45 protein-coding genes (1 of these 45 running past the window's edge) are annotated in these 57,671 nt (G+C 43.8%); 27 read left to right on the top strand and 18 right to left on the bottom strand.

Features of this window, described 5'->3' with window-relative positions; translation table 11 throughout:
* From atpG to ACY3ZI_RS00140, 18 genes are all read left to right on the top strand, one after another.
* Nucleotides 1–621, top strand: partial view of a F0F1 ATP synthase subunit gamma gene (atpG, locus tag ACY3ZI_RS00225; protein ID WP_006660648.1) — the 3' portion only. The gene continues 243 nt to the left of window position 1, outside the view; the window shows 621 of its 864 coding nt (coding positions 244–864); its start codon lies beyond the left edge, outside the window; its stop codon occupies nucleotides 619–621.
* A gap of 34 nt (nucleotides 622–655) precedes the next feature.
* Entirely contained in the window at nucleotides 656–2,038 is a 1,383-nt protein-coding gene (gene atpD, locus ACY3ZI_RS00220) for a F0F1 ATP synthase subunit beta (RefSeq protein ID WP_006660647.1), read from the top strand.
* A gap of 21 nt (nucleotides 2,039–2,059) precedes the next feature.
* Complete coding sequence (locus ACY3ZI_RS00215; protein WP_006660646.1) at nucleotides 2,060–2,485, top strand: F0F1 ATP synthase subunit epsilon; 426 nt, start codon at nucleotides 2,060–2,062, stop codon at nucleotides 2,483–2,485.
* Nucleotides 2,486–2,608: 123 nt separating this feature from the next.
* Nucleotides 2,609–3,979: a bifunctional UDP-N-acetylglucosamine diphosphorylase/glucosamine-1-phosphate N-acetyltransferase GlmU gene (glmU, locus tag ACY3ZI_RS00210; protein WP_487375785.1), complete on the top strand. Its 1,371-nt coding sequence runs from the start codon at nucleotides 2,609–2,611 to the stop codon at nucleotides 3,977–3,979.
* 259 nt (nucleotides 3,980–4,238) lie between these two features.
* The gene (glmS, locus tag ACY3ZI_RS00205) at nucleotides 4,239–6,071 is read left to right on the top strand and encodes a glutamine--fructose-6-phosphate transaminase (isomerizing) (protein ID WP_154603234.1); all 1,833 of its coding nucleotides are present in this window, start codon (nucleotides 4,239–4,241) and stop codon (nucleotides 6,069–6,071) included.
* Between the two features lie 118 nt (nucleotides 6,072–6,189).
* A complete protein-coding gene (locus ACY3ZI_RS00200; protein WP_487375784.1) occupies nucleotides 6,190–6,432 on the top strand; it encodes a hypothetical protein in 243 nt (80 codons plus the stop codon).
* 7 nt (nucleotides 6,433–6,439) lie between these two features.
* Complete coding sequence (locus tag ACY3ZI_RS00195; RefSeq protein ID WP_487377589.1) at nucleotides 6,440–6,649, top strand: TnsA endonuclease N-terminal domain-containing protein; 210 nt, start codon at nucleotides 6,440–6,442, stop codon at nucleotides 6,647–6,649.
* A 37-nt stretch (nucleotides 6,650–6,686) separates the two neighbouring features.
* Nucleotides 6,687–7,019, top strand: a complete 333-nt coding sequence (locus ACY3ZI_RS00190) for a TnsA endonuclease C-terminal domain-containing protein (protein WP_487375783.1) — start codon at nucleotides 6,687–6,689, stop codon at nucleotides 7,017–7,019.
* A complete protein-coding gene (locus ACY3ZI_RS00185) occupies nucleotides 7,003–7,236 on the top strand; it encodes a hypothetical protein (protein ID WP_487375782.1) in 234 nt (77 codons plus the stop codon). The genes ACY3ZI_RS00190 and ACY3ZI_RS00185 overlap by 17 nt, the downstream gene beginning before the upstream one ends.
* Before the next feature lie 15 nt (nucleotides 7,237–7,251).
* Nucleotides 7,252–7,383, top strand: coding sequence for a hypothetical protein (locus ACY3ZI_RS00180; RefSeq protein WP_487375781.1), 132 nt, complete (start codon nucleotides 7,252–7,254; stop codon nucleotides 7,381–7,383).
* Between the two features lie 27 nt (nucleotides 7,384–7,410).
* Nucleotides 7,411–8,622, top strand: a complete 1,212-nt coding sequence (locus ACY3ZI_RS00175; RefSeq protein ID WP_487375780.1) for a Tn7-like element transposition protein TnsE — start codon at nucleotides 7,411–7,413, stop codon at nucleotides 8,620–8,622.
* A 294-nt stretch (nucleotides 8,623–8,916) separates the two neighbouring features.
* A complete protein-coding gene (locus ACY3ZI_RS00170) occupies nucleotides 8,917–9,129 on the top strand; it encodes a helix-turn-helix domain-containing protein (protein ID WP_487375779.1) in 213 nt (70 codons plus the stop codon).
* Between the two features lie 21 nt (nucleotides 9,130–9,150).
* On the top strand, nucleotides 9,151–12,276 hold the full coding sequence (locus ACY3ZI_RS00165; protein WP_487375778.1) for a type I restriction endonuclease subunit R: 3,126 nt from the start codon (nucleotides 9,151–9,153) through the stop codon (nucleotides 12,274–12,276).
* A 28-nt stretch (nucleotides 12,277–12,304) separates the two neighbouring features.
* Nucleotides 12,305–13,936 carry an HsdM family class I SAM-dependent methyltransferase gene (locus ACY3ZI_RS00160; RefSeq protein ID WP_487375777.1) on the top strand — a complete coding sequence of 544 codons (1,632 nt, stop codon included), beginning with the start codon at nucleotides 12,305–12,307 and terminating at the stop codon, nucleotides 13,934–13,936.
* The gene (locus ACY3ZI_RS00155) at nucleotides 13,929–15,293 is read left to right on the top strand and encodes a restriction endonuclease subunit S (RefSeq protein WP_487375776.1); all 1,365 of its coding nucleotides are present in this window, start codon (nucleotides 13,929–13,931) and stop codon (nucleotides 15,291–15,293) included. The genes ACY3ZI_RS00160 and ACY3ZI_RS00155 overlap by 8 nt, the downstream gene beginning before the upstream one ends.
* Complete coding sequence (locus tag ACY3ZI_RS00150; protein WP_487375775.1) at nucleotides 15,286–16,299, top strand: DNA-binding protein; 1,014 nt, start codon at nucleotides 15,286–15,288, stop codon at nucleotides 16,297–16,299. The genes ACY3ZI_RS00155 and ACY3ZI_RS00150 overlap by 8 nt, the downstream gene beginning before the upstream one ends.
* Before the next feature lies 1 nt (nucleotide 16,300).
* Complete coding sequence (locus ACY3ZI_RS00145; RefSeq protein ID WP_487375774.1) at nucleotides 16,301–16,771, top strand: type II toxin-antitoxin system death-on-curing family toxin; 471 nt, start codon at nucleotides 16,301–16,303, stop codon at nucleotides 16,769–16,771.
* A gap of 491 nt (nucleotides 16,772–17,262) precedes the next feature.
* On the top strand, nucleotides 17,263–18,558 hold the full coding sequence (locus ACY3ZI_RS00140) for an SLC13 family permease (protein ID WP_211887564.1): 1,296 nt from the start codon (nucleotides 17,263–17,265) through the stop codon (nucleotides 18,556–18,558).
* 105 nt (nucleotides 18,559–18,663) lie between these two features.
* On the opposite strand, the gene ulaG is transcribed toward ACY3ZI_RS00140, so the two are convergent.
* Nucleotides 18,664–19,731: an L-ascorbate 6-phosphate lactonase gene (gene ulaG, locus ACY3ZI_RS00135; RefSeq protein WP_211887566.1), complete on the bottom strand. Its 1,068-nt coding sequence runs from the start codon at nucleotides 19,729–19,731 to the stop codon at nucleotides 18,664–18,666.
* A gap of 115 nt (nucleotides 19,732–19,846) precedes the next feature.
* On the bottom strand, nucleotides 19,847–20,602 hold the full coding sequence (gene ulaR, locus ACY3ZI_RS00130; RefSeq protein WP_036950625.1) for an HTH-type transcriptional regulator UlaR: 756 nt from the start codon (nucleotides 20,600–20,602) through the stop codon (nucleotides 19,847–19,849).
* A gap of 427 nt (nucleotides 20,603–21,029) precedes the next feature.
* Between ulaR and ACY3ZI_RS00125 the strand changes: the two genes are divergently transcribed.
* The 3 genes from ACY3ZI_RS00125 (at nucleotide 21,030) to ACY3ZI_RS00115 (ending at nucleotide 24,031) form a co-directional block, all read left to right on the top strand.
* Entirely contained in the window at nucleotides 21,030–22,802 is a 1,773-nt protein-coding gene (locus tag ACY3ZI_RS00125; protein ID WP_036950627.1) for a PTS ascorbate-specific subunit IIBC, read from the top strand.
* A 66-nt stretch (nucleotides 22,803–22,868) separates the two neighbouring features.
* Entirely contained in the window at nucleotides 22,869–23,336 is a 468-nt protein-coding gene (locus ACY3ZI_RS00120; RefSeq protein WP_036950629.1) for a PTS sugar transporter subunit IIA, read from the top strand.
* A 50-nt stretch (nucleotides 23,337–23,386) separates the two neighbouring features.
* Nucleotides 23,387–24,031, top strand: coding sequence for a 3-keto-L-gulonate-6-phosphate decarboxylase UlaD (locus tag ACY3ZI_RS00115; protein WP_154599602.1), 645 nt, complete (start codon nucleotides 23,387–23,389; stop codon nucleotides 24,029–24,031).
* A 53-nt stretch (nucleotides 24,032–24,084) separates the two neighbouring features.
* Here ACY3ZI_RS00115 and ACY3ZI_RS00110 read toward each other — a convergent pair whose 3' ends face one another.
* Entirely contained in the window at nucleotides 24,085–25,377 is a 1,293-nt protein-coding gene (locus tag ACY3ZI_RS00110) for an MFS transporter (protein ID WP_211887569.1), read from the bottom strand.
* Nucleotides 25,378–25,934: 557 nt separating this feature from the next.
* Here ACY3ZI_RS00110 and ACY3ZI_RS00105 point away from each other — a divergent pair.
* On the top strand, nucleotides 25,935–27,011 hold the full coding sequence (locus ACY3ZI_RS00105) for a nitrilase-related carbon-nitrogen hydrolase (RefSeq protein WP_036950634.1): 1,077 nt from the start codon (nucleotides 25,935–25,937) through the stop codon (nucleotides 27,009–27,011).
* Between the two features lie 74 nt (nucleotides 27,012–27,085).
* On the opposite strand, the gene ACY3ZI_RS00100 is transcribed toward ACY3ZI_RS00105, so the two are convergent.
* Together ACY3ZI_RS00100 and ACY3ZI_RS00095 are read right to left on the bottom strand one after the other, a co-directional pair.
* Nucleotides 27,086–28,024: a hypothetical protein gene (locus tag ACY3ZI_RS00100; protein ID WP_487375773.1), complete on the bottom strand. Its 939-nt coding sequence runs from the start codon at nucleotides 28,022–28,024 to the stop codon at nucleotides 27,086–27,088.
* A gap of 69 nt (nucleotides 28,025–28,093) precedes the next feature.
* A complete protein-coding gene (locus ACY3ZI_RS00095; RefSeq protein ID WP_132496986.1) occupies nucleotides 28,094–28,633 on the bottom strand; it encodes a TetR/AcrR family transcriptional regulator in 540 nt (179 codons plus the stop codon).
* 93 nt (nucleotides 28,634–28,726) lie between these two features.
* Here ACY3ZI_RS00095 and ACY3ZI_RS00090 point away from each other — a divergent pair, with 93 nt between their 5' ends.
* The gene (locus ACY3ZI_RS00090) at nucleotides 28,727–30,217 is read left to right on the top strand and encodes an MFS transporter (RefSeq protein WP_487375772.1); all 1,491 of its coding nucleotides are present in this window, start codon (nucleotides 28,727–28,729) and stop codon (nucleotides 30,215–30,217) included.
* Nucleotides 30,218–30,483: 266 nt separating this feature from the next.
* Nucleotides 30,484–32,199, top strand: a complete 1,716-nt coding sequence (locus ACY3ZI_RS00085) for an IucA/IucC family protein (protein WP_249215496.1) — start codon at nucleotides 30,484–30,486, stop codon at nucleotides 32,197–32,199.
* A gap of 49 nt (nucleotides 32,200–32,248) precedes the next feature.
* On the opposite strand, the gene ACY3ZI_RS00080 is transcribed toward ACY3ZI_RS00085, so the two are convergent.
* Complete coding sequence (locus tag ACY3ZI_RS00080) at nucleotides 32,249–33,679, bottom strand: MFS transporter (protein ID WP_487375771.1); 1,431 nt, start codon at nucleotides 33,677–33,679, stop codon at nucleotides 32,249–32,251.
* A 74-nt stretch (nucleotides 33,680–33,753) separates the two neighbouring features.
* Between ACY3ZI_RS00080 and ACY3ZI_RS00075 the strand changes: the two genes are divergently transcribed.
* Entirely contained in the window at nucleotides 33,754–34,416 is a 663-nt protein-coding gene (locus tag ACY3ZI_RS00075) for a helix-turn-helix transcriptional regulator (protein WP_036950643.1), read from the top strand.
* On the opposite strand, the gene ACY3ZI_RS00070 is transcribed toward ACY3ZI_RS00075, so the two are convergent.
* The 5 genes from ACY3ZI_RS00070 to nagK form a co-directional block, all read right to left on the bottom strand.
* A complete protein-coding gene (locus tag ACY3ZI_RS00070; RefSeq protein WP_036950645.1) occupies nucleotides 34,400–34,978 on the bottom strand; it encodes a rhomboid family intramembrane serine protease in 579 nt (192 codons plus the stop codon). The two genes, ACY3ZI_RS00075 and ACY3ZI_RS00070, sit on opposite strands and share 17 nt — an antisense overlap.
* Nucleotides 34,978–39,915, bottom strand: a complete 4,938-nt coding sequence (locus ACY3ZI_RS00065; protein ID WP_487375770.1) for a DNA repair ATPase — start codon at nucleotides 39,913–39,915, stop codon at nucleotides 34,978–34,980. Before ACY3ZI_RS00065 ends, ACY3ZI_RS00070 begins: the two co-directional genes overlap by 1 nt.
* 120 nt (nucleotides 39,916–40,035) lie before the next feature.
* Nucleotides 40,036–42,237, bottom strand: coding sequence for a flotillin family protein (locus tag ACY3ZI_RS00060; RefSeq protein WP_487375769.1), 2,202 nt, complete (start codon nucleotides 42,235–42,237; stop codon nucleotides 40,036–40,038).
* A 74-nt stretch (nucleotides 42,238–42,311) separates the two neighbouring features.
* Entirely contained in the window at nucleotides 42,312–42,950 is a 639-nt protein-coding gene (locus tag ACY3ZI_RS00055) for an OB-fold-containig protein (RefSeq protein WP_211887582.1), read from the bottom strand.
* Nucleotides 42,951–43,363: 413 nt separating this feature from the next.
* A complete protein-coding gene (nagK, locus tag ACY3ZI_RS00050) occupies nucleotides 43,364–44,275 on the bottom strand; it encodes an N-acetylglucosamine kinase (protein WP_487375768.1) in 912 nt (303 codons plus the stop codon).
* A 211-nt stretch (nucleotides 44,276–44,486) separates the two neighbouring features.
* Between nagK and ykgO the strand changes: the two genes are divergently transcribed.
* The gene (ykgO, locus tag ACY3ZI_RS00045) at nucleotides 44,487–44,612 is read left to right on the top strand and encodes a type B 50S ribosomal protein L36 (RefSeq protein ID WP_006660624.1); all 126 of its coding nucleotides are present in this window, start codon (nucleotides 44,487–44,489) and stop codon (nucleotides 44,610–44,612) included.
* Between the two features lie 106 nt (nucleotides 44,613–44,718).
* Here ykgO and yidZ read toward each other — a convergent pair whose 3' ends face one another.
* Complete coding sequence (gene yidZ, locus ACY3ZI_RS00040) at nucleotides 44,719–45,684, bottom strand: HTH-type transcriptional regulator YidZ (RefSeq protein ID WP_487375767.1); 966 nt, start codon at nucleotides 45,682–45,684, stop codon at nucleotides 44,719–44,721.
* Complete coding sequence (locus tag ACY3ZI_RS00035; RefSeq protein ID WP_487375766.1) at nucleotides 45,677–46,861, bottom strand: MdtL family multidrug efflux MFS transporter; 1,185 nt, start codon at nucleotides 46,859–46,861, stop codon at nucleotides 45,677–45,679. Before ACY3ZI_RS00035 ends, yidZ begins: the two co-directional genes overlap by 8 nt.
* A gap of 325 nt (nucleotides 46,862–47,186) precedes the next feature.
* Here ACY3ZI_RS00035 and asd point away from each other — a divergent pair, with 325 nt between their 5' ends.
* On the top strand, nucleotides 47,187–48,293 hold the full coding sequence (gene asd / locus ACY3ZI_RS00030) for an aspartate-semialdehyde dehydrogenase (protein ID WP_036950661.1): 1,107 nt from the start codon (nucleotides 47,187–47,189) through the stop codon (nucleotides 48,291–48,293).
* A 97-nt stretch (nucleotides 48,294–48,390) separates the two neighbouring features.
* Here asd and ACY3ZI_RS00025 read toward each other — a convergent pair whose 3' ends face one another.
* The 5 genes from ACY3ZI_RS00025 to dnaA form a co-directional block, all read right to left on the bottom strand.
* Nucleotides 48,391–51,378, bottom strand: a complete 2,988-nt coding sequence (locus tag ACY3ZI_RS00025) for an autotransporter domain-containing protein (RefSeq protein WP_487375765.1) — start codon at nucleotides 51,376–51,378, stop codon at nucleotides 48,391–48,393.
* A gap of 258 nt (nucleotides 51,379–51,636) precedes the next feature.
* The gene (gene gyrB, locus ACY3ZI_RS00020) at nucleotides 51,637–54,051 is read right to left on the bottom strand and encodes a DNA topoisomerase (ATP-hydrolyzing) subunit B (RefSeq protein WP_036950665.1); all 2,415 of its coding nucleotides are present in this window, start codon (nucleotides 54,049–54,051) and stop codon (nucleotides 51,637–51,639) included.
* Nucleotides 54,052–54,069: 18 nt separating this feature from the next.
* Complete coding sequence (gene recF / locus ACY3ZI_RS00015) at nucleotides 54,070–55,164, bottom strand: DNA replication/repair protein RecF (RefSeq protein WP_036950667.1); 1,095 nt, start codon at nucleotides 55,162–55,164, stop codon at nucleotides 54,070–54,072.
* A gap of 9 nt (nucleotides 55,165–55,173) precedes the next feature.
* Entirely contained in the window at nucleotides 55,174–56,274 is a 1,101-nt protein-coding gene (gene dnaN, locus ACY3ZI_RS00010; RefSeq protein ID WP_211887586.1) for a DNA polymerase III subunit beta, read from the bottom strand.
* A gap of 5 nt (nucleotides 56,275–56,279) precedes the next feature.
* Nucleotides 56,280–57,671 (bottom strand): chromosomal replication initiator protein DnaA, encoded by a 1,392-nt coding sequence (gene dnaA / locus ACY3ZI_RS00005; RefSeq protein ID WP_036950671.1) that lies wholly within the window; start codon nucleotides 57,669–57,671, stop codon nucleotides 56,280–56,282.

Here is a 57,671-nt window from a genome sequence, read left to right as displayed (position 1 = left end):
TCAACAGACCGTGGTCTGTGTGGTGGTTTGAACGTTAACCTGTTCAAAAAACTGCTAGCAGACATGAAAACGTGGTCTGAGAAAAACGTTCAGGTTGATTTGGCTTTAATCGGTTCTAAAGCGGTAGCATTCTTCGGTTCTGTAGGCGGCAATGTCGTTTCACAAGTAACCGGAATGGGGGATAACCCGACCCTTTCTGACCTGATTGGCCCAGTTAACTCTATGCTACAAGCCTATGATGAAGGGCGTTTAGATAAACTGTATGTGGTGAACAACAAGTTCGTCAATACAATGTCTCAAGAGCCAACGATTCTTCAGTTACTGCCATTGCCTGCAAGCGATGACGAAACACTGAAGAAGAAATCTTGGGATTATTTATATGAACCCGATCCTAAGGCGTTGCTGGATACCCTGCTGCGTCGTTATATCGAGTCGCAGGTTTATCAGGGCGTCGTTGAAAACCTAGCTAGTGAGCAGGCCGCTCGAATGGTAGCGATGAAAGCCGCTACAGATAACGGTGGAAACCTGATCAAAGAGTTGCAGTTGGTTTACAACAAAGCTCGTCAGGCCAGCATTACTCAGGAACTGACCGAGATCGTTTCTGGTGCTGCCGCGGTTTAACAGCTAGGTTTACGAATTACGTAGAGGATTCAAGATGGCTACTGGAAAGATTATCCAGGTAATCGGCGCCGTTGTGGACGTCGAGTTCCCTCAAGATAACGTACCAAAAGTGTACGATGCTCTTGAGGTTATTAACGGTAAAGAAAAACTGGTGTTGGAAGTTCAACAACAGTTAGGTGGTGGTGTTGTCCGTTGTATCGCAATGGGTACATCAGACGGTCTGAGCCGTGGTTTAGAAGTTGTAAACCTAGAGCACCCAATCGAAGTACCAGTCGGTAAAGCAACTCTGGGACGTATCATGAACGTTCTGGGTGAACCAATCGACATGAAAGGTGATATCGGCGAAGAAGAGCGCTGGTCTATTCACCGTGCTGCACCAAGCTACGAAGAGTTAGCTAACTCAACTGAACTGCTGGAAACCGGTATCAAAGTAATGGACTTAATCTGTCCATTCGCGAAAGGTGGTAAAGTAGGTCTGTTCGGTGGTGCGGGTGTTGGTAAAACAGTAAACATGATGGAACTGATCCGTAACATCGCGATCGAGCACTCAGGTTACTCAGTGTTCGCCGGTGTTGGTGAGCGTACCCGTGAAGGTAACGACTTCTATCATGAAATGACCGACTCAAACGTTCTGGATAAAGTATCACTGGTTTATGGCCAGATGAACGAGCCACCAGGAAACCGTCTGCGTGTTGCGCTGACTGGTCTGACTATGGCTGAAAAATTCCGTGACGAAGGTCGTGACGTATTGCTGTTCGTTGACAACATTTATCGTTATACACTGGCAGGTACTGAAGTATCAGCACTGTTAGGTCGTATGCCATCAGCGGTAGGTTACCAACCAACGCTGGCGGAAGAGATGGGTGTTCTGCAAGAACGTATTACCTCAACTCAAACTGGTTCTATCACTTCCGTTCAAGCGGTATACGTACCAGCGGATGACTTGACTGACCCATCACCAGCAACTACCTTTGCTCACTTAGACGCAACCGTAGTTCTGAGCCGTCAAATCGCATCTCTGGGTATCTACCCTGCGGTTGACCCTCTGGATTCTACCAGCCGTCAATTAGACCCACTGGTAGTTGGTCAAGAGCACTATGATGTTGCTCGTGGCGTTCAGTCTATTCTGCAACGTTACCAAGAACTGAAAGATATCATTGCAATCCTGGGTATGGATGAACTGTCTGAAGAAGACAAACTGGTTGTTGCTCGTGCTCGTAAGATCCAGCGCTTCCTGTCTCAACCATTCTTCGTTGCAGAAGTCTTTACCGGTTCACCAGGTAAGTTCGTTTCTCTGAAAGACACTATCCGTGGCTTCAGCGGCATCCTGAACGGTGATTACGACCACCTGCCAGAACAAGCGTTCTACATGGTTGGTACCATTGAAGAAGCTGTGGAAAAAGCGAAAAAGCTTTAATCCATCTGACGAGAGGTTGATATGGTAGCTGCAATGACATACTACCTGAAAGTAGTAAGCGCGGAAAAACAGATGTTTGAAGGCTTAGTACAAAAAATTCAGGTGACAGGTAGTGAAGGTGAGTTGGGGATTTATCCGCAGCATACCCCGCTGCTGACTGCCATAAAACCGGGCATGGTACGCATTACGAAGCAGTTTGGTGAAGAAGAGCTAATTTACCTCTCCGGCGGTATTTTAGAAGTTCAACCAACAGGTGTTATCGTACTCGCTGATACAGCGATCCGTGGTAAAGATTTAGACGAAGCTCGTGCAGTGGAAGCTAAACGCAAAGCGGAAGAACATGTCCGCAAAGCACACGGCGATGTTGATTATGCTCAGGCATCAGCAGAACTTGCAAAAGCAATAGCGAAACTTCGAGTTATCGAGTTAACTAAAAAGCTTATGTAATGATAGCAATATAGAAAAAGCCAGTTAGTTTGACTAACTGGCTTTTTTATTTGTGCGAAATATGTAGTAATTTATACAGGAAATAGGTTTACTTTCACCCCAAAGTTGGAGTTTCAGGAAAATATGACTGTGCAAAGAAAAAGTGTCGTGATTTTAGCTGCCGGTAAAGGCACACGGATGTATTCAGACTTACCTAAAGTTCTGCATTTACTCGCAGGTAAACCAATGGTTCAGCATGTGATTGATACAGCGAAATCAATCGGTGCGTCGGATATTCATCTGGTATACGGACATGGCGGTGATTTACTGAAAGAAAAACTGGGTGAACAAAACCTCAATTGGGTTCTGCAAGCGGAGCAACTGGGTACCGGCCACGCAATGCAGCAAGCCGCTCCCCACTTCCAAGATGACGAAGACATTGTCATGCTTTATGGCGATGTACCTTTAATTGCTAAAGACACATTGCAACGACTGGTAGATGCTAAGCCGGAAGGCGGTATTGGCTTATTGACCGTTATCTTAGATAACCCAGCCGGTTATGGTCGTATTATCCGCGAAAACGGCGAAGTTGTTGGTATCATCGAACAGAAAGATGCCAGTGAAGAACAGCGTAAAATCCAAGAAATCAACACCGGTATTATGGTCGCAAGCGGCAAAGACTTTAACCGCTGGCTGAGCCAACTGAACAATAACAATGCCCAAGGTGAATACTACATTACCGATATCATTGCTCTTGCTCATAAAGAAGGTAACAAAATTGCGACCGTTCACCCAAGCCATCTCAGTGAAATGGAAGGGGTTAATAACCGTCTGCAATTAGCAGCGTTAGAGCGCATCTACCAAAAAGAACAAGCTGAAAAATTACTGTTAGCGGGTGTGATGTTGATTGATCCTGCGCGTTTTGATATTCGCGGAACCTTAACTCACGGTCGTGATGTCGTCATCGACACTAACGTGATCATCGAAGGTAACGTGACACTGGGTAATAACGTTCAGATCCAAACTGGCTGCGTACTGAAAAACTGTGTAATTGGCGATAACTCAGTTATCAGCCCATACTCAGTGATTGAAAATTCTGAATTATCCACGGAATGTACTGTTGGACCTTTCGCACGTTTACGCCCTGGTGCTAAATTAGCAGCGAAATCTCATGTGGGTAACTTCGTTGAAATGAAAAATGCCACGCTGGGCTTAGGCTCTAAAGCGGGTCACTTAAGCTATCTGGGTGACGCTCAGATTGGTGATAACGTGAACATCGGTGCAGGTACCATTACGTGCAACTATGATGGCGCGAATAAATTTAAAACGGTTATTGGTGATGATGTGTTTGTGGGTTCAGACACACAATTAGTCGCACCAGTCACTGTAGCCAATGGCGCAACCATTGGTGCTGGTACCACAGTTACCCGTGATGTTAATGAAGGTGAACTGGTGGTTAGCCGCGTGAAACAGACTCATATTAAAAACTGGCAGCGCCCAGTAAAGAAAAAATAAGTAAATAAAACATAAGTAAATATAGAGGAGAGATATTCAAGTCTCTCCTATGATTAGCTATGAATGAATCAGCTATCTAAGAATTAGCAGTCTAAGCAATGTCGGTCAGTTTTTTTAATATAAAAATCGCTACAAAGTAGCAAATAGATAAAACAATAAATTCCCCGTTTCTACAAGGCTGGGGAACAGCGAAAGCTGAACAATAATCAGGTTGCGACAATAAGAGGGGAAGACCCCCTTTATTTAGGAATAACTTAATATGTGTGGAATTGTTGGTGCTGTCGCACAACGTGATATCGCGGAAATTCTGTTAGAAGGTCTTCGCCGTTTAGAATACCGTGGTTATGACTCTGCGGGTATGGCGGTGGTTGATCATGAAGGCCATCTGCAACGCTTACGTGAAGTCGGTAAAGTGCAAATGCTGGCGGAAGAAGCAGAAAAGAACCCGGTTTCTGGTGGAACTGGTATCGCGCATACCCGCTGGGCGACTCATGGTATTCCAAGCGAGCGTAACGCTCACCCTCATACCTCGGGTTACATTGCCGTTGTTCATAACGGAATTATCGAGAACTATTTAGAACTGAAAGAAGAGCTGAAAAAACTTGGCTATATCTTTAGTTCAGACACTGACACTGAAGTGATTGCGCACCTTGTTCATCATGAACAGCAGCAAGGCGGCACATTATTGGAAGTGGTTCAGCGCGTGATCCCGCAATTACGTGGCGCTTATGGCACCGTGATTATGGATAGCCGCAACCCAGAATTATTAGTCGCAGCACGCTCTGGTAGCCCGTTGGTTATCGGTCTGGGTGTTGGCGAAAACTTCTTAGCTTCTGACCAACTGGCATTATTGCCTGTGACTCGCCGTTTTATCTACTTAGAAGAAGGGGATATTGCGGAAGTCACTCGTCGCACTGTGCGTATTTTTGATAAGCAAGGCGCGCCAGTTGAACGTGAGCAAATCGAATCGAATGTTCAATACGATGCAGGTGATAAAGGCGCATACCGCCATTACATGCAAAAAGAGATCTATGAACAGCCGATGGCGATTAAAAACACCCTCGAAGGGCGTTTTAACCAAGATAACGGTATCGACCTTAGCGAGTTAGGTCCAAAAGCTAGCGAAATCCTGTCCAAAGTTGACCATATCCAAATCGTTGCTTGTGGGACTTCCTACAACGCTGGAATGGTTGCGCGTTACTGGTTTGAATCACTGGCGGGTATCCCTTGCGACGTGGAAATTGCGTCAGAATACCGTTACCGCAAACCGGCACACCGTAAAGGTAGCTTGATGATCACCATTTCCCAATCAGGGGAAACGGCGGACACACTAGCCGCTCTGCGCTTGTCTAAAGAGCTGGGTTACTTAACGTCTCTGGCAATTTGTAACGTTGGCGCATCTTCATTAGTCCGTGAATCTGAATTTTCGCTGATGACCAAAGCGGGCGCGGAAATTGGCGTCGCTTCAACCAAAGCATTTACAACCCAGTTAACGGTATTGTTGATGCTGGTGGCGTATATGGGACGCCTGAAAGGGGCAAACCCTGAACTGGAAGAGCGTATTGCTCATGCGCTTCACGCACTGCCTGCACGTATTGAAAGCATGCTGTCTCAAGACAAAGTGATTGAAGCGTTAGCTGAAGATTTCTCAGACAAAAACCACGCGTTGTTCTTAGGTCGTGGCGATCAGTTCCCTATCGCCGTTGAAGGCGCACTGAAACTGAAAGAGATTTCGTATATCCATGCTGAAGCGTACGCAGCTGGCGAATTAAAACATGGTCCATTAGCGTTAATTGATGCAGATATGCCCGTTATCATCGTTGCTCCGAACAACGAACTGTTAGAAAAACTGAAATCTAACATTGAAGAAGTTCGCGCACGTGGTGGCTTGCTGTATGTGTTCGCTGACCAAGATGCTGGTTTTGTAGCAAGCGAAAACATGAAAATTGTTTCCCTGCCACATGTGGAAGAGTTAATCGCACCAATTTTCTACACCGTTCCTCTGCAACTGCTTTCTTACCATGTTGCGTTAATCAAAGGAACTGACGTAGACCAGCCGCGTAACTTGGCAAAATCAGTGACTGTTGAGTAATCTCACTCTGATTTAAAAATCCAGCCGTGGTCTGACAAAATAGATCTAAATTACTCAAAAAAAGTTATAAAATAGAAAAACCCAGTTACACTGGATAAAAAGTATACTGGGTTTTCTTATGGCAAAATCTCAACAGTCCCTATCAGAACACCAGATTGTCCGCAGGATAAAGGACGGACGTGGTCAAGGTTTTGGTAAGAAATACCAACCTTGGTTGTATGTGCAAGATGTGCTGTCTGAAGGCCGATCCCATCGGATTTATTATCATAAAACTTGTCGTGTTCACCATTTATTATCAGACCTTGAGCTTGCAGCCTTTCTGGTCTTTGAGTGGTCTCCTGATATTTTCAGATATTCGTGAATAATTTCTGCTTCGACGCGAGGATACGCAAGCTATCGCTGCTGAACATGGATTAAGACATCCAGCTGTCCGTGGTGTTGATCAAGTCATGTCTTCTGATTTTTTGGTTGATACAGACAATGCTATGCATCGCCAGTTTGCTGTTCAGGTAAAACCTATGGAAGCATTATCTGATGTGAAAATCATTGAAAAACTGGAGTTAGAGCGGCGTTATTGACAGTCAAAACAAATCCCCTGGTTCTTAATTACCGAACATGAAATTGATCCCATCATTAGACAGAATATTGAGTGGTTGTATCCAACCAAAACGGGAGGGGGGAGTTGATTCAGGGCTACTGTCACAACTTCCGTTGCTATATGGGGCTTTCAGTAAAGCGCCAGAGAAAAAGGTGATTGATATTTGTAAACAAATAGATACTGTTTCCAGCTTGGAATTAGGACATACCCTTCGTGATGTGCGAACGCTCATAGCAAATGGATTCCTGAAATTTAATATTCACAAAGTCTTTAGGACTATCTCAGCAGCTGAACTGGTTTTTTGCCAATTCAATGATATGGAGGCCCTGCTTCATGTGGCAAATCAATGAAGTGCTTCAATTTGATGGGAAGCTTTATCGCATTTTGGCCGTTAATTCCGGAGCGATTATGTGGATTTGTTTGGATTTGGACACGGCTCGGCCAGAGCGTAGAACAGAGTTGGAACTCATTTCTTATTTTGACGAAGGGCGTCTGTTCCAACACGTTGATCCTTTTGCTTCAATCAATCTTGAAGAGCCGCTGGTTGGCTCAGTTGCTTTTAATTAGCGTGAACAGGGGCCTTTGATTATTCAGCCCATTATTGTTTATGAGCTATGTTTTGAGCCAAAAATTCGAGCCCAGCGTGTGGAACAAGTCAGAAAGTCAGGTATGGCCTCAATAGCTACTATCTACAAGTTATTGCGACGTTACTAGCAACGAGGGCAAAAACCAAATTCACTATTGCCGGATTATAAAAATAGTGGTGCCCCAGGGAAAACGCGTGCAGTAAGTGGCCAGGTAAAGATTGGGCGATCCAGAAAGTTTAGTGATGATGAAGGGATTAAAGTCACGCCAGATATTGAACGCCTATTCCGGCTCACTATTGAGAAGTATATTCTCAGCGCTGATGGTTTAAAAACAACGGTTGCCTATCGGTGTTTTTCCGATCTATTCGAACAGTATTATCCACAATTTAAAGGGAAGCTAGAAAGTTGGCGGTTTAGCTTTGATCCCCCTGACATGAATAATTGGCAATTTCACGTTAAAGGTCGTTATAGCGGCGATAAATCAATGTACTTGATTGAGGAAATCATTGGTGTTGTGTTTGATGTTGATATTCCAAGCAGTATTGCATTTATCAATCCGGACTTTTTCAAGCGAGATACCAAAGATCAATCAACCAGAGCGGGTTCTGAAGGTGTTAACTGGCTGAATAATGAAGACAAGTTTGAAATAGATGACGATCAGACCGGTTCGGATCAGAACGAGACCTTGGCTTTGGAAGGTGATTTATCCTGGATTCGTTTTACTAAGCCATTTGATGTCTATAAACAAGAACAGGTGAAAGACAGCAGTAAGCTGGTCATGAATGAACTTGACGAAAAGGAAGCGGGTCGAGAAGTCAGCACCGATGAGCCGCATCAGGGTGGCACTTTACCTGCCGCAGATGTCGGCGGCAAACAGGATATTACCGATAGAGAGCGACAGTTTGCCAGCCGTTTTAAAAGCTTTGATCACATGTTGCAAGTGTTAGTCAGCAAGCATAAATGCTCGATTCTTCAGCAAGAAACATTGCCATTACCAAAAGTAGGTAGGAGTAAACAGCATCAACTGGAAAATGGCTCACCTCGTGCCATCAGAGCCGTACGCGTTCGATACCAATCGAATGAAGCTGTTTTACTTGAAGTTGATACTTCGGATGGGATCAAGATGTTGTCGACCAAAATGATTTTCAGCTCAGATGCACGGGACTGGATTGAGCATTTTACTCAGATCCGAAGAGGTATTGTTTCAAAGTCGATTTCTTGGCCAAACGACTTGCTGGACACTCTCTTTGGCGAGCAAAATCATATCGGTATTCATCACCCCAAGCACCAAGGGGCAGTGGTGGGTAATATACCAGTGGAGTCGATTGAAGGTTGGGCGTTCAGGTGCTTGCAGTATTTCACTTAATCAAAACGAGTAAAGCCCGACTTCTACTCTCATAATGTGACTTCAGCTTGCAAAATGCCATGTAAATCTAATAAATGTGGTGTTCTTTCGGGTATCTATCGGAATAGATGGCCAAATAACCCATGCCATTACAAGATCATCACTTTCACAAGTGAAAGTGTGTTTTCAGCAATCACGCTTTTATCTCCTCTCGAATAATTTCATTTCAACTCTAATTTTTATCCACTGACTGGCATTCATGTTATAGTTGCCCTTACGTTCAGAATGCCTACATGGATAGGAACATAGGAACACATGATCAAATGCCACCTCGCCCGCTTGATGGGAGAGCGCAAATTAAGAATAGCGGATGTCATTCGTGAAACAGGCTTAAGCCGCAACACAGTGACACTTCTGTACAAAGAAAAAGCACAAAAAGTGGACTTAGAAGCCATCTACAAGTTGTGCGTGCTATTTAATTGTCCAGTTGGTGAGCTCCTAGAACAGTCACCAGAGAATAATCAATAAAAACAATAATGAAGGTCTGATATGAGCTTCACAGAAGATTCAAGAGTAAAAATACCAACGATCTTACACCTCATGCGGTTGGGTTATGAGTACCTCTCCCTGAAAGGAACACTCTGGGACAAGGATACAAATATCTTCCCGGAATTATTTTCCTCAGCGGTCAGTCGTATAAATCCTGACACGACACCTGATGACGTTGCCCGTTTGCTTGAAGAAGTGAAACTCTCTCTGGATAACGAAGACTTAGGCAGAGCTTTTTTCAATCAGTTGAAGGCTCGATCTGGCTCTAGGTTGATCGATTTCGAGAACTTTTCAAACAACAGTTTCCATGTCGTTACTGAGTTAACCTACAAGAACGGAGACGATGAATTTCGTCCCGACATTATCTTGTTAATTAATGGTATGCCGCTGGTTTTTATTGAGGTGAAAAAGCCTAACAACCGAGATGGTATCATCGCGGAAAGAGAGCGCATTAATAAACGTTTTCAAAACCCGAAATTCAAGCGCTTTGCTAACATCACTCAGTTCATGATTTTTTCCAACAACATGGACTACGTCGATGGTGATCCAGAGCCAGTACAAGGTGCGTTTTACGCGAGCAGTTCATATGACAAGCCAGTGTTTAACTATTTTCGTGAAGAAGAGGTGTTAGATCTTACTGCACTTTTAAAACCACTGACTGATGATCAAGAACTGGCAGTCCTCAAAGACAACAACTTAGAAGTGATCCGCAGCAACCCTGAGTTTTTGAGCAACAAAGAACCCAGCCGTCCAACCAACCGAATCTGTACCTCTTTACTCAGCAAAGAGCGTTTATGCTTTGTTCTACGCTATGCATTGGTCTACGTATCAGAGAGTGATGGCCTGCAAAAACACATCATGCGCTACCCACAGATGTTTGGGACCAAAGCTATTGAGAGAAAGCTAAACGAAGGGGTTCGTAAAGGGATTATTTGGCATACCCAAGGAAGCGGTAAAACCGCATTAACCTATTACAACGTTGGGTTCTTAACGGATTATTTCCAAAAACGAGAAATCATTCCAAAGTTCTATTTCATCGTCGATAGACTAGACTTGCTGCAACAAGCACAGCGAGAGTTCACTGCACGCGGTTTGATTGTTCACACCATAAACTCCCGCGAAGCGTTCACGTGTGACATCAAAGCCACACAAGTGATTCACAACCACTCAGGCAAAGCCGAAATAACCGTCGTCAACATTCAGAAGTTTAAAGACGACCCCGACGTTATTTCAACGCAAGACTATAACGTCACCATCCAACGCATTTACTTCCTGGATGAGGTTCATCGTAGTTACAACCCGAAAGGTAGCTTTCTGGCCAACCTGACTCAGTCTGATACCAACGCTATCAAGATAGGCTTAACGGGTACACCCTTATTGGGTGAAGACTACAACTCACGAGTTCTTTTTGGCGATTACATTCACAAGTATTACTACAATGCTTCCATTGCCGACGGCTATACACTGCGCTTAATTCGTGAAGAGATCGCGACCAATTACAAAATGACGCTTCAACAAGCGCTGGAAGAAGCTGAAGTAAAAATGGGCGATGTAGACCGCAAAGAAATATACGCCCATCAAAGTTTTGTTGAGCCAATGCTGGACTATATCATCAGCGACTTCGAAAAGAGTCGCGGCACGCTAAATGACGCAACCATAGGCGGTATGATCATTTGCGATAGCTCAGACCAAGCAAAGAAAATGTTTGAGCTGTTTAATGTTGTGTACGCCTCAAAGTCCCTATTCAGCAGTGACAGCGCGGAACCTCAGCGAGCAACATCGGTAGCAGAACCGATCCCGACTTACGTTCAAACGGCAAGCATGGAGCCAGCCAAGCAAGCCCACAAAGTGAGCAATGCTGCGCTTATTTTGCATGATGTCGGCACAAAACAAGAACGCAAAGATTGGGTTGAAGATTTCAAAGCAGGAAAAATCGACTTACTGTTTGTTTACAACATGCTACTAACAGGCTTCGATGCTAAACGCTTGAAGAAACTCTACCTTGGCCGCGTGATCCGCAAGCATAACTTGCTACAAGCACTCACCCGCGTCAACCGCACATATAATGACTTCCGTTATGGTTATGTGGTTGATTTCGCAGACATCCGAAAAGAATTTGACGCGACTAACAAAGCTTACTTTGACGAATTACAGTCAGAGCTGGGCGATGAAATCGAAAGCTACTCCAAACTATTCAAATCACAGGAAGAGATCAAACAAGAGATAGAACATATTAAAGATGTGTTGTTCCGCTTTGATATCGACAACATGGAGACCTTCTGTGATCAAATCAGCCAGATACAAGACAGAGAAACTGTCTTAGCACTTAAAAATGCCCTAGCTGATGCTCGAAGCCTGTATAACCTTATTCGCCTGCAAGGTGAGTACGACTTCCTTGATGAACTGGATTTTGCCAAGCTAAACGTGCTTTACCGCGAAACCAGCAATCATTTGGACTTGCTCAACCTCAAGCAAGATCTTGAACAAGGCACAGATACCACACACCTGCTTCACCGAGCCTTAGAAGATGTCATCTTCAAGTTCGTTAAAATCGGTGAAGAAGAACTGGTTTTGGCTGACCAGTTGAAAAACACTCTTCGCCAAACACGCGAAGCACTGGCAAATAACTTTGACCAACAAGACCCGAAATTCATCAACCTGAAAGATGAACTAGAGCGATTGTTTAAGAAAAAGAATCTCAGTGAAGTGACGCAAGACGAAATGGTCGCCAACATCGATGCACTCAACAAAATTCACCAACGAGTGAAAGAGTTGAACCGACAGAATAACCAATTGCGTCAGAAGTACCTAGGTGACACCAAGTATGCGCGTTTACACAAGCGTTTATACGAACGCCAACAAGAGCGACGCGATATTACAGACTCTGAAAGAAAGATTTTTGAGGCACTACTCGGAGTCAAAGAAGACGCCGATAGTCAGGTGCTCGACAACACGTCCGTTCTCGATAACGAAAGCTATTTTGAGCGGCATCTGCTACCAAAGGTTCATAACCGCTTTATCAAACAACAGAGCATTCCCTTGAATACGGAAGCAGTTCGTTATGTAAACCACCTTGTCGTAGCAGAATATTTAAAAGAATTTAATACAGGTAGCCAATCCTGGTAAGAACACCAACTAAGGCAGTACACAAACCATGGTCGAACTCGAATTTAGAGAAAAAACAACAGCCCTTATCGATAGCCTGAAAAGCATATGTGCAACCAATGGCTTAGGCAACAGTACCGCGGAATTTGAAATCATCACTCAGGTCTTTTTGTATAAATTCCTGAACGATAAGTTCGCCTATGAAGCAAAGAAAATAGACGAAAAAATCGCCAGCGCGGCAAAATGGGAAGAAGCGCTGATTCAAATGAGTGAAGAGGATCTAGAGATGCTCCAGATCCAGATGGGCGGTGATACTGCTCGTCTCAAACCACATCATTTCATCAGTCACTTGTTCAACCAGCAGGATAAGCCTGGGTTTGCTCAGCTGTTTGATGATACTTTGATGGACATTGCCATCAGCAATAACGAAGTGTTTGCGGTAATGACGGACACAGGCGAAAAAGTACAACTTTTTACCCGCATCAGTGAGAACGTGACCGTTTCCAAGCGTGATGCCTTTTGTAAAGCGATCATCAACAAGCTGATTGAGTTCAGCTTTGAGCGTATCTTTAACCAGAAATTTGATTTCTACGCCACCATCTTTGAATACCTGATCAAAGACTACAACAGTAACTCTGGTGGTAAATACGCTGAGTACTACACCCCTCATGCGGTAGCACGCATTATGGCCGCCATTTTGGTGCCTGAAGACCAGCAAGGCACCGTACGCAATGTGAGCTGTTATGACCCATCAGCGGGCTCTGGCACCCTTCTTATGAATGTCGCCCATGCCATCGGTGAAACGCGTTGTAGCATCTACACACAGGATATTTCGAAGAAGTCATCAAATCTACTGCGTTTGAACCTGATTTTGAACAACTTAGTGCATTCAATCCCTAACGTGATTGAAGGTAACACCTTGCTGCATCCACACCACAAGGAAAATGGTGAGCTACGCAAATTTGATTACATTGTCTCTAACCCACCATTTAAACTGGATTTCAGTGATTTTCGTGATGAGCTGGATAGCAAAGAAAACAAAGACCGCTTTTTTGCTGGTATTCCTACTATTCCTAAAAAGAAAGTGGAATCAATGGCTATTTATCAATTGTTCCTTCAGCACATTATTTTCTCATTAAAACTAGGTGGTAAAGCAGCGGTGGTACTGCCAACAGGGTTTATTACCGCTCAATCAGGTATCGATAAAAAGATCCGTCAATACTTGGTTGATAACAAGATGCTGGCGGGCGTGGTATCTATGCCATCGAATATCTTCGCTACAACAGGTACCAACGTCTCTATTCTGTTTATTGATGACAGCAACAAAGACAAAGTGGTGCTGGTTGATGCATCCAACCTGGGTCAAAAGGTCAAAGAAGGAAAGAATCAGAAGACGGTTCTGACACCAGAAGAAGAACAGCAGATTATTGATGTGTTTAACAACAAATGGACAGAAAAGGACTTCTCTATTGCTGTCTGCTATGACGACATCACTGCAAAAAATTATAGCTTCAGCGCTGGTCAGTATTTTGAAGTCAAAATTGAGTACACAGATATAACCCCTGACCAATTTACTAGAAAGATGGATAATTTTGCTAGCAATCTCGAAGAGCTATTTAGTCGATCTCATGCCTTAGAGTTAGAGGTAAAAAAACAGCTAGCGGGGCTAAACTATGATTAATCAGTATGAAAATTTATCTTATTTGTCCCCTTTTAGCGGAAAAACTATTCCACTGAAAGAGCTATGCTTATCTATTACTGATTGCCCTCATTCAACGCCAAAATGGTCTGAAGAAGGTATGATTGTGATCAGAAATTTTAACATTAAGAATGGTGAGTTAGATTTATCATCTCCTTCATATACTGATCATGGATCTTACCTAGAGAGAAATAAAAGAGCCACACCAGAACCTGGCGATATAATCATCACTAGAGAAGCGCCAATGGGCGAAGTATGTATGATTCCCGATGGAGTTGAGTGTTGCTTAGGCCAGAGAATGGTATTACTAAAAGTTGATGAACAAAAAGTATCTAATCAGTACTTGTTATTCGCTCTTCAGTCTGAGTTCGTGCAAAAGCAAATTAGTAAAAGCGACCGTACTGGTTCAACGGTTAGTAACTTGTGTATTCCTGATCTCAAAGAAATTGAAGTTCCTATATTCGAAAACTCTAAAGCTATTGCCGATGTTCTAAAAACAATAACCTCTAAGATAAGAGTTAATAATCTAATCAATTCTGAACTAGAAGCGATGGCGAAAACGCTTTATGATTACTGGTTTGTGCAGTTTGATTTCCCAGATGCGAATGGGAAACCCTATAAAGCTTCTGGCGGTAAGATGCTTTATGACTTTGTTTTGAAGCAGGAAATTCCAGCTGGCTGGCATGTTAATAAAATATCTGATTGGATTCATTCAGATAAAACTGGTGATTGGGGAAAAGAAACCAAGCAAGGTAACTACACACTTCAGGTTGATTGCGTAAGAGGTGCAGATATTAACGGCATAAATGGTCAAGGAAATGTCGATGCGCCTAACCGATTCATTCTTAGAAATAATGATCACAAACTTCTTGCTCCATTTGACTTTGTTATCGAAATATCAGGTGGTAGCCCCACTCAATCTACTGGTCGAATGGCTTTTATTACAGAGCATGTTTTAGAAAGATTTAATTATCCTCTGATATGTTCCAACTTCTGCAAAGCAATAGACCTTATAGATAAGCGCTATTTCTATAACTTCGCATACCAGTGGCAAAGCCTCTACGAAAATGGTGTTTTTTTTGGTTGGGAAGGCAAAACTAGTGGTATCAAGAATCTTTTATTCGACTCATTCGTCAGTAATTACAACGTAGTGATGCCTCCTAAAGATTTAGCTGAGAAGTTTTTCCAGTTTGTTTCTCCTTTACAAGAACAAAAACAGAAAAAACTTAAAGAGAATGCAGAGTTAGAAGGCCTGAGAGATTGGCTTCTACCAATGCTAATGAACGGTCAAGTAACAGTAAAACCAAGCACTGAATCCAAGGAGACTCAGCATGGCTAAAGATCTCACAGAGTCTTTGCATGACCGACAAAATATTCTGAATAACCGTTACGCCCTGCAAAAAGCAGAGCAACACCTGGCATTAGGCGGTGTGCAGTTTGACGGTGAAACAGTATTTACCAAACAACAGGTGATAGAACTGTTTGATATCAGCGATGCCACCGTAGAACGTTACTTGTCTGCGCACGGAGATGAGTTAAAAGCAAATGGTTACACCCTGCTAAGAAGCGCTAAGCTAAAGCAGTTCAAAGAGATAGCTGTTGGTACCCTCATCAGTGAGGGTACCAAAACTACGGTGTTAGGGATTTTCACTTTTCGCGCCATTTTGAATCTGGGCATGCTGCTCACTGACAGTGAGCGCGCCAAAGAATTACGCTCTCGTGTACTCGATATTGTGATTGATGTACTCGCCGAACGCGCAGGGGGTCATACCAAGTTTATCAACCAGCGCGATCAAGATTACTTGATGGCGGCGTTCCAGGAGGAAAATTACCGCAAACAGTTTACCGACGCCTTGGACAAGTACGTAGACGGCAATAAGTGGAAGTATGGCCGCTTTACTAACCTGATCTACCAAAGCATTTTCCATGAGAATGCAGCGGAGTATAAGAAAATACTCAAGCTGGCCGAAAAGGATAAGATCCGTGAAACCATGTACTCTGAAGTACTCACGCTTATCGCCAGCTTTGAATCAGGCATCGCTCATGAGCTAGAGCGCCAGAGCATCAGTCTAGGCCGCCCATTGACGCAAAAAGAAGCAGAGCTGCTGTTTACCAGCTTTGAGCAACATCCACTCTTTAGGCCATTGATAACCGATGCCAGGACTAAAATGGCCAGCCGAGATCTGTGCTTTAGAGATGCTTTGCATGAAAAACTGGAGGCCTACATTAAATCTGTACCAGAAGCAGACTTTGAACGTTTCCTTGGTGAGAAAAGCAAGTCTCTTGAAGACCAGCTCAGCGATCCTGAAACGCTTGAAGTGTTTAAACGTTTGAAGGACCGCTAATATGACTGGTGAATCTCACCCTAGGTTTTTCTACTTCGATGTGACGTATGCTGTTAAAACTCATGGCTGGATCATTGATAACTCTGGTGGTTTAACTGGCACAAAAGATATTGGTCAACTTGAAAGCCCATTAGAGCATATGCAAAACGACTGGTATTACCCAGAAATCGAAGACAAGTTGACGCACTTAGTGTTTTCCATCAATAAAAACCACGCCTTCAACGATGGTAATAAGCGCTCATCACTAGCACTCGGTGCCTACTTTTTAGAGCTCAACGGATTTGACTTTATCGTGCAGAATTTCGTTCGTGAAATGGAGAACATCGCCGTTTGGGTTGCTGATAATGTTATTGATAAAGAGCTACTGCATAAAATCATTAGCTCAATTTTGTATGATGATGAGTATTCTATAGCGTTGAAACTGGAAATTTATGAGGCCGTGCAACGAGCCGAGGAAAACAGACAGCTGTAAGACATGCTCGGGCTGCTACAAAGCCATGCAGATGAAATTTGAGTTGTTCGGTTATTCTGAACAGCCGTCTGACCTCTAAGGAGGCCATGACTATTTCAAGCAATTTGACAGTTACTAATTCACCATTGGTTAATTTAGAATTATTTTGTCACTTTTTATATGCAGCTACTTTAGCTATAACAAAATTTTTTAGATCTTTTTTGTCATTTCTCTACAAACGTAACTCCAAGAATACGGCTTACAAGCTGATTTACTTTATAACTATTTTGTCATCCCACATCCAGCCGGTGTCTTGTCAAAGTACACCGGCTTTTTATTGCCCTTCTATTATTATTCGCCATTAAAATTTCCCTACTGAACTATAATAATCCGATGCTAATTAGTTGATTGGGTATGCATCTATTCGCTATCAATTTCACGTATACTTAATTTTCTTGATGCAGTATTGAGCAATAATAAACAACAATAAAAATCAGCAGAAGGTTACGTGGATGGCAGAGATTGAATGGTTGAGTGCGGTTGTCATCGCAATCACGATAGGGTTTTGGGCGACAGGAAAACTACCAGAATATTTAGTAGCATTACTGTTTTTAGCTGCAGCGGCATGTTTACATCTAGCGCCAACCAATGTGATTTTCTCGGGGTTCACCTCAGAAGCATTTTGGCTCGTTTTAAGCGGCTTTATTCTTGGGTTTGCCATCAATAAAGTGGGGCTGGCGGAACGGATCGCGCAGCATATCTCGGGTCGTTTCACCAAATCCTGGCTCTCATTGATCATTGGTGTGGTGATCCTCGCGTATGGATTGGCATTTATTATGCCGTCGAATATGGGACGAATTGCGTTATTGATGCCGATTGTGATGGCAATAGCAGATAAAGTCGGGCTAGAAAGTGGCAGTCGAGGGCGCATCGGATTAGCGCTGGCGGTGGGTTTTGGTACCTTCCAACTTTCTGCAACTGTACTGCCAGCGAACGTTCCCAACCTCGTCATGGCGGGGGCGATAGAAACCACCTACCACCTTAAACTTTCCTATTTGAATTATCTGTTCCTGCACATGCCAATCTTAGGGCTGATTAAAGGTGCAATGGTGGTGCTGTGTATCTATTTTCTATTTCCTGCCAAATTGCAGCAGGTGGCTGAACAAAAAACCTTACCGCCAATGAGCCGCGATGAGAAAAAGCTCGGTGTTGTGCTGGCGGTCACGTTGCTTTTCTGGATCACGGATACCACACATGGTATTTCACCAGCATGGGTGGGATTAGTCGCGGCATGTTTCTGCTTGCTGCCTAAAGTCGGTTTTGTCACCAATGATGAGTTTGTTAAAGCGGTGAATATCCGCACTTGTATTTATGTCGCAGGGATTTTGAGCCTAGCAACATTGGTGAGTTATTCCAACGTTGGAATGGTGGTTGGTACTTACTTACAAAAGATGCTGCCACTGGATCCAAATAGCCCGTTTATGGATTTTGGTAGCTTAGTAGGACTGACCAGTGGATTAAACTTTGTGGTGACAGCAAACGGTGTTCCTGCACTGTATACCCCGTTAGCGGAGTCTCTCTCTAATGCCACGGGCTTACCGTTGATTGCTGTGCTGATGGTGCAGGTGATTGGTTATTCGACACCTTTATTGCCTTATCAAGCATCTCCGATTGTTGTCGCGATGGGAATGGGCAAAGTGCCGTTAATGGATGGGGTAAGGTTGTGTCTTATCTTGTTTATTTTGACCTTTTTCCTTTTGGTGCCGCTGGATTATTTCTGGTTTAAATTGCTGGGCGTGATCCCTTAATCACGATTTTGGTGATTAACATAAAGTTAGCAGTTTTATAAAGATAATAAAAATCCGGTAGAGGGTATGCCTTACCGGATTTTGTTTTTTTAATCGATAACCATCTTATAAGAAGGCTTTATACGGCAATTCAGGTTCATTTTTAAAGATGTCTTGGAAGCCTCTGAAATGCTGATAATGCATGCGTCCTTTATCGGTTGGGTAGGTATATTTCCCGCCAACTTGCCAGAAGAATGGGGAAAATTTATATTGCAGACGCTCTTTTTTCATATTCCACAACACTTCAATTTCCCGAGGGTCATTTTGGAAGTTAGCCCAAATGTCGTGGTGGAATGGGATAACCGTCGTGCAATCTAATGATTCGGCGGCACGCAGAATATCGGAAGAGGTCATTTTGTCAGTCACGCCGCGCGGGTTTTCGCCGTAAGAAAGCAGGGCAACATCAATATTGTAGCGGTTGCCGTGCGCCGCATAGTAGTTGGAATAGTGAGAATCCCCAGAGTGATACAAAGAGCCGCCTGTGGTTTCAATCAAGTAGTTCACCGCACGTTCATCCATACCGTCCAAAATCGCTTTGTCATAGGAAGAAACGCCTTTTGGTAAGGTCACTAGCGCGGTACGGTCGAAGGAATCTAACACGCGAATTTTCATATCGCCAACTTCAATCACATCCCCCACTTTGGCCACAATGCAGCGATCTTCCGGTACGCCCCAGCCAGTCCATAGGTTTACACAGGCTTGTGGACCAATAAATTTAACGTGGTCTCCGCAGTTTTGTAGCACGGCTGCCGCAACGTTGACGTCAATATGATCCGCGTGGTCATGAGACGCTAAAATGGCATCGACATCTTTAATCGCAAAGGGGTCGAGAGGAAAAATCGCGGTGCGCAAGTTAGGCTGCAGGGCTTCAACACCGCCCATGCGCATCATTTGATGCTGCTGATTCATCAGTGGGTTTTTCTGGGTCTTTTTACCAGTGCCACACCAAAAATCGATGGAAATGTTGGTGTTACCTTCGCTTTTCAACCAAATACCTGTACAGCCCAGCCACCACATAGAAAATGTGTTGGGTTCTACGACGGTTTTTTCGATCTCTTCATTGAGCCAGGTTCCCCATTCAGGGAATGTGCTTAAAATCCAAGATTCACGGGTAATTTCATTTACTTTACTCATAGCAACACCTTTCCTATCCAGAATTTCAAATGTAAGGGATTAGCGCCTTATTAATGAAAATAAGGCGAAATACAGAATAAATTTGTTAATTCGTTGAATTAGATAGTTAATCTAATTATACAAGGATGACTTGCGTGCCTTGGGCTTCGATGGCTTTGATAATTTTCGGGTCGGCGTTCTTACCAGTGATGAGATAGTCAATTTTTTCGGCAGGACAAAATAGCATGCCCGTTCGACTTCCCACTTTTGAGCTATCCACAACGACAACCAGTTTATCAATACGATCGAGCATCTGTTGCTCCGCGACCGCAGTCAGCATATCTGTTTTGTACAACCCTGTTTCGGTTAAACCTTTCCCTGAAGTGAACATCCAGTTGCCGGCATATCCCATCAATGTGCTTAATGCAGGATTGAGGAAAATACCTTGTGTTCGGTTATATTGCCCGCCAATGAGAACCACATCTTCATGTTCTTCTTCAATCAAATAACTGGCGAGAGGGAAATAGTTCGTTACTATCTGAACCCCTTTTCCACACAGTTGCTGTCCTAGCAAAAATGCGGTGGATCCACAGTTGATAACAGCGCTATCTCCCGGTTGGCAAAGTTCTGCCGCTTTCATAGCGATTTGTGATTTTTCCTCATAATGATCGGTGCTGTTGATATTCAGCGGTGACCATCTGAGTCTTTTTTCTTCAATGCGCTCTGCACCATTACGTATTTTTTTGAGTTTGCCTTGCTCATCCAGCTTGGCGATATCTCGGCGAGCAGTTGCAGGCGAGATATCAAAATGTTTTGTGATAAAAGATACGTTAATGATTTGATTTTCTTTCAATAAAGACAATATTTCATGATGTCTTTGTGTCTCATTCATGTGTAGCGCCTTATTTCTGTATAATCATTTTTCGTCTTTAGTGATGATTATTATAATCACGATTCCATGATAACTTTTGACTCAAAATGATTAGATTTGATTCTATATGATTATAATGAAAATTGTCAACTCACTAAATTCAAAAATTACCCATGCCAATTTAATTCTTTAACTATATGTAAATATTGATTTTTACTATATTTGTTGTGATCAGCTCAACAAATGTAGGGTTTTTTACTGGTCAAAAAGTGTCACTTTAAATAATCATAAATGAGCAAACGGTGATTACTTATGATTACAAAATGTGTTTGAGTGATTGAATTGATGAACTGTTTGATTATAGCGTGAGAATGCTTGTCTGTGATCAGGGTAATGTAATTTTAAATAAGATAATAATTCACACTAAATTTGATTTAGGGGTAAAAATATGGATTTTCTGTATGACTCATTCTATATTTTTTACAGCCAAGTGATGACCAAAGCCCCGTTATTACTGGGATTAGTGACATTGATTGGCTACTGGCTTCTAAAGAGAGATGGCACAACCATCCTGAAGGGAACCATAAAAACGATTGTCGGCTTTATGTTAGTGCAAGTGGGAGCCGATACATTAGTCTCCAGCTTCAAACCTGTCATTGCAAAAATGTCAGAATATCATCATCTTACCGGTTCAGTTATCGACCCTTATACCTCAATGATGGCCACCATGGAAACCATGGGGGATAACTATTCATGGGTTGGGTATACGGTGTTGATTGCATTGGCGATTAATATTCTTTTGGTACTTTTCCGCCGTATTACGGGGATCCGAACCATTATGCTGACGGGGCATATCATGTTTCAGCAAGCGGGATTGATCGCGGTATTCTATTTTGTGCTGGGCACCAGTATGTGGGAAACCATTATTTACTCAGCCGTTCTCATGGCGCTGTATTGGGGAATTTCATCCAATATTATGTTCAAGCCAACGGAATCAGTCACGGGTGGGGCAGGGTTTTCAATTGGTCACCAGCAGCAAGTCGCATCATGGGTTGCCACTAAAATTGCCCATAAACTCGGTGATAAAAACGATAGCGTTGATAATCTTAAACTACCGAAATGGTTGCATATTTTCCATGATAGCATCGCGGCCACCGCGATTGTGATGACCGTTTTCTTCGGCATCATTCTTCTTTCCTTTGGGTTAACTAACTTGCAAGAAATGGCAGGGAAAACCCATTGGACCATCTATATTCTCGAAACTGGTTTGAAATTCGCGGTTGCCATCCAGATTATTGTTACCGGCGTGCGGATGTTTGTTGCCGAGCTTTCTGAAGCGTTTAAAGGGATTTCCGAGCGCGTTATTCCTAACGCGGTACTCGCCATTGACTGTGCGGCAATTTACGCCTTCTCTCCTAATGCCATGGTATTCGGCTTTATGTGGGGAGCGTTGGGGCAGTTTACTGCGGTGTTGATTATGTTGGGATTAAGTTCCCCGATCATGATTATTCCTGGATTTATCCCGATGTTCTTCTCCAACGCGACAATTGGGGTATTTGCCAACCATTTCGGTGGCTGGAAAGCAGTCATGAAAATCTGTTTCGTGATGGGGATCATTGAGGTGTTTGGGTCTGCATGGGCGATTTCATTGTTTAGCCAGCAAGGAACGGATTTTAGCGGTTGGATGGGCATGGCTGACTGGGCGTTAGTTTTCCCACCAGTGATGCAGGGGCTTTCCTTCTCCAAATATTTCTTCTTTGTCTTGATTGGACTGTCGTTTGTTTACATGTACTTTGCGTCGAAAAGATTGCGTGCGGAAGAAGATGCGCAAGCCGCTACGGCAGCGGAGCCACAAGCAGAGCTGAGTGTTGAAAATGCGCTGAGTGAACCAACAGAACTAACTATTTCAACAGGCGCTAGACCCGTCAGTATTCTTGCGGTGTGTGGTAATGGGCAAGGTTCATCAATGATGATGAAAATGAAAATTGCCAAGTACCTTGAAGGCAAAGGCATCCCTCATGTGATGGATTCCTGCGCGGTTTCTGATTACAAATCCAAACTGGCGAATACAGATATCATCGTCTCTTCCAAGCATCTCTCTTCTGAAATGGATGCGGGGGAAGGTAAATTTGTACTGGGTGTGCAGAATATGTTGAATCCGAACTCATTCGGCGATGAATTACTGGCGATTATTCATAATAACTTTAGTGAGTCGAAATAAATCCAATAACTAAATTTGTCATGGGGATTCAGTGATGTATGCCCATGACGATAGGAGAGCAATGTCATGGGTTTCAAACAATCTCTAATGGATAACAACTCCATTAAATTACATGCCTCAGCGGATAATTGGCAGGACGCGATTAAGATTGGCACCGATATGCTCATCGCATCTGGGGCGATTTTGCCGGATTACCATGACGCCATTATTAGCAGCGTCAAAGAGTTAGGCCCTTATATCTGTATTGCACCTCATTTAGCCTTACCTCATGCGCGCCCAGAAAATGGCGTTTTAAAAACCGCATTTGCCTTGGTGACATTAAAAGAACCGATTGTATTTGATGGGGAAAGTGAGCCTGTGGATGTCCTTATTACCCTCGCGGGAAGTTCTTCTGATGAACATATGGAAGGATTAATGGAAGTGACTCAAGTACTGGATGATGAAGAGAGCGAAACGGGGATTGATCTCGATAAAATTCGCCGCTGCACCAGCGCAGACGAGGTCTATCAGGTGATTGATGCCGCATTGGCTTAAGCTGTTATTCACCAGATACCCGATTTAATCTAAAACACTAGGATAATCAAATGACTAAACCTTTAATTCAAATTGCATTAGACCAAACAAATCTGAAAGATGCGCTGGCGGTTGCTGATAATGTGGAGTCTTTTGTTGATGTGATTGAAATTGGTACTATTTTGGCTTTTGCGGAAGGTATGAATGCGGTTTCAACATTACGTAAAAATCATCCATCACACATTATTGTTTGTGATATGAAGACCACGGATGGTGGTGCGATTTTATCGAAAATGGCGTTCGAAGCCGGCGCGGATTGGATCACGGTTTCGGCAGCGGCGCATATTGCCACTATCACGGCATGTAAAAAAGTGGCGGATGAATTTGGGCGTGAAATCCAAATTGAACTGTATGGTAACTGGACATTAGACGATGCTCAGCGCTGGGTAGATTTAGGGATCAAACAAGCGATTTACCACCGTTCTCGTGATGCTGAGCTCGCTGGCGTGGGCTGGGGACCTGAAGATCTCACCAAAATGCGCCAACTTTCTGATTTAGGCCTCGAATTGTCGATAACTGGGGGGATTGTGCCGGAAGATATTCATCTTTTTGAAGGTATCAAAGCCAAAGCCTTTATTGCTGGGCGCGCATTGGTCGGTGAAAAAGGAAAAGCCACCGCAGAAGCTCTGCGTGAACAAATTGCTCGTTTCTGGTAATTGGTATTGATAAAAATCCCCTCGAAATTACCGAGGGGATTTTGTTTTTGGGTTTATAAGCGTTTACTTGGCAGTAGCATTACGGCAATACCGCCTATTACCGTCACCGCAGAGAACGCGGCAAAGTTCCAACTGCTGGCGACCCCAAGGCTGGCAATATAAGCGCCAAACATGGGACCAGACATGGCACCTACACGGGAAATACTCATTGTCCAACCTGTTGCAGAAGCTCGCACACTGGATGGATAGAAATGGGCGACATAGCCCGTCAAAATTAATGGCGCAGAAATACAACCAATCCCCGCGAGGCCCACAAGTAAATAATTCATATAGATATTTTGCTTGAAGACCATCAATCCAATACCCATTGCACCTAGCATAAAGAAGAATGCAACTGTACCGCGAGCGCCACATTTATCGGCGACTTTCCCGAGGAATAACCCGCCTAGAGCAGAAGATAAACTGAACACCACTAAGAAAGTTAAGCTGGAGCCGAGATCATAACCTTCTTTACGCATAATGGATGGCAGCCACGTATTTAAGCCGTAAACGATGAAGCCACCACAGAACAGAGCGACCCAAAAACAGCAGGTTGCTCGCAGGTAATCTTTGGAAAAGATAATCGCGACAACTTCTTTTAAGCTACGGGAAGCCTGCTTTTCTTGCTTCACGGGTTCGTGATAGGTAACTTCAAGTTTCTCCGCCAGTTTTCTCGCTTTTTCGTGTTGCCCTCGGTTATTCAGGTATTCAATAGACTCCGGTAACAAGCGGGACATTGGCCAAATTAATAATAAGGGCAACGATCCAACCATCATCACACCACGCCAACCAAATTGGCTAAGAATCGCAATCGCCACTAACGCAGCACATAAGATACCCAGAGAGTAGCCTGAGTACATAATGGCATAGTTAAACGACCGTTTTTCAGTTGGTGAATATTCAATAGTGAGAGCCGCGGCTACGGGGATCACGCCCCCAAGTCCAATTCCGCCGATAAAACGCATTAATCCAAAAAACCAAGGTGTTGGCGCTAAAGCGGTGGCTAACATGGTGGACGAAAATAGCGTAACGCAGATTAGTAGCATGCGTCGTCGACCATATAACTCGCTTAACGTTCCGATAATAAAAGCACCGAAGAACATTCCCACGAGGGTATAACTGCTCAAGGCGCCTAATTCAATAGGGGTTAAATTCCACTCTTTATATTCAGAGAGTGTGGGTAAAACTGCACCCATCACCCCCACGTCATAACCTTCAAATAAAATGCTTAGCCAGCAAACCAGCATGACTTTAAAGGTCGTGCGTTTTGAGGAGACAGATGTAATTTCAGATGTTTGTATTGTCATAAATCACTCTCTAATCGTTATTCGACCGATATTTTTTAATGGCAAGTACGTATATTTTTAAATCTGAAAAGCCGACATTACACTTTACTTTTTTAAGTTAAATTACAATAGAAATGTTAATTAAATGTACAATAAATGCAGGAATAGGATATTTATTGCAGTTTTTGTTTTTGGATTAAATATTAATAAAACTTAAGTTTACTCACGATTATTGTTTTTATTTTTAAGAATGAAAATGTTTTCCTATATTAATTTTATGGAGAAATTAAAAATAGCAAAATTCTTTTATCTAATTGATATTTATTACTTTAAAAATAAAGTAACGCAAGGTTATATTTATAAAAAATAAGATATTCGCTAGATTGTTAATATGTTTATAGCCTGATTTTTTATTTTAAATATTAGTGTTAAATATTGAACAGATTAAGTGTGAATATCCAAAAAGTGTAATTTAATATTTATTTGACATAAAATTAACATATGAATAATATTCGATGAGTTTGATTTTTGAACAATGCCAATTGCAGGTAAATCGAAAATAGAATCGGAGAATTATTATGATAAAGCCATATGGTGTAGTGGGTTTAGTGCCAACAACGTGGGGAATAAAAACGCGTAGCGATATTATGAAAAATATCGACCATCTTGAGGAGCTATCTCACGGTGCGCTGTGGCTATCTTCATTGGATCTCCCTGTTCGTTTACTTGTACTTCCGGAAGGTGCTTTACAAGGTTTCAACGATGAAGCACTGGATTTACCGATTGCTGAATTTCTAAAAGATGGCGCTATTGATATTCCAGGCCCTGAGACTGACCGACTGGGTGAATTAGCGAAATCTCAAAATGTGTACATCATGGCGCAGGCAAAAACCCGCGATCCAGATTGGCCGGGTATTATGTTTAACGTTGGGTTTGTTATTGATCCCAAAGGGAACATTATCCTGAAACACCATAAAATGTCTTCTTTGTTGCCGTGTGAACGTTCGGCATCGCCTCATGATCTGTACGATGAGTGGATAAAAAAATATGGGCGTTCATTACAATCTTTCTGGCCAGTCGTTGATACTGAAATTGGCCGATTAGGGGTAATGATGGCCATGGAAGGAAACTTCCCTGAAAACGGTCGTGGTCTGGCATTAAATGGGGCAGAAGTGGTGTACCGCGCTTCATTACCAACGCCATTTACTGAAAATGACCTGTTTGAAATTTCTAACCGAGCCCGTGCGTTGGAAAATAATTTCTATGTTGTGGCGCCGAATATTGGCTCAATGTATATGTTCCCAACCACACAAGCGCCAATTGACTGTGGTGGCGGTCGTTCACTGATTGTGGATTACAAGGGTAAAATTGTGGGTAAACAAGAAGATACTAACGGTTCAACCTATGTTTATGGGGTGATTGATATTGAAGCGATGCGCCATCACCGAGCCAATGCTTCGGTCAGTAATTGGCTGAAAGATATTCGGACTGAATGTGCTCAACTCATTTATGAAACGCCAATTTACCCGAAAAATACCTACTTACATGAGCCTCAAGGCAATCATAAACACTACCGAGAAACCATTTTAAATAAGCAAATCGAGAAAATGATCGAACGAAATGTATTTGTACCGAGTGTGTATGATAAGCAATAACGACCGCGATTAATCAAAAACCAACAGCGTGTATTACGTTGTTGGTTTTTTTAATTCTAAGCTAACGGGTATCGCTATTTTCTATAACGTTTATAGATTTCAGTGGTACCGACAGACAGGGTGCGATTTAGCTGTTTAGGCTGCGCAGCAAAATCAGCATCAATTAAAAACAGATTTTTTTGCCTATCTTTTCTTACGTTGCCTTCGGAGCCATGATCAAAAAGAGTGCGTCCCCGGGATTCAACAAAACCAGAAGCCTCCTTGCCTGTTATCGATCTCCCATCAATAAACTTAGTGACTAAAATGGCATTGCCATTTGCGAGCGTAGTAGATCGTGCAAAGTTAATATCTTGATTTACCTCATTTAATACTCTGGCGCAGCGATCGTATTTCGCATATTTATTGTATTTAAAGTTTAAATCGCGATGAGGAATTTTAATCGCAAAGTTACCCACGCGATAGGCGGTTCCATATTCCCCTTTACCAAGATAATGACGCATGTTGAGGGTGAGCGTGCCATACTCCTCCTCACCAAGTTCATTGTGTTTGCTGATAGAGCGAGCGCGACATGTCGAGTGATTTTTGACTAAAAAGATAGGTCGATGATCAGCGCCGAACGCATCATTTTTAAAGATGATATTGAGATGATGCAACTTTTCTGTGAACTGGTCTATTTCGCTTGGTACTGTTTTTGCGATTGTAGGCTCAATATGTACGATCGGTTCAATGTGTACTTTGTTTGGCGCTAAATTCGTATTTTTTTCTATTTTTTGCGGAGAAGGATTCTCTGGTATTGTCAGCTTTACGAAACTTTGATGGGAAGGGATGATTTCTGTATTTTTTGCTTTCTTGGGACGTTTTAATAATGTATTAAACAAGTTGGTATTAAATAACCTGTTTACTCTCTCTATAAACCCGTTTTTTTTATTTTTAGGTTTCGCCAAAGCGGATTGGTTTTGTTCAATATGTGGTTGCAGTATTTTACCTGTATACTCATGACTTATTTGCTTCATTGAATACTCTCCTTTTTAGATAAAAATATAAAAAAGAGAGTGTTAGATATATCAAAAATGGATTTTCACCTAAACTTTAAACGTATTTTCGATATCGCTGAATATTGATTGCCATTCTGCATCATCAATATCCATCAAACCAAAATGGCGCAAAATAAAAGTGCCTTCAGTGGCTAAAAATAACAATCTAGCGCGTTTGCCACTTTCGGTTGATAAATCTAAATTAGCAATGCGTTCTCGATACCATTTACGGGTGCTTTCTAAATACTCAGGTGTTTGAAGCAGAGAAGCCATTAATGCGGCACCTTTGGCGATACTGGTTTTATCGTGGTCCGCTGTGGCTTTTATGTGGGCAATCACTCGACCTTCAGGACTGTTATCTTGGGCTATTGCTTTACTGAAAATTTCATCGTAAGAGTGGCTCCAGCGTTCAAACATGGCATCAATTAAGGCTTCTTTGTTACCAAAGCAGTATTGGACTCCCCCTTTAGAAATCCCCATTGATTTGGCGACTGCATCAATCGTCAGTGCGGTAGCACCTTGATTAATGACAATCTCTTCTGCGGCTTCTAGCACTTTTTCGCGATCAATTGTTCGTTGACGTCCCATTTAAAAAAACCTCTTTTCAATACGTACGTATGGAATTATATTATAGCACGATCATCCATCAAGGTGATCAATTAAACAAGTTGAGAAGATTTTATGATAGCAGATTATAAACGTTGGATTATTCTACTCTTAGTATCGAGTGTTTTATTTCTCATCGTCATTGATGTTACCGTGCTATATACCGCACTGCCTAAGCTCACCCATGATCTAGGTGCAACAGCATCTGAAAAATTATGGATTATGAATGCTTACCCGCTAGTGGTCGCGGGGCTATTGCCTGCTGCGGGAATGTTAAGTGATAAAGTGGGTCATAAGCGGATGTTTATACTAGGGTTGCCCTTATTCGCATTGGCCTCTCTGTGCGCGGCATTTTCACCGAGCGCATTAAGCTTAATTTTGTCTCGTGGATTTTTAGCGGTGGGTGCCGCGATCAGTATGCCAGCGACATTAGCCATTGTTCGCCAAGTCTTTTTAGACCCGAAAGAGCGGGCGCTGGCGATTGGTATTTGGTCTGCGGTAGCATCGGGTGGGGCTGCAATTGGGCCATTAGTCGGCGGTGTGTTACTCAATCATTTCTGGTGGGGCTCCGTCTTTTTAATCAACGTACCGGTGGTGCTGTTGGTGATCCCATTTGCGCTTTCTTTAATACCAAAAAGTACGAGAAATTCGCAGCAACCGATTGATTATTTAAGTTCTTTGTTTGTATTGGTGGGGCTGATTGGTTCAATCTATGCCTTGAAAGAGCTTGGAAAAGCCAATATTGATTGGTTCACGTTACTCATTGCTGGGGCGATCGGCATTGCCTTTCTGGTTATTTTTAGCCGTCGACAATTAGCGTCAGAATCGCCCATGATTGATTTTAAATTACTCAGCGACCCTCGATTTTTTGCGGGCATTCTGATGGCGATTTTATCCATCGTGATCATCGTTGGTGTCGAGCTACTATTAAGTCAGCGCTTGCAGTTGGTATTAGGTTATACCCCATTCGAGGCGGCGTTATACATTATTCCGATCCCGATTGCGTCTGTGTTAGCGGCTCCGTTAGCGGGTATGTATTTGCATAAAGTCGGCGCTAACCTAATGATGATTTTAGGATTTATTTGCACATTAGTGGGCGTCATTGGGGTTGCGTGGGTATTCAAAACCTCAACCGGCTTGGTATTACTGTCATTCTTATTCTGTGTTGGGTTCGGATTAGGTGCCATTTTTACCACAGCATCAACGACCATCATGTTAAATGCGCCAGATGAAAAAGCAGGAATGGCAGCATCCATTGAAGAAGTGGCTTACGAGCTAGGTAGCGTGCTCGGGGTAACATTTATGGGTGGCTTGATGAGTGCGGTTTATACCGCCAAGCTGGTATTACCGGCAGGTTTTACGGTAGCAGACAAAGTCTATGATAGCCTTGATGAAGCGTTAATTGTGGCTGAAGGGTTACCGCAAGATAGTGCAAGTCTCTTAGTGAATCAGGCGAGTATGGCATTTGATAACGCATTTATGTCTGTCATGATTGCCACGATAATTGTGCTGGTGGTGAGTATTGTTGTGTTGCCGTTTTTCTTCCGCCAAAAGCGTACCGTCTAACAATATTGTTCAAATAACCTTGTCTAAAAATTAAGAAAAAAGTGCGTCGAATAAAGGCGCACTTTTCATTAATTATAAAATCATCTAATAAGTATATCTATCTAACACCCTTTAAAATGGTCTCTCTGCCACGTTTTACTTACTCTGAATTTTCAATCTGGTGAGAATGAAAACAGAGGGGATTTATGCAACTAAACCACAGTGATAGCTTAATTTTCCGTGATAATTACTTGAATAAAGACAGTTGGATCGCGGCGAATAAAGTCATGACAAAGAAGATTTTGACGGAACTTACTCATGAGGGGATTATTACACCCGAGCATATTAGCCACGGCGACTATGTACTGAATATCGAAAGCCAAGGCGTTTGTTATCACTTTAAAGCAAAAAAATATTTACTAGCACATTTAGATATCAGTCTTGCATCCATAAAAAAATATAAAGATGGGCTGGAAATTCCCGTAGATGCTTTAGATCTTTTTATTGAATTACTCGAATTTATTCATATTGATAAAGCGATATTACCAACCTATGTTGATGGATTATTATCGACGTTAAACGGTTGGGTATATAAGCGAAATGGGAAGCGTCTTAGCGCTGACAAACTGATATTCGCAGATTATCAATCAATAGAATCTACTATGGATGAAGGACACCCCGCGATTATTGCTAATAGAGGGTGTTACGGATTTGATTTCATTGACTCGTTGGTATATTCGCCAGAATATATGGCTAAGCAAAAAGTGGTTTGGATTGCGGTTCATAAAGACAAAGCCACATTTAGTGCAATATCCTCATTAAGCTATCAGGATATTATTCAATCAGAACTCTCCACAGAAGAAATCAGTTATTTTAATGACATAGTCCATCAACAGGCCGTATTGAGTGACGATTACTATTGGATGCCGGTGCACGAATGGCAATGGCGCGAGAAAATTTTAATTCGATTCTCTGCTGATATTGCGAAGAAAAATATCATTTTCTTGGGAATGAGTGTGGATGAGTATTTTGCTCAACAATCAATTCGAACGCTCTTTAATGTCAGCGATCCCAGTAAACGTTATATCAAGCTAGCCGTCTCAATTTTTAATACCGGATTTATGCGCGGGCTTTCCCCCTATGCAATGAAAGTGACCCCAGGAATTAATGAATGGCTAGATAACTTATGCTCTCAAGATAACTATTTGGTTGAAAAAAACTTCAAGTTACTCAAAGAAGTTGCGGCAATAGGATTCAGGGATACGCTATTTGAAAAGGTTATCACGGAAAGCTCGCCACAAAAGCATATGTTATCTGTATTATGGCGAGAATCTGCGTACGATAAAATTGAAAAAAATCAGCGTATAATGACTATGGCGGCATTATTGCATGTAGATAAAAGAGAAACGTCTTTTATTGTGGAATTAATTAAACTCTCTGGCCTTTCTGGGCATGAATGGATAAAAGCGTATCTTGATTGTTATTTATTACCTCAATTACACCTATTTTATGCCCATGATATTGCTTTGATGCCCCATGGCCAGAATGTGATTTTGATTATTGAAGAGAACAAACCGATCGGTATCTTGATGAAAGATATTGCGGAAGAAGTGATTTTCTTTAATCCAGAAGGTTCATTGCCTGAGGCTGTGTCACAGTGCACCCATATTGTAAAAGATAACCTTAAAATTGAGCATTTTTGGACCGAAATATTTGATTATTTCTTCCGTTATTTGGCTGTAATTTTAGATAAACATGATTGCTTGGCGGAAAATGATTTTTGGCAGCTAACGGCGGATGCCATTTTTGAATATCAGGCATTGTACCCTGAATATAAAGAAAAATATGAAAAGTTAGATTTATTTAAACCCACATTTAAGCAATATGCGATTAATAGACAAAAAATGATTCACGGGCCTGAGTGTCTATCTCTACGGGAATTTAAAACCAATAAGGAATTTTCGAGAGAACTTCCTAACCCATTATTTTTATTTAAAAAATAATCAACAAAATAGAAAGATGCTCGTGATTGAGCATCCTTCAGTGGTCTGACTATTTAACTTTGCGAATTAAAACTGCAGCCAAGAATGGGCTAATAGCAAACAGGGCAAATAACCAGACAGAGGCTTGTTGAGCACCAACTAACCCACCAGGATTAATCAATCCGCTATTATTGACCACCACGCCCACTAATGCCGCAGATAAGGCAGTTGCATACAATTGTATCGTAATCACTGAAGAGGATGCTAAGTTTTCTTCCCCTTTAGGTGCCGCATTAAATACTCGCAGAACTAAATGAGGCCAGCAGATGCCAATTCCTAATCCAACTCCCATCATGGCGAGTAGGTAAAGAATAAATAATGGAATGGTGTTAACTAAATCCAGATTAGGGGTTAGAACCGCTAGAATTATCAGCGATACCAAGATGATAACGGGACCCGCTTTAAGGATGCGTAAAACGATCGCGCCCGTTTTATTGGCGCTGAGTAAGGCACCTACTGTCCATCCCGCCGCCATCACGGCAGTTAAATAACCCGCCATCAACGGTGAAAACTGGTGAATAGTTTGCAGGAAGTAAGGCACATAAATTTCGGTGGTCATTCCCCCCACCAGTAAACCCATCGTCAGGAAAATAACCCCAAGCTGAGTTTTTAGGGAGTAAGCCCCTGTGGGGAGTAAATGCTTTCCACTTTTACCATCAATAAGCGCAATGGTGACGAGCAAGGCAATGCCAATGAGTAACCCGATAAGATTGCTGAGCAAGCTTTCCGATAAACTGCCAATTGAGATAGCCAGCACGGAAATAACTAACAGTGAAATCGCAAGAATGGGAATTTTTGTTGTTTGCGCTTGCTGAGATTTTTTCCCTGGTAATTGGTTGATAACTATCATTGCCAGCACAACCGACACGGGCAATAAAGCCCAAAAAGCCCAGCGCCAATGACCCCCTTGAGCAAAAATACCGCCAATGGCAGGACCACACAACGTAGCTATCCCCCACATACCGGATATCACCCCCATGGCGCGAGACCACAAGTTTGGCGTGAAGACAATACGGATCAGCGCGTAGCTAAGCGCGAATAACATCCCGCCGCCAAGCCCTTGTAAGGCGCGCCCGCCTAATAAGGTGAGCATGGACGGTGAGGATGCACACCAAATGGCGCCCAAGGAAAACAGTAACAGAGCACTAAGGTAGGCAAGTTTAGGTCCTAGGCTGTCCAGTACTTTACTGGATAATGCAGAGCCAATAATGGAGGTTGCCACAAATAACGTGGTGTTCCACGCATAATATTCAAGACCGCCAATATCATTGACGACACTCGGTAAAATCGTGGTGACAATATAAATATTGATAGCATGAAGTGCGACGCCACCTGTGAGGGCTATCGTCAATAATGCATTAGTGCCGCTGAGTAAATCGGCCCATTTTCCTTGAGGTTCGGTGCCTGTTTCATTGAATTCGGTGACAGTTTTGTTGCTCATACGCAGACCTGCTGGACGAAAGAGTAAAGAAAAGGGTATTATCCAAGTATTGTCTTGGATAATAAAATTACACTATGAATAAAGCAAGTAAATACTTTGATAATCTAAATCTCACTCAAGCAGTGGATAAGGTGCTGTTTTGCATCAAAACCAAAGGACCCGTTTCCACAGCAGTGATTGCCCATGACCTGGGTTTAACGGGGGAAGCAGCACGCCAGCATATCCATAAATTAACGTCACTGGGTCTGGTGGAAGGTGTTCAATGCACCGCACAATCTGGCGCTGGGCGTCCTCGGCAAAATTGGGTATTAACGGAACTGGGACATCAACGTTTTCCCGATACCCATGCTCAACTGGCTTTGCAGCTCATTGATTCAGTGAAAACCATTTTTGGTGATGAGGGGTTAGAAAAGCTGATTGAACAGCGAGAAGCGGAAAGTCGCAGTAAATATTTAGGGCGCTGCCAAGGGCTGCCATTAGAACAATGTTTAGCTGCACTCGCCGAGGTTCGTAGCGAAGAGGGCTATATGGCGAAGGTTGAGCAGGAAGGCGATAGCTGGTTATTTATCGAAAACCATTGCCCTATCTGCGCGGCGGCAACCGCGTGCCAAAACTTTTGCCGTTCTGAATTGGCACTATTTCGCGAAGTATTAGGGGAACAGGTGAATGTAGAACGGGAGCAATACCTGCTTGATGGTGCAGGGCGCTGTGTATATCGGGTTACTTTGAAAGGGTAGTCGGCGGCGTCGCTTTTAATTTTTTATTGGCTAACCACGCATAGGTAATTCCGGCGATGGCGCCAGCAATATGGGATTCTGTCGATATTTGCTGGTGAACAGGCAGTAACCCGCTCGCCATCGCACCAAAATAGAACAGTACCAATAGGGCGATAATGATATCTAACAGTTTGCGGCGGAAAAAACCTTGGGCAATCAATAAGCCCCAAAGCCCAAAAATCCAGCCGCTAGCGCCAATATGCAGCGCATTTCTACCCACTAGCCAGACAATCAAGCCACCAACCACAATAATAAACGCGCTGGCATAAGCATATTTTCGAATGGAATCATGCAGCAGCAGGGCGCTTAAAACCAGTAATGGCGGCAGATTACTCAGAAGATGTGCCCAATCGCCGTGGATCAGTGGGGCAAAGATAATCCCCACCAGCCCGTGCAGCGTTCTTGGTTGGATGCCGAACCCAACAAGCGCGTAGCCACTTAAACTATTGGCGATTTGAATAGTGATCAGCAAACCCGCAAGGGTAATCAGTAATTTAATTCGCGGGCTTAGCCAAGTTTGCATTATCGATGTCCGAGAGATTGTACACTTTCAACCAGTTGGGCGAGCTGAGTCACAACGCGGTCGCCCACATCGGCATTATCACCACCTAATGCTTTGTTACGCAAGAAATCTTTCTTGATTTGCTGCCAGCGTGCTGCATCTTTCTCATTCAGCCTTCCGCGTAATTCTGCCAGCTTCAATAAGTTCTCTTCAGCACCTGTCGTTAATAATTGCGCTTCCCCAAGATAATGGTCATCCAGCAATCTCTCCAATTCATCATCATTCATAACGGAAGAGACTTTCTCGCTGAGCTTATTCATATTTCGGTAGCTGCCTTGCAGGCGGAATGCCGGCTCGGTTCGATATTTATCGGACTGTGCGGCACTGGCAATATATTGCTGGTTTACCTTCAGAACCACATCGCGCAGGCTGAGTAATCGGGAAATAACCGCCGTAATTTCATTCACTTCTGCATCGGAATATGGGTAGCTGAGTGCATTAGTGGAAACCGATTTGCCCATGGCTTTATCCACCAGCAAATACAGGTCGTTTAAATCTCGTAGTGCGAGAGGTGCTAATACTGGATTTGAGGTCAGGCTGTTTTCTATGTAGCTCAATGCAAAGGCATCATCCATCCCACCGAGCACTTCACCCAGGTTATAAATATCCGCACGGTTGGCGAGCATATCAGGGATACGGAACACTTCGCCAGATTCGGTATACGGGTTACCCGCCATGACAACACAGAATTTTTTACCGCGCATATCGTAGGTTTTGGTTTTGTTTTTCCATACCCCTTCGATGCGACGAGTTCCATCACACAGGGAGATAAATTTCTGTAAAAACTCAGGGTGAGTATGTTGAATATCATCTACATACAGCATCACGTTGTTGCCCATTTCGAGGGCTAGGTTGAGTTTTTCCAGCTCTTGTCTGGCGGTAGCATTCGGGGCTTGTTCTGGGTCGAGGGACAGCACATCATGCCCAAGCGCAGGACCATTAATCTTCATAAAGATCAAACCAAGGCGGTCAGCCGCGTACTCCATCAGGGTCGTTTTACCGTAACCTGGCGGGGAGATCATCAGTAACAAGCCCATTAAATCGGTACGCTTGTTTTCGCCTAGAGCGCCAATTTGCTTCGCCATGTTGTCACCGATAATCGGTAAATAGACGTCATTGATCAGCTTGTTACGCACAAATGAGCTCAGTGGCTTAGCTTTGAACTCATGAAGTTTTAGGCGGCTGCGCTCTTCACTCACAATGCGCTGACGCAGTGCTTGGTATTGACGGAAGGCTGGAATAAATTGCTTGCGCTGTTCGCGCATTCGACTGAAAAAGTCATCCAAACTTAACGAGAGAGTTTGGTTGTGGATTGTCGGGTGATCCCCCAGTAATCCAGTAACTTTAAAGTATAAATCGGCTTCGCTATAACGTGCCGATGCTATTTTATCTAAGATAATAATGGCGATGGCGCCTGGAATGTATGGACGTAAATGTGCAAATTCGTCAATCGAACACAGCCCTTGCAGCCAATTTTGCAATAGCGCCCAGCGCTGAGCATAGCGAGTGCCAAGGTTTTGCTGTGAATGATTGAAATCCAGCCACATATGGGCTTCTTCTAAGCGCGTTTGTAGTGCTGTCACTAAGTCCCGCGCATATTTGCTGTACACCAATTCAATCGGCGTTCTGGCTAACGCAAAACTGAGGTATTCCGCAGCTTGAGCTTGCTCATGAGCTTGGCAATTAATTGGATTATCTTGCAGGAATAAGCTGACATCTGCCTCGATCTCCGCTTGAAGATCTAAAAGGGCATCATCGTTATTGAATAGCTGGCGGATATTCATCGCGGTTCTGGCTCGTTCTGGCCATTGGGCAGGGTATTCGTTGCTTTGAATGTGATGCCAAAAAATCGCCGCAATGGCGCGAGCTGTTGGGTTGAAACGCAGTAAATCCGCGCTTTCACCAATCGGGAGCAGCTTTTTCAATATCGCGATAGCGTCGTGGTCGTGGATCCCTTTTTCGTAGCCTTCTTTGTAGCGTGGAGCCGCAAAATCACGCACCAGTTTGTCGATTTTTTCAGGGGCAGACAGCGTACTTTTTAGGGTATCGAAATTCAAACCATCTTGGCGTTTTGCTGCGGCATAAATGATGGAATACGCGAGGTATTCAGCGCGATAAACGGTATCAGATTCGGATTCGAGGTTGGCTGTCCAATAAGGCTGCAACTGTGCAAGTTCGGCGTTCTCAATGGGTTCTTGGAAATCCGTTCCGGTGAGGTATACCCACAGCTGGTTATCTTTTGGCAAGATAGTCAGGTCAAGCTCTTGGGTGTTAACACTGAAACGGTGGCGACCCAGCTTAATAATGTTGCCGCCATCTTCGAATATATCGGTTTTATCCCGCAAAATGCGAATGGCTTGGTCGCGAGAGGCTTTAAGTCTGGCGTCGATATCATCAGCTTTGACGTTATCGTTGATTTCTCGTAGTTTCTCGATGATTTCACGGGTTTTTTGTGCGAGCGGGTCGGTAGCAAAAAACGCATTCAGTTCATCTTGGTTTTGCAAGCGTACAGTACGGCGTTGAAGGCTTTCTAATAAGCGGTCGGCGGCCGTTAATAAATTCTGCGAACGGCGCTGGCGGTCATCAATCAGGACTTGTTTATGGGATTCAAACGTTTCCAGTAATTCTTCGCGTTTTGCCAGAATATCATCAAGAAATTCATCATGATGGCTAAACTGGCTTTCTAGCTCTTCTAATTGAACCAGTAATCGGGATAACTGATCATCACAACGTTCTGGGTCAGTCGCGAGGGATAATGCGTTGGTGATGCCTTGGCTAAATAGGCGGAACTGCGCCCCAAATTGCGCCACGCTCTCAATGCTAGTTTGGGATTTGCGTTTTTGTTGTAAGCGGGCGCGGGACTGGTTTAACTGGGCATAAATGTGCGAAATGGCATCGATGATATGGGTCTGTAAGGTGACATCATCAAAACTCAAAGAAGCCATTAAATTAGAGAGCATGTCCAAATCCGCTGACATTTTTTCCATGTCATTCATTGGGACATCTAACTGCGCGCTGGTTTGAGCTTTTTCAATTAACTCTTCAAAGGCCGCAAGCTGAGTTTTAAACGGTTGCAGAGCTTTGTCGCTGGCAAGAAATTGCGCAGTACCTTGGGAAACGCGTTGCTGTGCTTCGGTGATTTCATTTTCCATCTCACTGAGTTTTGTGAGATCCATATAGCGGAATTCTCGCAATGAAATCAGATGCCCTTGTTGGGCATTTAAGGCGTTTAGCCCATCTACAAATTGTTGAATATCCGTCCATCCTTCAGGCAATGTGAGGGACAGTAAGGAGCGTTGGCGAGTGACCGCCTCATTCATTGATTTGACGGATTGCTGGCGGATGCTTTCGACTTTCTCGTATTCGTCGAGTACCAACTCACTGGTTTGGGCGATCTCTTTTAAGAGTTTGCCAATACCTAAGCATTGGTCGTCATTAAACCAATAGAAAATATCCAGCAAGTTTTTAGGTTGCTGGCTAAGTTGTTCATAGCGGGAAACGGAAACTTGGTTGCCTTCAATCTCTTTGGCGACATGGAGAATTTCGGAGATCCCACGGACTAAATCGGCATTACCGATACGCCCAAGAAACCCACCCCGTGGCGGCTGCTTATCGGCAAATTCGTCAGAATAGAATGGGGTTTGCCACACCTGCATAGGGTGAACGCGAGTGGCTTCGTCACCTTCCCCTTCGAACAGCACCATTTTGCCATCTTCGAGCATGGCATAACCATGACCGATTAATGGTACGGCAAGCTTACGTTCAATTAAATTGTAATTGAAAAGGGCGATACGACCTTGGTTCGGGGAATAAAACACATACAGCACATCTTCCCCGTTAGGTGAGCGGCGCAGACGACGAAAACGCATGCCATCCATTGGTTGCTCGAAGGTTTTGTACTCCCCGTTTTGCAGGTAGTAACCCCCTGGGAAGATAATTCCGTGATCTTCCGGCAACTGCACGCACGCTTGCCCTATGGCATCAATACGGTGAACGGTTTGATTCAGAATGTTGTAAACCAGATAGCGCCAGCTCTCTTCGCGGTATGGCAAGATTTTGAGTAAAATTAGGCTGCCAGTCTGAGCATATTCAATTTGGGCGTCATCGAGGGATTGGTTTTTATCGAGTACCGCTTCGCGGTATATGCCCAACCCATCTTCGGTATTATTTTCACATTTGATGGTTAGGTCGCCGCCGATGGTTTCCACAAAGACGGTATCGAGAATATTAATGTGAGGATAGCGTCCATTAACGGTATTTTCCCGCGTAGTACGTACCCATTCGAAATCATTGGTGGGGGGTAGGGCGATATCACGTTCACCCCGGTTATCGATGTATTCGATGCGGGATTTATCACTGGAAATTGACCAGCGGAAAACACGCACATCGGTTAACCGATCACCAATTTGAAAACTGGCTAACAGCTTGCCATCGCGCTCGACTAATTGCAGTAATTGCGTGTTTTTGTAATAGGTATACAGCTCAGTAAAATCCTGAACAAAGCGCGTATCATTGAGGAATGTCTCTTCGTAAGGGACAGAGATTACATCAAAATCACCTTCATTTTCAGTGAGCTGATATAAGGAAAAAACATCTTCAATGTGAGTTTCTTTTTTCAGACCCAGAAAAACGTTATAGCCAAATAGCAGCCAGTCACCGACACGGACAATGTCTCTCGCTTGGCAGTTATTTTCGGTACGAATACGGATACGCCCGATAATGTCCATCTGGCTTTGACCAAATTCAGTCAACCGGCTGTCGTTGAGTTGAGCTGCTTTTTGGTGAAGTTGCTGCCCTTGTTCGGTTAAGCGCTTGCGTAATATTTCGTACGCACCACCTTCCGCGACGGCACTGTCGAGAATTTCCTGTTCGCGATTCACATCTTGGGTTTCTGACATGTTTAACGAATTTCCTTGGTCTTAAAAAAAGATACGCTCATAAACCGCCAAGTTGCCTATGTGCTGCAACTTGGCGGGATGAGGTATAAAACTTACTTGAAAAGCCTGAATATTGATAAATTAGCTTTGGTTATCATCGTAAGACACGGGTTTGTTCACGATGTTTTTCGCTGTTTGTGGTGCACTTTTTGCAGCCATAAAACCATTGATTAAATCTTTGACTTCAGGGTGTTGCAGTAAGGACGCGATATCAATTTTCTTCTCTTCTGTGACGCGATTGACTAACTTTTCAAGGTTATCTTTGGCAAAGCTACTTTTATCCATAAACCCATCAACGGCTTTACCCAAGCTCAGCGCTTTAGAGAAGGTGTTAAAGAAGTCACCATCACCGCCCACAATTTCGATGTTGGTTTTGCTCAGTGCCGCAGCCAGGACATCCGCTTGCTCGCGAGCAATTTCTTTGTTCGCTTCAATGGATGCCATGGATTGCTCGAACTCTTTCTCAAGGCGCATACGGAACTCTTCATGTGAACGAGCCGTATCACTGAGGTGATCCATAGATTGGAATTTATCAGTCAGACCGTCAGCTTCCGCTTTCAGACGCTGGCGAATCACTTCGGCTTGCGCTGCCCCTAATTGACCTTCACCGCGAGCTTGGGCTGCCAGTTTTTCTTCCAAGACTTTTGCATCTGCCAAGCCCAGTTTTTCTTTCGCGTTGGCTTGTTGTTCTTCACCACGAGCCTGCGCTGCCAATTTTTCTTCCAGAATTTTCGCTTCGGCAAAACCTTGCTCGCGTTCGGCGTTCGCTTTAGCTTCCATCACTTGCGCTTCGGTTAAGCCTTTTTCTTTCAGACCACGAGCTTCGGCTAACAGTTTTTCCGCGGTGATATTGGCTTGAACCAGACCTTCTTTCTCTTCAGCTTCGGCAGTGGCTTGGCGAACACGGGCTTCTGCTAAGCCTAATGCTGCATGTTCTGCTTCAATCCCTTCCGCTAAGCGTTTTTTGGCTTCAGCTTGTTTGGCGGAAGCTTCCAGTTCTGCTTGTGCCATAGTGCTGATTTCTTCTGCACGGTGCTTGGCACTTGCTTCATCGGCTTCGGCTTTTTTCACCTGGCGGACTAAGGCTTCTTCGGCTTCCGCTTGGGCGTTGATTACGGTCACTTGCTTCATACGCTCAGCTTCTGAAACTTCGCGAACTTCCTTGATGCGTTCCTCTTCCTGCGCGACAGTTTTTTCGACGGCGACGCGCTCGCGGATCACGTTAGAGATGTTTTTACGCTCTTCTTCTAGCGCTTTTTCTTTTTCAATACGTTGCAGTTCAACTTCACGTTCACGGGCGACAATTTCGAGTTCGCGAGCTCGGCTTACTCGCTCTTCTTCGATAGCCACGGCACGGGTGCGGTTCTGTTGAGCCACTTCCACTTCACGCATGCGGTTTTCTTCACGAATTTCAATTTCTTGCTGAGTTTGAATACGCGCTTGCTCTGACTTGAGGCGCTCTTCTTCTTGAACGCGTAGGGTTTCAGCTTGTTCTCGTGCACGGATATTATCAATTTCGCGTTTTTGACGGGCTTCAGCATCGGCTTGTTGGCGCTCTAATGCTAAGCTCGCCTCGCGGGTTTCCACGTTTTTCTTTTTGATTGCTAACTCTTGGTCGCGCTCTTTTTGGTTAGTTTCGATATTGTGGATAGCAGTAATTTCAGTGATTTTGCGAATACCTTCGGAGTCAAAGATATTATTCGGGTCGAGAGCTGATTTTGGTGTTTGTTCTAAATAGTCGATTGCCACGTCTTCTAGCGCATAACCATTAAGGTCTTTACCAATCACATCGACAATACGGTCACGGAAGCTTTGACGGTCTTCGAACAGTTTGGCTAATTCTAGCTGTTTACCTACTGTTTTCAGGGCTTCTGAGAATTTGGCACTGAATAGGGCGCTGACAGCTTGATGGTCAGAGGCGCGCTCAACTCCGATAGCTTTTGCTACCTTTAACACGTCTTCGGTGGTTTCATTAACACGCAGATAGAAGGCAACGGTGATATCAGCACGTAAGTTATCTTGGCAAATCAAACCGTCTTTACCACGGCGATCCACTTCCAGTGTCAGCAACGAAATGCGCATAAACTCTTTTTTGTAGATAACGGGATACACTAACGCACCCGTAAAATGCACTTTAGGTTGTGACGACATGTCGTTGACAATCAGAGCGGTACCTTGAGGGACTTTGATGTAGAAGGCTTTAAATAAACCAAAGAACCCAAGAATGATGATGATCACTCCCCCAACAACCGTTAAAAAAGGCATGTATTCAGCCAAATCCATATTTCTTCTCCATGGGTTCTGACGATGTCGTCATTCTTTATTAATTAGCAAAGTAGGTAGTTTATTTTTTGTGTTTACTGCCTGAATTCGTTTTCGGTGACAACTTGGTAACTGTGGGATTGAGGGTCATAACTGATGATAACGACGCGATCCCCGCGTTTAATATTTTCAGAGCTAGGTGCTCTAACCTGTAAAATTAGCCCCGCACCGCCATCTTCTAAGGTGGCTTCCCCATTTTGTTCTGTGACCGTCCCGGAGCGCACCGTTGCCAATTTCCCCATTAGCTGATGAACCGTTTTGGGTTTATTAATATTAACCAGTCGGCTACGGATGGGTTTTAGGCAAATGGCGGTTAAGTGCAGGGAAATAAAGGCGGTGATCACTAGCGACGTGACTCCAACGGCGTAACGCAGCAAGGTCATATCAATAAAGCGTAGGAATAAATGCGCAGCAAAGTAACTAATCAGCCAGCCGAAGAGGGTGAATAGCGTCAAGATAATGGTGACGGGAATTCCGGCTAAACCAAGTTTTGTCAGCCAGCCGGCAAAGCCAGTGAGATCGAGGCCGTCAGCATCTAATTCGGTATCGATATTAAATAAATCAATATCTAACAGACCAAAAGCGGCACAAAGCCAGTAAAACAGGACAATAATCAGTAAACCGCTAAAGATAATGGTCGGGAAAGCCAAGCAATTTTCTAAAAACAAATTCATTTATTTTTCTCTTTAGTTAAGTGGCTGAATGTGACTTTAGCGGGTATCTGTCTGTTACGTGTATGGCCTTTAACTGTGTTTTTATCGCGAATTTATCTAAAAGTGAGCAAAACCACGTTAATCATAAGCTCTTTTCGCGTTAACAACATAGGACTAGTCTAAGTCTAGTTTCTAGATTATCTCGCTGATTTCTATGGTTAATTTTTTGTAGTTAATCTGAAAAAGAAAAAAGATTTAACTTGTTGATTATTAGCCAATTTAATTAAAAATAATAAAGATGATAATTATTCTCAATTATATTTTGGTGATTTTGAGGTATTGGTCATCCCTACTTTCGATAAGTCGAAAGAGTAGGGATGCGATTACAGAATCATGCACGAAAAGAACAGTGCGCGGACATTAAGTGCGGAAAATTAATCGACGAGGTTTAAGAATGCAGCACCACGGGCGCCGCCAGAGGCACCATAACGGGCTTTTTCGATAGCCGGCATTTTCGCAATACCATAAAGATATTGAGGTACCATTTCCGGTAATAGGCGATAAATTTCATCAAATTGCGACAGACCGCCGCCAATCACCACTAAGTCAGGGTCAAAGACGGTGATAACTTGCCCCATAAACATCGCCAGCACCATCATATAGCGTTCAACATGCTGTTTCGCAGTGATATCACCGTTGTGATAACGTTCAATAATCTCGATAGCAGAGCGTTTCTCACCAGTAAATGCGGCATAAATACGTTCGAAACCGGGACCTGAAAGGTAGGTTTCAAAACAGGCTGTTTGACCACAACCACAGACAATTTCAGGTACGGTGTCCCCGAGATATTTTGCGGCACGAACACTCATGTTCATGTGTCCGATTTCCCCAGCAATGCCATTTTTCCCTGATAAGACCTTACCGTTGATGACGAAACCGCCACCAACACCAGTGCCCAGAATCAAACCTAACACGCTAGGGTAACGCTTGAATTCAGGATCCCACGCTTCTGATAAGGCAAAGCAGTTGGCATCATTTTCAACTTTAACTGGGCGATTTAACAGTTTGGTTAGGTCATGAATGAAAGGTTTGTATTGTGCGCTTGGGACATTGGTCGTAAATACCACGCCTTCTGCGTGATTGACGATCCCTGGAACACCAATGCCAATTTTACCTTGGCAGTTAAACTGCGCATCGGCTTCAGCCGTTAAATCACGAAAAGCATTGAGCAACGCGAGATAGTCATCTTTGGGGGTTGAAACACGTTTTTGCCACACTTGATTGAGCGCTTGGTCGAACACTGCTAATTCAATTTTGGTGCCGCCCATGTCAAAGCCGTAATACATTTCATCTTCCTCAAATTGGTCTATTTCATTAAATAGAAATGTATCTATTTGATAAATAATGACAGAGAGTCAGTAATGGCTTAAGTATACAAAAGTTTCCCAAAAAATGATTGCGGGATGATTTTAATTCGATTATTGTCATATCCCATGAGTGTTATATTATAACATTACATTGTTTTTTGTTTACATTAAATTGTTATTGGGAGTTACCGTGAAAGTCCTCAGCTCATTAAAAACCGCTAAGCAGCGCCATCCTGACTGCCAAGTTGTGCGCCGTCGTGGTCGTATTTACGTGATTTGTAAAACCAATCCTCGTTTCAAAGCCGTTCAAGGTTAGTATTCCGTTATTCTCTGTTTCTTCACGTCCTTGCTTTCGCCGTGGCAATTCATACTCCTTGCCATGGCGTTTTTTTATGTTTTTACAAGCTTAAAGTTTCACAAGTTCAAGGTTTTACAAATTCAAGCGTACTGTTTTTGATCTGCTCTCTTAACCATAAGGTTTTTGAGTTATAGGAATTACGTTTGTGCCACAGCATCAAAAAAGGGATTTCGAGCTGCTGGTAGAGAATGTCATCAACAGGAAGAGGAAGGCAGACTAAATCAAGGTTAAAATCATTAACATAGTGTTGGCAATAGCCCGGGGAGCTTGTAATAAGGTTATGGTCGGGGCGAGAAGCCATTAAGAGGGATTGTTCAAAGGTCGAAAAGGATAAATGGATTTGGCGATGTAACCCCATGGTTTCCAGTAAATCATCGAGCGCCCACGGAATACGGTTACCAAATTCGGTACTGATATGGGGATATTTCAAGTAATTTGCCAACGTCCATTCTTCTTGCAAAATGGGGTGGTCACTGCGGATAAACGCCAGAGGTTTATCGGTGAATAACACTTCGAAATTTAGAATATCGGGTAGTTGGCTTATCGACTCTCTAGATAAATGAAAACTTTCACGACCGACTAACCCAATATCGGCATCCCCCGCAATCAGTGCTGCCAACGAGTTATAATCCCAATCTCGTACAATGACCTCGGATTCTGGGTATTGATTGAGGATATTCAGGGATAAATCATGGAGCATGATTAAGTTTAACGGTGCTTCCATCATTAAGCGGAAAGTCATGCCTCGTGGTTTTTCGGTATCACGAATTTCAGCAATATAGTGTGAGAGATTTAAAAACTCAGGCAGTGATTTTTCAATGCGTAGCATGAGTGGGGTAGGAAGCAGCCCTTGCGGGCTGCGGATAAATAGGGGGTCATCAAACCATTGGCGCAGTTTAGACAACGACTTACTGACCGATGATGGGGTGATTGCAAGGCGTTTAGCTGCGAGGCTAACACTGCGCTCTTCCACCAGATATTGCAGAATAACCAGTAAATTTAAGTCTAATCGATGCAGTTGCTTATTCACATGTAGCGACCTGTTGGTTGACTTGCGTGGTGGGCACTCTTAGCAACACCATGCCAATCATTCCCGCCGCAAGCAAGATAATTAACAACATACTGATTGATGGAACGCCCATCACACCCATCACCCAAATATACGCTGAGGCGCAGCTTAATTGTGAGATGGCCAATACAGAACTGGCAATACCCGCTTTTTGGGCAAATGGTGACAGTGCTTGGCTCATAATGATGCCGAACTGCATTGAGAAACCAACACCGCAGAAGGCGAAGACGATGTACAGCAGCGCCAAATGTGGGAGAGCCAGCAGATAGATGAAGAGCAGGATGCCATTAACTAGAAACAGGCTTAGGGCTGTGTTGAGCAAGGTATGGCTATTAAATGTCGAAATCAGTTTTGGCATCAAGAATGAGGTTCCCATACTCACCATCGCCAGTAAGGTCATGGCGGTAGAGTATTGGCCGGTTGTGAAACCGAGGTTTTCCATCAAGATAATTGGGGCGACGTTCACGTAAGTTAGGATCACGCCCATGCCGAAGCAGGAAATAATCAAGCGCGTGACAAAGAAGGTGCTAAATAGCTTTTCTTCTGTGGCAGGCTGGGTATTCGATTGTGCTGTTGGTGATGCTGAAGAAGGCTTAGTTTCTTTAATTGAGATTAAGCAAAATAGCATACTGATAACCGCATAACCCGCCATAAAGTAGAACATCACCGACCAATGGTGAATCAGCAAAATGGCAAATCCAATGACGGGCGCTAACACGGGCGCGATGCAGGTCACGCCATTCATTGCAGCGAGCACTTTGGTGCGTCGCTGAGGCGTCAACACATCACGCAAAATAGCGAAGGTCACGACATAACAGAAACCTGCGCCAATTCCTTGAAAGAATCGCGACACTAAGAAGGTATCAATGGAGGTGGCATTTCCGGCGATCACAGAGGCGATGGCAAATACCATCGTACCGACTAAAACGACAGGTTTTCGACCAATATGATCGGCACACCATCCGGCAATTAACATGGTGGATGCCATACCCGCTAAATAGATAGAAAATGCCACATGGAGCTGGCTTTCATTGGCATTTAAATCGGCGGCAATATAAGGAATACCGGTTAAATGGAGGTCAACGCCCAAAGGATAGATAAGGACGATCCAGAAACTGAAAAGGACATATTTGGTCATGAGATACGCTACTTTGTGAGGATTAACTCGCTAATCTTAATGGGGTTGAATGATGGAATGTATGGATTAATTGGAAAATAGTATTTTCCAAAATGGAAATTATCAACCAATAAGTTTTTACTAATTATTAGCGTCATTACTAATCTTCTTGCTATTAGTGATGAAATTCACTTGCACACTGGTTCATATTTTGTCACGTTTAATACGGTTGATTGATGATTTCTGAATTTTATCTTTCCGAAAAATTTCCCGCTTCGATTGGCAAAGTGAAAGTCGAGGGTAGAAATTTTTTGGGTGATGTATGTAAACAGACAGGGTGAAGAGAATGAAAAATGTAGGGTTTATTGGCTGGCGCGGAATGGTCGGCTCCGTATTGATGCAAAGAATGGTAGAAGAAGGGGATTTTAACGTTATTCACCCGGTCTTTTTTACCACCTCCCAGCATGGGGCTGAGGCGCCTGTTTTTGGTGGTCATCGCAGCACGTTGCAAGATGCATTTGATATCGATGCACTGAGCGCACTGGATATTATTATTAGCTGCCAAGGCGGCGATTATACCAATGAAGTGTATCCAAAATTACGTGAAGCGGGCTGGAAAGGCTACTGGATTGATGCCGCGTCTGCACTGCGTATGAAAGACGATGCGATTATTATTTTAGACCCAGTGAACCATCAGCATATCCAAGACGGCTTAAATAAAGGCATTAAGACCTTCGTCGGCGGTAACTGTACGGTGAGTTTAATGCTGATGTCGTTGGGCGGTCTGTTTGCGAATGACTTGGTTGAGTGGGCTTCCGTGGCTACGTATCAAGCAGCATCCGGTGCGGGTGCACGCAATATGCGTGAGCTGTTGTCACAAATGGGTTCTTTGCACGCACAAGTGGCGAAAGAGCTGCAAAACCCGGCATCGGCTATCTTAGAAATCGAGAAAAAAGTCACAGACTTTACGCGCAGTGGTTCCATGCCTACGGATGCGTTCGGTGTTCCGCTAGCGGGCAGTTTGATCCCGTGGATTGATAAAGCGTTAGAAAATGGTCAAAGCCGTGAAGAGTGGAAAGGGCAGGCGGAAACCAACAAAATTCTGGCAACCGGCAGCAATATTATTCCGGTTGATGGCTTATGTGTACGTGTGGGCGCATTACGCTGCCATAGCCAAGCGTTCACGCTGAAACTGAAAAAAGATGTGCCACTGAACGAAGTGGAGCAATTACTGGCTTCCCATAATGAGTGGGTGAAAGTGGTGCCGAATGACCGTGAAATCACGATGCGTGAACTGACTCCTGCGGCAGTGACGGGCACTCTGAGCACGCCAGTAGGGCGTCTTCGTAAGTTGAATATGGGTCCTGAGTACCTCTCAGCCTTTACCGTGGGTGATCAGTTACTGTGGGGGGCTGCGGAGCCTCTGCGCCGTATGTTGAGAATTCTGCTGTAGTTCGCTTTTCTTAACAGGCAAAAATAGGAATGGCACCAGAGTGATTAAACGCTCCGGTGCCATTTTTTATTATGTTAATGTTTGTGGTGTTGATGGATTAAAACGACACTAACAATTTGGCATCAAGATTATTTTCTAAATACCCCTTAGCAGTAAATTGGCTGTAATCCATGGACAGTTTGAAATTGTCTGTCAGCTGAAGGCTGGAACCCAGTTTGATAGCCATGCCATTTTTCGGCGCATTAATCCCCCGATAGTTAAGCGGTGGTGCAAGCAGGTCTCGGTGGGCGAATCGGAAAGCCATTTCACGCTCCCGCTTGTCATATTGATGCCGCCAGCCGAATTCCCCGTGTACATCGATTGAGGATGTATTACCCACTTTCCATTGGTTATCTAAACGTATTCCCAGCGTTGTGGTCGTGGCATCGAGGGATTGGCGACCTGTCACCAGCGAGGCTTTTTCCCCTTTTTCTTTAAATCCATGGCTTTCGGCATTGGTAAAGGCAAAGTTTGCAAACGGTTCGGCGTTGATGAATGCCGATTTCCACGGATAAGCCGCTTCTATAAACAGGTGGTTGGTTTTGCCTTTGTAGTCGGCGGTATTGTGATCGGAATAAATGGATGAAGTGACTGTTCTATCGGTCTTGATGGTGTGCCATGTGTGTCCAAGCCCTGCTCGTAAGGTGATTGGCGCCAATTGCAGGGAACCGTAAGCGGCTAAATAATAGTTGTTACTATGGCTATGACCAACTCTGCCAGAGACGGAATTTTTGGTAAAACCGGTGCTCATTCCAAAGATAACGTCATCATTGAAGAAATGCTTATCAGCCCCTAAGAACACGCCATAATTGCTGTTTGTAAAGCCGGAAGCATTTCCATCGCTTTGGGTTCTGTCCCAATGGTAGGGAATATTTACCCACACATTGCCACGGTTATCTCCACGCTCTTTGACGATGTTTTCCGATACGCGAGTTTGTTGCAGCAGCGTACCGTGATATTGGCGATGGTTATTCAATTGGCTAGCTAGGGTATCGATATGAATTTGTGGGGATAGAGTGTGAAGAAGGTCGTAAACCCCTGCTGTGGTTTTGCTGAGAATTAAGTGTTTATACAGGGTGTTATTCAATGGAAGATCTTCAAGGACGTGAGCGATGGCGGTTTGGTTTGGCGTTTTTGCAAATGAATCAAAAGCCAGCTCACTACGACCGACATTGAGTGTAACCAGTTTCATCGAGGGGGAGCGAGGATCAGTACCATAATTCAGTGTAGTACCAATAAACAGGTAGTTAGGTTCGATGCTATCAAATTTCCCTTGGATATTGGGGGCGCGAATAATGTTGTATTCGGTTCGAAATCGCCCCTGAATTTCATCTTCATTTGGTATACGTTCATTGAATGGCGGTGATTCTTCAGCGAAGAACACTTTGACCTTACCGCCGTTAATAGTCACAGTACCGCCAGCATGTAGGGCATCAAACTCCTGTGTGCTTGTTGTCTGAAGACTCACATGAAATTCACTGCCGGGTTGGAAGGTAGCAGTATTATTCACCGTCATACGCCGTGTTGGGTCTTTAAGATTATCTCCAGGGGTTAAGATAGCACCGCTATTAACCACTAAGTCATCAACCGAGCCAGAAGCAATAAATCGGGCTCCTTGGTTTAATGTCACCATATTTCTGATGCTGTGACTGAGCGCTAATGTGCCATTGGTGACGTCAACTGGCGCATGTAGAATGTAACCGACTTCAAGCCCTCCGCCATTGATATTTACGGGGCCTGTTAAGTGGTTTTCTTGTGTTAAAATCACGTGGCCTTGCTGTATCTCCAGCCCCGCAAAACGGTTCGTACCCGTTAAGGTTAAGGTGCCTTCCCCTTGTTTGATTAACCGCCCTTTGCCATCGATGTTATTACTCCAAATATCGGTAATGCCGACGTTTGCAACGTCGTCTTGAGTTACCCGTTGATTGACGACCCAATCTTCAGCGAAATGCGTAGGCCCTTTATAGGCTTTCGGTAAGTTAATCAGCCCCCAGTGGCTTTCGGGTTGATTTTGTTTAGCTCCCCAGCCCGCTAAAGAGTTAGTGGGATAGGCGGTGCCTGCAATAATTTGCTGCCATTGAGATTTATTAAGATAGGCAAAGCGAGAGCGTAGCAAATAGGCGGCGTCAGCAGGGACTTGATCAACGCGAAGTGCCTGAGATGGCTGCTCACTTTGCTTAGCGTAATAACCTAGGTTTTCATTAAAAGAGGGGAGTGAGCCTATCGGTGGTTTGCATTTTTTTTCATTGATGGTGCATTGAGTGTTCAGTTCTTGGCGTACTTCTTTGGCTTGGCTAATCAGTGCATTGGCGGTTTTATCCTCTTTCAGTAAATGGGCGAGAAGATAATAATTGGCGGCGCGCGAGGCAATGGTATCGGTTGGGAAATGTGCGCCGACAATCACACGGCTTTCCCCGTAGCCGATGGCTCTATCAAAAAATTGAGCTCCTTTTTCTGGAAAAATTGTGGCAAATACAGCCGCTTGTTTAAATCCATTCCAAGTATGTCCGCTTGGGTAAGAAGAGCCTGTAATATCGACATAGTTTAGGAGATATTCGCCTTTATCATCGAAAACTTGATTTGGGCGACCACGTAAATAATAGTCTTTGAGAATAAAATCCATTGAGCGAGCTCGGTTTTGAATTGGGTCATCTGCAAAGGTGGCTAAATGGAATAAATTATTTAAACGGTTATAGGCTTTAATTTGTTTAAAATCATTATAATTAAATCCCTTTTGATTAAATACGTATTCTCGGTAAATATTGAAAAGATATTCTGGTGTGCTTTGTTTATCTTTTTCAGCGTTCTTTTTGCGCTTTCCTGTTAATTGCGTTGCTTGCTGGCTAACGTCTTTATCCCATTGTGCCGCTTGAGACTGCGGGGCTGGGTACGGCGGGATGATTTGGTTTTGTAGTTCGTCAAATCGCTGATTTCGCTGATCAATGATGAAGTTACTGGCATCAATATACTCGGAGTTTGCAAAGGTAATCTGGGTGTTAAATAGAGCAAATAAACTGAGCGATACAGCAGGAGTTATTTTGTTCATTATAGACCTATAGATTTTTAGAAAGTGTAAAATCTATTTCATCTTAATGTGGTAATTTTTATTTTCTATAAATGGAAAATAAAATAAGACAAACTTTGTTTTTATTCTTTATTCTATTAATTAGATTCAATTAGTTATTTTATTTAATTAAATTTGAATTGGAATTAATAATAAATAGATGTTTAGGATTAAAATTAAATAAAAAAATAACCCCATACCGAAGTATAGGGTTATTTAATAACTTCTCTGGAAAATCGATTAAATATCGATGTTCGCGGCTTTTAAGGCGTTCTCTTCGATAAAGGCACGGCGAGGTTCAACCGCATCCCCCATCAGGGTAGTGAACAGCTGGTCAGTTGCAATGGCATCTTTGACCGTTACACGCATCATGCGGCGAGTTTCAGGGTTCATGGTGGTTTCCCAAAGTTGTTCTGGGTTCATTTCACCAAGACCTTTATAACGCTGTACGGATAAACCACGACGAGATTCACGGCTTAACCAATCTAATGCTTGCTCGAAGTTGTCGATATTCTGGCGACGTTCACCACGTTGAATATAAGCGCCTTCTTCGATTAATCCACCGATGATGTCACCTAATTCGGTGATACGGCGGTATTCGCTACCATGAACGAAGTCGAAATCGAGGTTGTAGTCGCTATCAACACCATGGGTACGGATACGAATAGTTGGTTCGAATAGTTGACGCTCGCGGTTTTCATGAATGATATAGCTGTAAGAGCTACCCGCTTGCTCGTTCTCTTCTAAACGTGCCACTAAGGTTTTTGCCCACTCTTCAACTTGCGCGCTATCTTTCAGTGCTTCTTCAGTCAGTGTGGATTGATACACTAAGCTGTTCAGCAGCGCTTGTGGATATAAGCGCTCAAGACGGCGGATAATACGGTGTGCAGCATTGTATTCAACAACCAGTTTTTCCAGTTGTTCGCCTTTCATTGCTGGGGCTTCTGCGCTTAAGTGCAGCTCAGCGCCATCCAGCGCGATAGAAATCAGATAGTCGTCCATCGCTTCGTCGTCTTTAATGTATTGCTCTTGTTTACCGCGTTTTACTTTATACAGTGGCGGCTGAGCAATAAAGATGTGACCACGTTCAACGATTTCTGGCATTTGACGGTAGAAGAAGGTCAACAGTAACGTACGAATGTGCGAACCATCGACGTCGGCATCCGTCATGATAATGATGCTGTGATAACGCAGTTTATCTGGGTTATATTCATCACGACCAATACCACAGCCTAATGCGGTGATCAGTGTTGCGACTTCTTGGGAAGAGAGCATTTTATCGAAACGCGCTTTTTCCACGTTCAGGATTTTACCTTTCAGTGGCAAAATTGCTTGGTTCTTACGGTTGCGACCTTGTTTTGCAGAGCCGCCCGCAGAGTCCCCTTCCACTAAGTACAGTTCAGATAATGCAGGGTCACGTTCTTGGCAGTCTGCCAGTTTACCCGGCAAGCCTGCTAAATCTAATGCCCCTTTACGGCGGGTCATTTCACGCGCTTTACGTGCAGCTTCACGCGCACGAGCAGCATCAATAATTTTGCCAACAACGATTTTAGCGTCGTTTGGATTTTCTAATAAATATTCAACTAGCTTCTCATTCATCATGGTTTCTACAGCGGTTTTCACTTCTGAAGAAACGAGTTTTTCTTTGGTCTGAGAGGAGAATTTTGGATCTGGCACTTTCACAGAAATAACGGCAATTAAGCCTTCACGAGCATCGTCACCTGTTGCGTTGACCTTGCTTTTCTTCTGGTAGCCTTCTTTTTCCATGTAGTTGTTCAGGGTACGGGTCATCGCAGCACGGAAGCCCGCTAAGTGGGTACCGCCATCACGCTGAGGAATGTTGTTGGTAAAGCAGTAAACATTCTCTTGGAAACCATCGTTCCATTGCATGGAAACTTCCACGCCGATGCCGTCTTTCTCAGTGGAGAAATAGAATACGGATGGGTGAATTGGGGTTTTGTTACGGCTCAGGTACTCAACGAATGCCTTGATCCCACCTTCATAGTGGAAATGGTCTTCTTTGCCATCACGTTTATCAATTAAACGGATGGAAACTCCTGAGTTTAGGAATGAAAGTTCACGTAAGCGTTTTGCCAGAATGTCGTATTCGAATTCGGTGACACCTTTGAAGGTATCCATGCTTGGCCAGAAACGTACGCGAGTCCCTGTTTGGTCAGTTTCACCAACCACAGTCAGAGGACCTTGTGGCTCCCCGTGCTTGTACACTTGCTCGTGGACTTTACCATCACGGCGGATCACTAATTCAAGTTTTTCAGATAAGGCGTTAACAACCGAAACACCTACACCGTGCAGACCACCGGAAACTTTATAGGAGTTGTCGTCAAATTTACCGCCAGCGTGCAGAACAGTCATGATGACTTCTGCAGCGGAGACACCTTCTTCTTCGTGGATGCCCGTAGGGATACCACGTCCATCATCTTGGACAGAGACGGAGTTATCGGCATGGATAGTGATGACGATATCGTCACAGAAACCAGCTAAGGCTTCATCGATAGCGTTATCCACAACCTCGAAGACCATGTGATGAAGACCTGTTCCATCGTCGGTATCACCGATATACATGCCCGGGCGCTTACGCACCGCATCCAGTCCTTTTAATACCTTGATACTTGAGGAGTCATATGTATTCGACATCAACGTTTCCTGCTCTTTCTATTCCTGAGGTTGAACTTCTATTTTGCCTTGCTCTACACTAAACATCTTACTGTTGGCATCAATCATATCATTGACTTGCGCCGGTGTAATAGCACTTACAAACACTTGTGCTTGCGTAGCTTTGAGTCGAGCCGCTAATAATTGCCGGCGACCAGAATCAAGTTCTGAAGCAAAATCATCCAGTAGATACAGGCATTGTTGCCCGCTCTGTTGGGTGAAATATTCACCCTGCGCTAACCTGAGTGCACACATTAATAATTTCAGTTGACCGCGAGAGAGCATATCTTCAACGGGAATGCCATTGGCTCGAATTCGCAGGTCAGCTTTATGTGGCCCCGATGCGGTGTAGGTTAACGCTCTATCGCGCTCAAACTGCCGCTCTAACTGTTCTGAATAATCAATTTCTTTGTCCCAACCACGCTGGAAAGAGACTGAGAGTGAAAATTCGGGTAAAAATTGTTTGCAGGTTTGCTCAATATTTTCTGCGATACCTGCAATATACTCGCCGCGCCATTGGCTAATTTGTTCGGAAATTGGGGCGAGTTGCTGATCCCAATGGCGAATTTGCTCATAACGAGTCACTTGTCGTAAAGCCGCATTCCGCTGCTTTAACAAACGTTTTAAGTCCGACCACGTTGAAAAAAAGAGGGCTTCATTATGAAAGCATCCCCAATCGATAAACGCACGTCGATATTTTGGACCGCCATTCAGCAAGGTAAACCCTTCAGGGGTAATGAGCTGCATTGGCAATAACTTTGCGAGTTCCGCAATTTTATGCCCGTCGGTACCATCAATTCGGACTTTGCTGTCGCCTTCACGGTTTTTACTCAAACCCAGCGACAATGTTTTACGTTCGGTGTCTGAGTGTCCCAGTTTACCATGTAAAATAAATTGTTCTTGGTCATGACGGATAACTCTATTCGCCTGAATGCTGCGAAAGGCTCGTCCATGTCCAAGTGTATAAATTGCTTCCAGTACACTGGTTTTGCCACTCCCATTAGGTCCAATTAAAAAATTGAACCCAGTTGCAAGGGAGAGATCGGCGTCTTCTATATTACGAAAATCGCGGATCAATAAACGCGAAAGGATCATACGGACTGATTACAAACGCATTGGCATAACAACATAGACCGCAGAGCGGCTTGCTGAGTCTTCAATTTGTACGCTAGAAACGGCATCCGTTAAAAACAGTGTGACATTTTCGCTTTTCAGCGCGTTCAAGACGTCGAGGATGTAACTGACGTTAAAGCCAATTTCCATCTCACCACCTTGGTAATTAACATCAACAATCTCTTCTGCTTCTTCCTGCTCAGGGTTATTCGCCGTGATGCGTAATTGGTTTTCACTGAAGAATAAGCGTACGCCACGGAATTTTTCGTTAGATAAAATTGCTGCGCGCGAGAAGGCTTGTTTGAGCAAATCACAGCGGGCTTCTAAGGTTTTATCTGGATTCTTTGGCAGAACGCGGCGGTAGTCAGGGAAGCGACCGTCAACGAGTTTAGAGGTAAAGATAAAGTCGCCAACATGAGCGCGAATATTGTTGCTACCAATTTGTAGCTGCAATAACGCATCGCCGCCATCGAGTAGGCGCATCAGTTCCATAACGCCTTTACGTGGGACTATCACTGAATGGGATGGCAACTCTTGACCAATATCCATTGAGCAAACTGCAAGGCGGTGACCGTCTGTGGAGACAGTTCTGAGCATTTGCCCTTCTGTTTCAAACAGCATGCCGTTCAGGTAATAACGAACGTCTTGGTGCGCCATTGAAAACTGGGTCGCTTCAATTAAACGTTTCAGTATGGATTGAGGCAGAGAGAATTCGACTTCACTTTGCCAGTCATCTAAGTTCGGGAAGTCAGCAGCAGGTAAGGTAGATAATGAGAAACGGCTGCGCCCAGAACGCACAAGCAGTCGGTCATCATTAAGCTCGACTTGGATTTCAGAACCTTCCGGTAAACCACGCCAAATATCAAAAAATTTGCGCGCAGGCACCGTGGTGGCACCAATTTCATGCTCACGAGTGAGCGGAACATTGGCCATCATCTCCATTTCTAGGTCGGTCCCCGTCAGTTGCAGGGCACCATCTTTTACCTGAAGTAAAAGGTTTCCTAAAATAGGCAACGTTGGACGTCCACCTAAAGGGCCACTAACCTGTTGTAACGGTTTTAATAACTGCTCGCGTTCTATAATAAATTTCATAGCAATTAAGATGATAATGTTCTGATTAGATTTGAAAAATCTTCTTTGATGTCATGGCTTTCTTCTCGTAATTGTTCAATTTTACGACAAGCGTGCAACACTGTAGTGTGGTCACGACCGCCAAAAGCATCCCCGATTTCAGGTAAACTATGGTTTGTCAGCTCTTTCGCCAGTGCCATTGCCATCTGACGCGGACGAGCGACAGAGCGAGAACGACGTTTAGAAAGTAAATCAGCGACTTTGATTTTATAGTACTCAGCAACAGTTTTCTGAATATTATCAATAGTTACCAGCTTTTCTTGCAGTGCTAATAGGTCACGTAACGCTTCTCGAACAAAGTCGATAGTGATAGCGCGACCAGTAAAATTCGCGTTAGCAATAACGCGGTTTAATGCACCTTCTAACTCACGCACATTAGAACGTAAGCGTTTTGCGATGAAAAATGCCACTTCACCGGGCAGTTGGATTTCGTTTTCATCGGCTTTTTTCATCAAAATAGCCACACGGGTTTCTAACTCAGGTGGTTCAATCGCAACGGTTAAACCCCAGCCGAAACGGGACTTTAATCTATCTTCTACGCCGTTAATCTCTTTAGGATAACGGTCGGAGGTCAAAATAATTTGTTGATTGCCTTCAAGCAGGGCGTTGAATGTATGGAAAAACTCTTCTTGTGAACGCTCTTTGTTAGCAAAAAATTGAATATCATCAATCAGCAAGGCATCGACAGAACGGTAATAGCGCTTGAATTCTTCAATGGCGTTATTCTGCAATGCTTTGACCATATCTTGTACAAATCGTTCAGAATGCATATAGACCACGCGAGCGTTGGCCTTGTGCTGCATTATGCTATTACCCACGGCGTGTAATAAGTGCGTTTTACCTAAACCTGTTCCACCATAAAGAAACAGTGGGTTATAAGCGCCGCCAGGGTTTTCAGCAACTTGCCTCGCTGCCGCGCGAGCCAGTTGGTTTGATTTACCTTCAACGAAGTTATCAAACGTGTGTTTTGGGTTCACATTTGAACGGTATGACACGTCTGGTTGAACTTTAGCTGAGTTGTCCCAACTTGGCTTTACGGGTGCAGATGGTGCGGCGAACGCAGGCATTTCATTATTCGTGCGTACTTGAGGGCTCACCGGCGCGATGGTCATCGGTTTATTGCCTACTTCAAAGTGTAGAGCAGGGGCATCAGAACCGCAAAAGTCATTCAATAATTCATTGATATTATTGATGTACTTATCTCTCACCCAATCAAGGACGAAACGATTCGGGGCATACAGTGCCAGTGTATTATCGTTTAATTCAGCTTGAAGAGGGCGTATCCACATACTGAATTCTGTGGCAGGTAGTTCATCCTGCAATCGGGCAAGACATTGCTGCCAAAGCGAAAGTGACAC

This window comes from Providencia sp. LY12 (assembly GCF_057621555.1).
Note: the sequence above shows the minus strand (reverse complement) of the source record. Positions and strands in the feature narration are given on the sequence as shown.

Excerpts from the sequence above, each read along its gene's own strand:
- atpD (WP_006660647.1), top strand. The coding sequence starts at position 656 with ATGGCTACTGGAAAGATTATCCAGGTAATCGGCGCCGTTGTGGACGTC.
- ACY3ZI_RS00215 (WP_006660646.1), top strand. The coding sequence starts at position 2,060 with ATGGTAGCTGCAATGACATACTACCTGAAAGTAGTAAGCGCGGAAAAA.
- glmU (WP_487375785.1), top strand. The coding sequence starts at position 2,609 with ATGACTGTGCAAAGAAAAAGTGTCGTGATTTTAGCTGCCGGTAAAGGC.
- glmS (WP_154603234.1), top strand. The coding sequence starts at position 4,239 with ATGTGTGGAATTGTTGGTGCTGTCGCACAACGTGATATCGCGGAAATT.
- ACY3ZI_RS00200 (WP_487375784.1), top strand. The coding sequence starts at position 6,190 with ATGGCAAAATCTCAACAGTCCCTATCAGAACACCAGATTGTCCGCAGG.
- ACY3ZI_RS00190 (WP_487375783.1), top strand. The coding sequence starts at position 6,687 with ATGAAATTGATCCCATCATTAGACAGAATATTGAGTGGTTGTATCCAA.
- ACY3ZI_RS00185 (WP_487375782.1), top strand. The coding sequence starts at position 7,003 with ATGTGGCAAATCAATGAAGTGCTTCAATTTGATGGGAAGCTTTATCGC.
- ACY3ZI_RS00170 (WP_487375779.1), top strand. The coding sequence starts at position 8,917 with ATGATCAAATGCCACCTCGCCCGCTTGATGGGAGAGCGCAAATTAAGA.
- ACY3ZI_RS00165 (WP_487375778.1), top strand. The coding sequence starts at position 9,151 with ATGAGCTTCACAGAAGATTCAAGAGTAAAAATACCAACGATCTTACAC.
- ACY3ZI_RS00160 (WP_487375777.1), top strand. The coding sequence starts at position 12,305 with ATGGTCGAACTCGAATTTAGAGAAAAAACAACAGCCCTTATCGATAGC.
- ACY3ZI_RS00155 (WP_487375776.1), top strand. The coding sequence starts at position 13,929 with ATGATTAATCAGTATGAAAATTTATCTTATTTGTCCCCTTTTAGCGGA.
- ACY3ZI_RS00150 (WP_487375775.1), top strand. The coding sequence starts at position 15,286 with ATGGCTAAAGATCTCACAGAGTCTTTGCATGACCGACAAAATATTCTG.
- ACY3ZI_RS00145 (WP_487375774.1), top strand. The coding sequence starts at position 16,301 with ATGACTGGTGAATCTCACCCTAGGTTTTTCTACTTCGATGTGACGTAT.
- ACY3ZI_RS00140 (WP_211887564.1), top strand. The coding sequence starts at position 17,263 with ATGGCAGAGATTGAATGGTTGAGTGCGGTTGTCATCGCAATCACGATA.
- ulaG (WP_211887566.1), bottom strand. The coding sequence starts at position 19,731 with ATGAGTAAAGTAAATGAAATTACCCGTGAATCTTGGATTTTAAGCACA.
- ulaR (WP_036950625.1), bottom strand. The coding sequence starts at position 20,602 with ATGAATGAGACACAAAGACATCATGAAATATTGTCTTTATTGAAAGAA.
- ACY3ZI_RS00125 (WP_036950627.1), top strand. The coding sequence starts at position 21,030 with ATGGATTTTCTGTATGACTCATTCTATATTTTTTACAGCCAAGTGATG.
- ACY3ZI_RS00120 (WP_036950629.1), top strand. The coding sequence starts at position 22,869 with ATGGGTTTCAAACAATCTCTAATGGATAACAACTCCATTAAATTACAT.
- ACY3ZI_RS00115 (WP_154599602.1), top strand. The coding sequence starts at position 23,387 with ATGACTAAACCTTTAATTCAAATTGCATTAGACCAAACAAATCTGAAA.
- ACY3ZI_RS00110 (WP_211887569.1), bottom strand. The coding sequence starts at position 25,377 with ATGACAATACAAACATCTGAAATTACATCTGTCTCCTCAAAACGCACG.
- ACY3ZI_RS00105 (WP_036950634.1), top strand. The coding sequence starts at position 25,935 with ATGATAAAGCCATATGGTGTAGTGGGTTTAGTGCCAACAACGTGGGGA.
- ACY3ZI_RS00100 (WP_487375773.1), bottom strand. The coding sequence starts at position 28,024 with ATGAAGCAAATAAGTCATGAGTATACAGGTAAAATACTGCAACCACAT.
- ACY3ZI_RS00095 (WP_132496986.1), bottom strand. The coding sequence starts at position 28,633 with ATGGGACGTCAACGAACAATTGATCGCGAAAAAGTGCTAGAAGCCGCA.
- ACY3ZI_RS00090 (WP_487375772.1), top strand. The coding sequence starts at position 28,727 with ATGATAGCAGATTATAAACGTTGGATTATTCTACTCTTAGTATCGAGT.
- ACY3ZI_RS00085 (WP_249215496.1), top strand. The coding sequence starts at position 30,484 with ATGACAAAGAAGATTTTGACGGAACTTACTCATGAGGGGATTATTACA.
- ACY3ZI_RS00080 (WP_487375771.1), bottom strand. The coding sequence starts at position 33,679 with ATGAGCAACAAAACTGTCACCGAATTCAATGAAACAGGCACCGAACCT.
- ACY3ZI_RS00075 (WP_036950643.1), top strand. The coding sequence starts at position 33,754 with ATGAATAAAGCAAGTAAATACTTTGATAATCTAAATCTCACTCAAGCA.
- ACY3ZI_RS00070 (WP_036950645.1), bottom strand. The coding sequence starts at position 34,978 with ATGCAAACTTGGCTAAGCCCGCGAATTAAATTACTGATTACCCTTGCG.
- ACY3ZI_RS00065 (WP_487375770.1), bottom strand. The coding sequence starts at position 39,915 with ATGTCAGAAACCCAAGATGTGAATCGCGAACAGGAAATTCTCGACAGT.
- ACY3ZI_RS00060 (WP_487375769.1), bottom strand. The coding sequence starts at position 42,237 with ATGGATTTGGCTGAATACATGCCTTTTTTAACGGTTGTTGGGGGAGTG.
- ACY3ZI_RS00055 (WP_211887582.1), bottom strand. The coding sequence starts at position 42,950 with ATGAATTTGTTTTTAGAAAATTGCTTGGCTTTCCCGACCATTATCTTT.
- nagK (WP_487375768.1), bottom strand. The coding sequence starts at position 44,275 with ATGTATTACGGCTTTGACATGGGCGGCACCAAAATTGAATTAGCAGTG.
- ACY3ZI_RS00035 (WP_487375766.1), bottom strand. The coding sequence starts at position 46,861 with ATGACCAAATATGTCCTTTTCAGTTTCTGGATCGTCCTTATCTATCCT.
- asd (WP_036950661.1), top strand. The coding sequence starts at position 47,187 with ATGAAAAATGTAGGGTTTATTGGCTGGCGCGGAATGGTCGGCTCCGTA.
- ACY3ZI_RS00025 (WP_487375765.1), bottom strand. The coding sequence starts at position 51,378 with ATGAACAAAATAACTCCTGCTGTATCGCTCAGTTTATTTGCTCTATTT.
- gyrB (WP_036950665.1), bottom strand. The coding sequence starts at position 54,051 with ATGTCGAATACATATGACTCCTCAAGTATCAAGGTATTAAAAGGACTG.
- recF (WP_036950667.1), bottom strand. The coding sequence starts at position 55,164 with ATGATCCTTTCGCGTTTATTGATCCGCGATTTTCGTAATATAGAAGAC.
- dnaN (WP_211887586.1), bottom strand. The coding sequence starts at position 56,274 with ATGAAATTTATTATAGAACGCGAGCAGTTATTAAAACCGTTACAACAG.